Origin of the sequence: Streptosporangium sp. G11 (genome assembly GCF_051192615.1) — a bacterium.
GTDB lineage: Bacteria > Actinomycetota > Actinomycetes > Streptosporangiales > Streptosporangiaceae > Streptosporangium.
Window position 1 is genome coordinate 57,194 of record NZ_JBPJUQ010000030.1, and the last position, 48,468, is coordinate 105,661.

44 protein-coding genes and 1 pseudogene (1 of these 45 running past the window's edge) are annotated in these 48,468 nt (G+C 71.1%); 28 read left to right on the plus strand and 17 right to left on the minus strand.

The window, feature by feature from the left end; genetic code table 11:
* The 7 genes from ACSDR0_RS25905 to clpB all read left to right on the plus strand — a co-directional run.
* A protein-coding gene (locus ACSDR0_RS25905) for a response regulator (protein ID WP_435291475.1) crosses the window boundary here: on the plus strand, positions 1–411 show its 3' portion. It extends 234 nt beyond the left edge of the window; the window shows 411 of its 645 coding nt (coding positions 235–645); its start codon lies beyond the left edge, outside the window; its stop codon occupies positions 409–411.
* Positions 412–547: 136 nt separating this feature from the next.
* Positions 548–1,030 carry a general stress protein gene (locus ACSDR0_RS25910; RefSeq protein ID WP_435291476.1) on the plus strand — a complete coding sequence of 161 codons (483 nt, stop codon included), beginning with the start codon at positions 548–550 and terminating at the stop codon, positions 1,028–1,030.
* A 372-nt stretch (positions 1,031–1,402) separates the two neighbouring features.
* Positions 1,403–3,289: a molecular chaperone DnaK gene (gene dnaK, locus ACSDR0_RS25915; RefSeq protein ID WP_435291477.1), complete on the plus strand. Its 1,887-nt coding sequence runs from the start codon at positions 1,403–1,405 to the stop codon at positions 3,287–3,289.
* Positions 3,282–4,016: a nucleotide exchange factor GrpE gene (locus ACSDR0_RS25920; RefSeq protein WP_435291478.1), complete on the plus strand. Its 735-nt coding sequence runs from the start codon at positions 3,282–3,284 to the stop codon at positions 4,014–4,016. The genes dnaK and ACSDR0_RS25920 overlap by 8 nt, the downstream gene beginning before the upstream one ends.
* Positions 4,013–4,942: a DnaJ C-terminal domain-containing protein gene (locus tag ACSDR0_RS25925; RefSeq protein ID WP_435291479.1), complete on the plus strand. Its 930-nt coding sequence runs from the start codon at positions 4,013–4,015 to the stop codon at positions 4,940–4,942. The genes ACSDR0_RS25920 and ACSDR0_RS25925 overlap by 4 nt, the downstream gene beginning before the upstream one ends.
* The gene (locus ACSDR0_RS25930) at positions 4,939–5,403 is read left to right on the plus strand and encodes a chaperone modulator CbpM (RefSeq protein ID WP_435291480.1); all 465 of its coding nucleotides are present in this window, start codon (positions 4,939–4,941) and stop codon (positions 5,401–5,403) included. The genes ACSDR0_RS25925 and ACSDR0_RS25930 overlap by 4 nt, the downstream gene beginning before the upstream one ends.
* Positions 5,400–8,000, plus strand: coding sequence for an ATP-dependent chaperone ClpB (clpB, locus tag ACSDR0_RS25935; RefSeq protein ID WP_435291481.1), 2,601 nt, complete (start codon positions 5,400–5,402; stop codon positions 7,998–8,000). Before ACSDR0_RS25930 ends, clpB begins: the two co-directional genes overlap by 4 nt.
* A 139-nt stretch (positions 8,001–8,139) precedes the next feature.
* Here clpB and ACSDR0_RS25940 read toward each other — a convergent pair whose 3' ends face one another.
* Entirely contained in the window at positions 8,140–10,455 is a 2,316-nt protein-coding gene (locus ACSDR0_RS25940; RefSeq protein WP_435291482.1) for an AAA family ATPase, read from the minus strand.
* Positions 10,456–10,605: 150 nt separating this feature from the next.
* Entirely contained in the window at positions 10,606–11,346 is a 741-nt protein-coding gene (locus ACSDR0_RS25945; RefSeq protein ID WP_435291483.1) for a GntR family transcriptional regulator, read from the minus strand.
* Positions 11,347–11,617: 271 nt separating this feature from the next.
* Here ACSDR0_RS25945 and ACSDR0_RS25950 point away from each other — a divergent pair, with 271 nt between their 5' ends.
* The 3 genes from ACSDR0_RS25950 to ACSDR0_RS25960 all read left to right on the plus strand — a co-directional run bounded on the left by ACSDR0_RS25950 (position 11,618) and on the right by ACSDR0_RS25960 (position 15,293).
* A complete protein-coding gene (locus tag ACSDR0_RS25950; RefSeq protein WP_435291484.1) occupies positions 11,618–12,421 on the plus strand; it encodes an inositol monophosphatase family protein in 804 nt (267 codons plus the stop codon).
* 145 nt (positions 12,422–12,566) lie between these two features.
* A complete protein-coding gene (locus ACSDR0_RS25955) occupies positions 12,567–13,889 on the plus strand; it encodes a lanthionine synthetase LanC family protein (RefSeq protein WP_435291485.1) in 1,323 nt (440 codons plus the stop codon).
* 513 nt (positions 13,890–14,402) lie between these two features.
* Positions 14,403–15,293: a hypothetical protein gene (locus ACSDR0_RS25960; RefSeq protein WP_435291486.1), complete on the plus strand. Its 891-nt coding sequence runs from the start codon at positions 14,403–14,405 to the stop codon at positions 15,291–15,293.
* A gap of 75 nt (positions 15,294–15,368) precedes the next feature.
* Here ACSDR0_RS25960 and ACSDR0_RS25965 read toward each other — a convergent pair whose 3' ends face one another.
* Positions 15,369–16,355, minus strand: a complete 987-nt coding sequence (locus tag ACSDR0_RS25965) for a sulfotransferase family protein (protein WP_435291487.1) — start codon at positions 16,353–16,355, stop codon at positions 15,369–15,371.
* A 619-nt stretch (positions 16,356–16,974) separates the two neighbouring features.
* On the opposite strand from ACSDR0_RS25965, the gene ACSDR0_RS25970 reads away from it, so the two are divergent.
* Genes ACSDR0_RS25970 through ACSDR0_RS25980 form a run of 3 tightly spaced genes read left to right on the plus strand, consistent with a single transcriptional unit; the run spans position 16,975 to position 19,846 of the window.
* Entirely contained in the window at positions 16,975–17,970 is a 996-nt protein-coding gene (locus tag ACSDR0_RS25970; RefSeq protein ID WP_435291488.1) for a sugar ABC transporter substrate-binding protein, read from the plus strand.
* Positions 17,967–18,995 (plus strand): ABC transporter permease, encoded by a 1,029-nt coding sequence (locus ACSDR0_RS25975; RefSeq protein WP_435291489.1) that lies wholly within the window; start codon positions 17,967–17,969, stop codon positions 18,993–18,995. Before ACSDR0_RS25970 ends, ACSDR0_RS25975 begins: the two co-directional genes overlap by 4 nt.
* Positions 18,992–19,846: an ATP-binding cassette domain-containing protein gene (locus ACSDR0_RS25980; protein ID WP_435291490.1), complete on the plus strand. Its 855-nt coding sequence runs from the start codon at positions 18,992–18,994 to the stop codon at positions 19,844–19,846. The genes ACSDR0_RS25975 and ACSDR0_RS25980 overlap by 4 nt, the downstream gene beginning before the upstream one ends.
* 89 nt (positions 19,847–19,935) lie before the next feature.
* On the opposite strand, the gene ACSDR0_RS25985 is transcribed toward ACSDR0_RS25980, so the two are convergent.
* From ACSDR0_RS25985 to ACSDR0_RS25995, 3 genes are all read right to left on the minus strand, one after another.
* Positions 19,936–21,330, minus strand: coding sequence for a ferredoxin reductase family protein (locus tag ACSDR0_RS25985; protein WP_435291491.1), 1,395 nt, complete (start codon positions 21,328–21,330; stop codon positions 19,936–19,938).
* Positions 21,327–21,926 (minus strand): DUF305 domain-containing protein, encoded by a 600-nt coding sequence (locus ACSDR0_RS25990; RefSeq protein ID WP_435291492.1) that lies wholly within the window; start codon positions 21,924–21,926, stop codon positions 21,327–21,329. Before ACSDR0_RS25990 ends, ACSDR0_RS25985 begins: the two co-directional genes overlap by 4 nt.
* Positions 21,927–22,036: 110 nt before the next feature.
* On the minus strand, positions 22,037–23,458 hold the full coding sequence (locus ACSDR0_RS25995) for a DUF1996 domain-containing protein (protein ID WP_435291493.1): 1,422 nt from the start codon (positions 23,456–23,458) through the stop codon (positions 22,037–22,039).
* A gap of 640 nt (positions 23,459–24,098) precedes the next feature.
* Here ACSDR0_RS25995 and ACSDR0_RS26000 point away from each other — a divergent pair.
* From ACSDR0_RS26000 to ACSDR0_RS26010, 3 genes are all read left to right on the plus strand, one after another.
* Positions 24,099–26,003, plus strand: coding sequence for a sigma-70 family RNA polymerase sigma factor (locus tag ACSDR0_RS26000; protein ID WP_435291494.1), 1,905 nt, complete (start codon positions 24,099–24,101; stop codon positions 26,001–26,003).
* A 43-nt stretch (positions 26,004–26,046) separates the two neighbouring features.
* Positions 26,047–26,676 carry a YigZ family protein gene (locus tag ACSDR0_RS26005; protein WP_435291495.1) on the plus strand — a complete coding sequence of 210 codons (630 nt, stop codon included), beginning with the start codon at positions 26,047–26,049 and terminating at the stop codon, positions 26,674–26,676.
* 391 nt (positions 26,677–27,067) lie between these two features.
* A complete protein-coding gene (locus tag ACSDR0_RS26010) occupies positions 27,068–27,703 on the plus strand; it encodes a DedA family protein (RefSeq protein WP_435291496.1) in 636 nt (211 codons plus the stop codon).
* A 126-nt stretch (positions 27,704–27,829) separates the two neighbouring features.
* On the opposite strand, the gene ACSDR0_RS26015 is transcribed toward ACSDR0_RS26010, so the two are convergent.
* Positions 27,830–28,306, minus strand: coding sequence for a DUF6194 family protein (locus ACSDR0_RS26015; protein WP_435291497.1), 477 nt, complete (start codon positions 28,304–28,306; stop codon positions 27,830–27,832).
* A 63-nt stretch (positions 28,307–28,369) separates the two neighbouring features.
* Here ACSDR0_RS26015 and ACSDR0_RS26020 point away from each other — a divergent pair, with 63 nt between their 5' ends.
* The 6 genes and pseudogenes from ACSDR0_RS26020 to ACSDR0_RS26045 form a co-directional block, all read left to right on the plus strand.
* On the plus strand, positions 28,370–29,086 hold the full coding sequence (locus tag ACSDR0_RS26020) for a MerR family transcriptional regulator (protein WP_435291498.1): 717 nt from the start codon (positions 28,370–28,372) through the stop codon (positions 29,084–29,086).
* Between the two features lie 101 nt (positions 29,087–29,187).
* Positions 29,188–29,313, plus strand: coding sequence for a hypothetical protein (locus ACSDR0_RS26025; RefSeq protein WP_435291499.1), 126 nt, complete (start codon positions 29,188–29,190; stop codon positions 29,311–29,313).
* Complete coding sequence (locus ACSDR0_RS26030; RefSeq protein ID WP_435291500.1) at positions 29,297–30,400, plus strand: sensor histidine kinase; 1,104 nt, start codon at positions 29,297–29,299, stop codon at positions 30,398–30,400. The genes ACSDR0_RS26025 and ACSDR0_RS26030 overlap by 17 nt, the downstream gene beginning before the upstream one ends.
* Complete coding sequence (locus tag ACSDR0_RS26035) at positions 30,391–31,035, plus strand: response regulator transcription factor (protein WP_329079758.1); 645 nt, start codon at positions 30,391–30,393, stop codon at positions 31,033–31,035. The genes ACSDR0_RS26030 and ACSDR0_RS26035 overlap by 10 nt, the downstream gene beginning before the upstream one ends.
* A gap of 562 nt (positions 31,036–31,597) precedes the next feature.
* On the plus strand, positions 31,598–32,416 hold the full coding sequence (locus tag ACSDR0_RS26040) for a hypothetical protein (protein ID WP_435291501.1): 819 nt from the start codon (positions 31,598–31,600) through the stop codon (positions 32,414–32,416).
* 904 nt (positions 32,417–33,320) lie between these two features.
* Positions 33,321–33,410: pseudogene (locus ACSDR0_RS26045) on the plus strand (DNA-binding response regulator); the annotation flags it as partial.
* Positions 33,411–33,468: 58 nt separating this feature from the next.
* Here the strand turns inward: ACSDR0_RS26045 and ACSDR0_RS26050 are convergent.
* On the minus strand, positions 33,469–34,422 hold the full coding sequence (locus ACSDR0_RS26050; RefSeq protein WP_435291502.1) for an IS256 family transposase: 954 nt from the start codon (positions 34,420–34,422) through the stop codon (positions 33,469–33,471).
* Positions 34,423–34,740: 318 nt separating this feature from the next.
* Between ACSDR0_RS26050 and ACSDR0_RS26055 the strand changes: the two genes are divergently transcribed.
* Complete coding sequence (locus ACSDR0_RS26055; protein WP_435291503.1) at positions 34,741–35,241, plus strand: NUDIX domain-containing protein; 501 nt, start codon at positions 34,741–34,743, stop codon at positions 35,239–35,241.
* Positions 35,242–35,480: 239 nt separating this feature from the next.
* Positions 35,481–36,353: a hypothetical protein gene (locus ACSDR0_RS26060; RefSeq protein WP_435291504.1), complete on the plus strand. Its 873-nt coding sequence runs from the start codon at positions 35,481–35,483 to the stop codon at positions 36,351–36,353.
* A gap of 46 nt (positions 36,354–36,399) precedes the next feature.
* On the opposite strand, the gene ACSDR0_RS26065 is transcribed toward ACSDR0_RS26060, so the two are convergent.
* Together ACSDR0_RS26065 and ACSDR0_RS26070 are read right to left on the minus strand one after the other, a co-directional pair.
* Entirely contained in the window at positions 36,400–36,954 is a 555-nt protein-coding gene (locus ACSDR0_RS26065) for a GNAT family N-acetyltransferase (RefSeq protein WP_435291505.1), read from the minus strand.
* 345 nt (positions 36,955–37,299) lie between these two features.
* Positions 37,300–38,529 carry an isochorismate synthase gene (locus tag ACSDR0_RS26070; protein ID WP_435291506.1) on the minus strand — a complete coding sequence of 410 codons (1,230 nt, stop codon included), beginning with the start codon at positions 38,527–38,529 and terminating at the stop codon, positions 37,300–37,302.
* Positions 38,530–38,708: 179 nt separating this feature from the next.
* Between ACSDR0_RS26070 and ACSDR0_RS26075 the strand changes: the two genes are divergently transcribed.
* Positions 38,709–39,581, plus strand: a complete 873-nt coding sequence (locus ACSDR0_RS26075) for a GDSL-type esterase/lipase family protein (protein WP_435291507.1) — start codon at positions 38,709–38,711, stop codon at positions 39,579–39,581.
* Between the two features lie 266 nt (positions 39,582–39,847).
* On the opposite strand, the gene ACSDR0_RS26080 is transcribed toward ACSDR0_RS26075, so the two are convergent.
* The 5 genes from ACSDR0_RS26080 to ACSDR0_RS26100 all read right to left on the minus strand — a co-directional run bounded on the left by ACSDR0_RS26080 (position 39,848) and on the right by ACSDR0_RS26100 (position 44,323).
* A complete protein-coding gene (locus ACSDR0_RS26080; protein ID WP_435291508.1) occupies positions 39,848–40,453 on the minus strand; it encodes a response regulator in 606 nt (201 codons plus the stop codon).
* Entirely contained in the window at positions 40,450–41,625 is a 1,176-nt protein-coding gene (locus ACSDR0_RS26085) for a sensor histidine kinase (RefSeq protein WP_435291509.1), read from the minus strand. The genes ACSDR0_RS26080 and ACSDR0_RS26085 overlap by 4 nt, the downstream gene beginning before the upstream one ends.
* 22 nt (positions 41,626–41,647) lie before the next feature.
* On the minus strand, positions 41,648–42,373 hold the full coding sequence (locus ACSDR0_RS26090; protein WP_435291510.1) for an ABC transporter permease: 726 nt from the start codon (positions 42,371–42,373) through the stop codon (positions 41,648–41,650).
* The gene (locus tag ACSDR0_RS26095) at positions 42,373–43,311 is read right to left on the minus strand and encodes an ABC transporter ATP-binding protein (protein WP_435291511.1); all 939 of its coding nucleotides are present in this window, start codon (positions 43,309–43,311) and stop codon (positions 42,373–42,375) included. Before ACSDR0_RS26095 ends, ACSDR0_RS26090 begins: the two co-directional genes overlap by 1 nt.
* Before the next feature lie 265 nt (positions 43,312–43,576).
* On the minus strand, positions 43,577–44,323 hold the full coding sequence (locus tag ACSDR0_RS26100) for an alpha/beta fold hydrolase (RefSeq protein ID WP_435291512.1): 747 nt from the start codon (positions 44,321–44,323) through the stop codon (positions 43,577–43,579).
* An 81-nt stretch (positions 44,324–44,404) separates the two neighbouring features.
* On the opposite strand from ACSDR0_RS26100, the gene ACSDR0_RS26105 reads away from it, so the two are divergent.
* Together ACSDR0_RS26105 and ACSDR0_RS26110 are read left to right on the plus strand one after the other, a co-directional pair.
* On the plus strand, positions 44,405–45,364 hold the full coding sequence (locus tag ACSDR0_RS26105) for a helix-turn-helix transcriptional regulator (RefSeq protein ID WP_435291513.1): 960 nt from the start codon (positions 44,405–44,407) through the stop codon (positions 45,362–45,364).
* Positions 45,365–45,514: 150 nt separating this feature from the next.
* Positions 45,515–46,318 carry an inositol monophosphatase family protein gene (locus tag ACSDR0_RS26110; protein WP_435291514.1) on the plus strand — a complete coding sequence of 268 codons (804 nt, stop codon included), beginning with the start codon at positions 45,515–45,517 and terminating at the stop codon, positions 46,316–46,318.
* A 46-nt stretch (positions 46,319–46,364) separates the two neighbouring features.
* Here ACSDR0_RS26110 and ACSDR0_RS26115 read toward each other — a convergent pair whose 3' ends face one another.
* Positions 46,365–47,390, minus strand: a complete 1,026-nt coding sequence (locus ACSDR0_RS26115) for a hypothetical protein (RefSeq protein ID WP_435291515.1) — start codon at positions 47,388–47,390, stop codon at positions 46,365–46,367.
* A 243-nt stretch (positions 47,391–47,633) separates the two neighbouring features.
* Here ACSDR0_RS26115 and ACSDR0_RS26120 point away from each other — a divergent pair, with 243 nt between their 5' ends.
* Positions 47,634–47,798 (plus strand): hypothetical protein, encoded by a 165-nt coding sequence (locus ACSDR0_RS26120; RefSeq protein ID WP_435291516.1) that lies wholly within the window; start codon positions 47,634–47,636, stop codon positions 47,796–47,798.
* 72 nt (positions 47,799–47,870) lie between these two features.
* Here the strand turns inward: ACSDR0_RS26120 and ACSDR0_RS26125 are convergent.
* Positions 47,871–48,468 (minus strand): DUF6000 family protein (locus tag ACSDR0_RS26125; protein WP_435291517.1); only part of this gene is annotated, 598 nt, incomplete at its 5' end.

The window sequence follows — 48,468 nt, forward strand, 5'->3', positions numbered from 1 at the left end:
GTGGTGGTCCTGACGACGTACTCCGACGACGAGTCGGTCTTCGCCGCGCTGGCCGCCGGGGCGCGGGGTTACCTGACCAAGGACACCGACGCAGAGTCCCTGGCCTCGGCCATCGCCACCGTGGTCGAGGGCGAGGCCCAGTTCGACCCCGGTGTCCAGCGGCGGCTGGCCGAGGCGGTGGTGACCGGGAGCCGCCGGGCGCCGGAGTTGCCCGACGGGCTCACCCGCCGCGAGAGCGAGGTCCTGCGGCTGATAGCGGCGGGCCGCTCGAACACGGAGATCGCCGGGGAGCTGTTCATCTCCGAGGCGACGGTCAAGACGCACATCAACAACCTCTTCGCCAAGGCGGGACTGCGCGACCGGGCACAGGCGGTGACCTACGCCTTCCGGCACGGCCTGGTCCCCGACTGACCGCGACGGCGACACCGGGGGCCGGGACGCGTCGTGGAGGATGACTGTCAGGTCTGGGGATGTGGGGACGCCGTAACGGGGTCAGGGTGGGTCGCGTACGGATTCACCCGGCGGTTGCCCGTCGAAGGGAAGTGCCATGCGACCTGACGTCAGTCTGACCGGCCACGAGACGGTGGCGAGTTTCGGCAACTACGCCGAGGCCCAGCGTGCCGTGGACCAGCTGTCGGACCAGAAGTTCCCGGTCGAGCACGCGATGATCGTCGGAGTCGGTCTCCGGCTCATCGAGCAGGTGCTCGGGCGGCTGACCTATCTTCGCGCCGCGGGGATGGGAGCGGCCACCGGAGCCTGGTTCGGACTGCTGATCGGCCTGTTCTTCGCGATCTTCACTCCAGGACGCTTCCCCTTCGTCCTGGTCCTGTGGGGCCTGATCTGGGGTGCCATAGCCGGAGCGATCTTCGGGCTGGTCGGCCACGCGCTCACCGGGGGCAAGCGTGACTTCCTCTCGTCGAGCGCGATCGTCGCCGAACGCTACGAGGTGCTGGTCGCGGCCCCGCACGCCGCCGAGGCGCGCAGGCTGCTCAACGTGGGCACCTCCCAGCAGATGCATCAACAGATCTGACCGGCGTTCCCCGGGGCGGGGCCCGCATGGAACGTGGGTACCTCCCCGGCGGACGCGTCAGCGGATCTGACCGGCGTTCCCCGGGGCGGGGCCCGCATGGAACGTGGGCACTTCCCCGGCGGACGCGTCAGCGGATCTGACCGGCGCTCTCCGGGGCAGGGCCCGCGCGGGCGGCGCGGGCGGCATCGTTCACGCCGCCGTCCCGCGTCCGCCGCCGGGCGGCCGGACCCACCGGGCCCCGGCTCCTCCCCGGGCCCGCTTCGAAACGCGGAACCACCGGGCCCCGGGGACGCCGGGACGCCGGGATGCCGTGGGCGGCGCGGCGATGCCGTCCGGCGGGTACCGCGGTGCCACAGCGCATAGGAGGGCAGCATGGCTAAAGCAGTCGGAATCGACCTGGGCACCACCAACTCGGTGATCGCCACGATGGAGGGCGACAAGCCCACGGTGATCCCCAACTCCGAGGGCGCGCGGACGACGCCGTCGGTCGTGGCGTTCACCGAGAACGGCGAACGCCTGGTCGGGCAGCTGGCCCGCCGCCAGGCGATCCTGAATCCCAAGGGGACGATCTACTCGGCCAAGCGCTTCATCGGCCGCCGCCACGACGAGGTCTCCAGCGAGCTGAACGCCGTGTCGTTCGACGTCGTCCCCGGCCCCGACGGAGCCGTCCGCTTCAAGATCCACGACAAGCCGTACGCGCCGGAGGAGATCGCCGCGGCCGTGCTGCGCAAGCTCGTGGACGACGCCTCGAAGTTCCTGGGGGAGAAGGTCACCGAGGCGGTCATCACCGTGCCCGCGTACTTCAACGACTCCCAGCGCCAGGCCACCAAGGACGCCGGGAAGATCGCCGGCCTGGAGGTCCTGCGGATCATCAACGAGCCGACCGCGGCGGCCCTCGCCTACGGCCTCGACCGCAAGGAGAGCGAGACCGTTCTGGTCTTCGACCTGGGCGGCGGCACCTTCGACGTCAGCGTCCTCGCCATCGGGGACGGCGTCGTGGAGGTACGGGCGACCGCGGGCGACACCCACCTGGGCGGCGACGACTTCGACCGGCGCGTCGTCGACCACCTCGCCGACGAGTTCCAGCGCGACAACGGCATCGACCTGCGACAGGACCCGCAGGCCCTCCAGCGGCTGTTCGAGGCGGCGGAGAAGGCCAAGGTCGAGCTGTCGTCGGTCACCCAGACGCAGGTCAGCCTGCCCTTCATCACGGCGGACGCCTCGGGCCCCAAGCACCTGAACACCACGCTCAGGCGCTCGACCTTCGAGGAGATCACCGCCGACCTGCTCGAACGGTGCAAGGGCCCCGTCCAGCAGGCCATGGCCGACGCCAAGCTCACCGCCGACGACATCGACGAGGTGATCCTGGTGGGCGGCTCGACCAGGATGCCCGCCGTGCAGAACCTGGTACGCCGCATGACGGGCGGCAAGGAACCGAACATGACGGTCAACCCGGACGAGGTCGTGGCGCTGGGCGCCGCGATCCAGGCCGCCGTCATCAAGGGCGAGCTGAAGGACGTCGTCCTGCTCGACGTGACTCCGCTCTCTCTCGGCATCGAGACGCTCGGCGGGGTCATGACGAAGGTCATCGAGCGGAACACCACGATCCCGGCCCGCCGCTCCGAGACGTTCAGCACCGCCGAGGACAACCAGAGCGCCGTGGACGTCGTCGTGCTGCAGGGCGAGCGCGAGCGCGCCGCCGACAACCGCCCCCTGGGCCGGTTCCGGCTGGAGAACATCCGGCCCGCCCCGCGCGGCGTGCCGCAGATCGACGTGACCTTCGACGTCGACGCCAACGGGATCCTGAACGTCTCGGCCAAGGACAAGGACACCGGCGGCGAGCAGCGCATCACGATCAGCGAGAGCTCGAACCTGGACGCGAGCGAGGTCGAGCGGATGGTCGCCGACTCCGAGCGGCACCGCGAGGAGGACCGGCGGATGCGGCAGGTCGTGGACGCGCGCAACGAGCTCGACTCCACCGCCTACCAGGTGGAGCGCCGCCTGGCGGAGCTGGGCGGCTCGGTGCCCGTCCACGAGAAGGCGCGGGCCGAGATGCTGGTGAACGACGCCCGCGACGCGATCAAGCAGGAGGCCCCGCTCGACCGGGCCCGCTCGCTCACCGCCGAGCTCCAGCAGGTCTACCAGGGCCTCGGCGCGTCGGCCTCGGGTGCCCCGGGGGCAGGGGCGCCGGGAGCGTCCGGCTCTCCGGGCGGACGGGGAGACGACGTCATCGACGCGGAGTTCACGACCGATGAGTGAGACACCAGGGCGTGGCCGTCACGTCCCGCGTCCCGACCGGGAGCCGCGCGGCGGGTACGACCCGTCGGGGCGGGAGCCGCGGGACCGGCGGCCCGACGACCGGGAGCCCTATGACCAGGATCAGGGGGCCGGCCGGGAGGCGCGGCCTCACGACCGGCCCCACGATGAGTCCCGTGAGCAGCACGACGCCCGGGGGGCCCGGGAACCTCAGGAGGCCGAGACCCGGCGCGGCGGCCAGGAGGGGGGCGAAGGCGCCCCGGACGCTCTCCAGGACCGCGTCGTGGAGCTGCAGGCCCTGGTGACCGACCTCCAGGACCGCTGGCGGCGCGCTCTCGCCGACCTCGACAACCTGCGCAAGCGCGTCAGCAGGGACGCCCAGCGGACACAGGCCGAGGAGCGGGCGCGGGCCGCCGTGGAGTGGCTGCCCGTGCTGGACAACCTGGACCGCGCGCTGGAGCACGCGGAGGCCGACTCCGCCTCCATGGCCGACATGGCCGACGGCATGCGGGCGATCCGCGACCAGGCACAGGAGGTGCTCTCCCGCCTCGGCTACGCGCGCCGCGACGACACCGGGGCCGTGTTCGACCCGGCCAGGCACGAGGCGGTGGGTGTGCTCTCCCAGGAGGGCGTGCCCGACGGCACGGTCCTGCGGGTGGTGCGCCCCGGCTACGGGGACGGCGAACAGCAGCTGCGGCCCGCCCTGGTCGTGGTGGCCAAGGGGGCATGATGCCCCCCGACCGGGACTTCTACGAGATCCTCGGCGTGCGGAGGGGCGCGAGCCAGGAGGACATCCAGCGCTCCTACCGCAAGCTGGCGCGGGCCCACCACCCCGACGTCAACAAGGACCCGTCCGCCGAGGACCGCTTCAAGGAGGTCGCCGAGGCCTACAGCGTGCTGTCCGACCCCGAGACCCGGCGCCGCTACGACGCGTTCGGGCCGGACTTCCGCCAGGTGCCCGAGGACGTGGACCCGGAGACGTGGGCGCGCGCCAGGAACCGCCGGGCGGGCGCGGGCCGGGGCGCGGGCGCGGGCTTCGGCGGCTTCGAGGAGAGCGTCGACCTCGACGACCTCTTCGGAGGGCTGTTCTCCGGCAGGAGGGGCCGGCCAGGCGCGAGCTGGGGGCCGATTCCGGGCGCCGACCAGGAGGCCGAGATCGTCCTGACCGTCGAGGAGGCCTACCAGGGCGGACGCCGCTCCATCACCGTCGGCTCGCGCGGGCTGCAGGTCGACATCCCCCCGGGCGTCACCGACGGGCAGCGCGTCAGACTGGCCGGCCAGGGCGGCAGGGGCGGTGACGGGGCCCCCGCGGGCGACCTCTACCTGATCGTCAGGATCGCCCCGCACCCCCGCTACCGGGTCGAGGGGCGCGACATCCACGTCCTGCTCCCGGTGGCCCCGTGGGAGGCGGCGCTCGGCGCCTCCGTCGTGATCGACATCCCCGGGGGCGAGGTCAAGGTCAAGGTGCCGGCGGGAACGTCCGGCGGCAGGCGGCTGCGGCTGCGCGGCCGGGGGATGCCCAGCCGCCGCGGCACGCCGGGCGACCTGTACGCGGAGGTGCGGATCATGGTCCCGGAACGGCTGTCCGACGAGGAGCGGCAGTTGTTCGAGCGGCTCGCCGCGGTCTCCGCGTTCGATCCGAGGAGGCGGCGATGAGCGACCCGTTCCCTGAGCGCAGGCCGCCCCACCCGGGGTCGCGCCCCACGCACCCGCGGCCGGGCACGGAGCGAGCCAGGCCCGCCCCGCCCGCGGGCGCGACCTCCCGCGCACGGGAGGCCAGGCAGGAGGCCCCGCGGGAGACGGGGAGGACCTACCAGCTGACCAGGCCCGCGCGCCTGGATCTGGAGACGTTCGCGCGGGAGACGGGGACCCATCCCGAGCTGGTGCGGCGCCTTGTCGTGCTGGGCGTGCTCGACGCCTGGACCGACGCCGCGGGGCACCTGTGGTTCGAGCCTCCCCAGCTGCTCACCATGGCGCGGATCCGGCGGCTGCGGGCCGGATTCTCGATCAACTACGCGGCGCTCGGCCTCGTACTGGACCTGCTGGACCGCATCGCAGAACTCGAGGCCGCCCAGCGCGGTCGTTCCCGCCCCATCGGAGGCCCGCCGTGGACATGAACCAGCTGACGCAGAAGTCACAGGAGGCCCTGCACGACGCGCAGACCAAGGCCCTGCGCTTCGGGAACACCGAGGTGGACGGCGAGCACCTGCTGCTGGCGCTGCTCGACCAGCCCGACGGGCTGATCCCCCGCCTGCTCTCGTACGCGAACGTCGACACCGGCCGGCTCGGGACCGAGCTGGAGGCCGAGCTGGGCCGTCGCCCCCGGGTCAGCGGCCCCGGCGTCTCGCCCGGCCAGGTCTACGTGACGCGGCGGCTCTCCAACCTGCTGGAAACGGCCAAGAGGGAGGCCGACCGGCTCAAGGACGAGTACGTGTCGGTGGAGCACCTGCTCATGGCCCTGCTGGAGGAGGGCAGCTCGGCCGCCGCGGGGCGGTTGATGCACGAGCAGGGACTGACCAGGGACGGCTTCCTCAAGGCGCTCACCGCGATCCGCGGCAACCAGCGGGTGACGTCCGCCATGCCCGAGGTGGCGTACGAGGCGCTGGAGAAGTACGGCCGCGACCTGGTGGCGGACGCCATGTCCGGCAAGCTCGACCCGGTCGTCGGGCGCGACGCCGAGATCCGCCGCGTCGTCCAGATCCTGTCCCGCAAGACGAAGAACAACCCCGTCCTCGTCGGCGACCCCGGCGTGGGCAAGACCGCCATCGTGGAGGGGCTAGCCCTGCGGATCAGCCATGGGGACGTGCCGGAGGGGCTCAAGGGCAAGACGGTCTTCAGCCTCGACATGGGCTCGCTGGTGGCCGGGGCCAAGTACCGGGGCGAGTTCGAGGAGCGGCTCAAGGCGGTGCTCAACGAGGTCAAGGCCGCCGAGGGGCGGATCCTGCTCTTCGTCGACGAGATGCACACCGTGGTGGGCGCCGGAGCAGCCGAGGGCGCCATGGACGCGGGCAACATGCTCAAGCCCATGCTGGCCCGCGGCGAGCTGCACATGATCGGGGCGACGACCCTGACCGAATACCGCAAGCACGTCGAGAAGGACGCCGCCCTGGAGCGCCGGTTCCAGCCGGTGATGGTCGACGAGCCCTCGGTCGAGGACGCCGTGTCCATCCTGCGCGGCCTGCGCGAGCGCCTGGAGATCTTCCACGGGGTCAAGATCCAGGACAGCGCGCTGGTGGCGGCCGTCGTGCTGAGCCACCGCTACATCTCCGACCGCTTCCTGCCGGACAAGGCCATCGACCTGGTGGACGAGGCGTGCGCGATGCTCCGTACGGAGATCGACTCGATGCCCGCCGAGCTCGACGAGCTCACCCGCAGGGTGATGCGCCTGGAGATCGAGGAGGCCGCGCTCGCCAAGGAGGAGGAGACCGCGAGCCGGGCACGGCTGGAGGAGCTGCGCAAGGAGCTCGCCGACGTACGCGCCCAGGCCGACGCCATGCGGGCGCAGTGGGAGGCCGAGCGGCACGCCCTGCGCGCCGTGCAGGCACTGCGCGCGGAGATCGAGCACGTACGCGCGGACGCCGAGCGGGCCGAGCGCGACTACGACCTCAACCGCGCCGCGGAGCTGCGGCACGGCAGGCTGCCCGAGCTGCTGCGGCGGCTGGAGGCCGAGGAGGAGCGGCTGTCCGCCAAGCAGGGGACGTCGCGCCTGCTGCGCGAGGTCGTCACCGACGAGGAGATCTCGATGATCGTCTCCCGGTGGACGGGCATCCCGGTGAGCCGGCTGCGCGAGGGCGAGCGCGAGAAGCTCCTGAGGCTCGACCAGATCCTGCACGAGAGGGTGATCGGCCAGGACGAGGCGGTGCAACTGGTGGCCGACGCCGTCATCCGGGCCCGCTCCGGCATCAAGGACCCGCGCCGCCCGATCGGGTCGTTCATCTTCCTGGGGCCGACGGGCGTCGGCAAGACGGAGCTGGCCAAGGCGCTCGCGGAGGCGCTCTTCGACACCGAGGACAACATGATCCGCATCGACATGAGCGAGTACCAGGAGCGGCACACGGTCAGCCGCCTCGTCGGCGCGCCCCCCGGCTACGTCGGGTACGAGGAGGGCGGCCAGCTGACCGAGGCCGTGCGGCGCAAGCCGTACTCCGTGGTGCTCTTCGACGAGGTGGAGAAGGCGCACGCCGACGTCTTCAACACGCTGTTGCAGGTGCTCGACGACGGACGGCTCACCGACGCGCAGGGCAGGACCGTCGACTTCCGCAACACCGTCCTGATCATGACCTCCAACCTCGGCTCCGTGTACCTTCTCGACGGCGTCACGTCGACCGGGGAGATCAAGCCCGACGCGAGGCAGCAGGTCATGGCCGAGCTGCGCTCCAGTTTCCGCCCGGAGTTCCTCAACCGCGTCGACGACATCGTGATCTTCAAGCCGCTCACCCCCGAGGAGATCGAGCGCATCGTTGGCCTGATGTTCGTCGAGCTGCGCGACCGCCTCGAACAGCGGGGCATCCGGCTGGAGGTCACCGAGGCGGCGCTGCGGCACATCGCCGAGCGGGGCTACGACCCCGTGTACGGCGCCCGCCCGCTGCGCCGGTTCATCGCCAGGGAGGTCGAGACGCGCATCGGCCGCGCGCTCCTGTCGGGAGAGGCGGAGGAAGGGGCGGTGGTCCGTGTGGACCTCGCCGGCGACGAGCTCGCCGTCGCCTATGGGTGAACAGATCGGCGGGCTCGCGGCCCACGGCGCCCGCGGGCCGGTCCGGGACGGGTGAGGACCCCCGCGGGTTCGCGGCCCACGGCGCCTACGGGCCGATCCGGGTGGGTGAGGACTCCCGCGGGTTCCTCCCGGCGGGGCCTCAGAGGGGGCGCCGGTGGCCGTTCTCCTCCGCCGCGAGCCTGGCCAGCTCGACCCGCGAGTGGATGCCCAGCTTGCGGAAGACCTGCCGCAGGTGGAAGGCGACGGTGTGCTCGCTGATGAACATCTGCTCGGCGGCGTGCCGGTTCGTCAGCCCCTGGGAGACCAGGTCGCAGACGGCCTGCTCGGTGCCGGTCAGGCTGGCCCATCCCGACACGGGATGGTCGGTCCTGACCCAGTGGCGGCACCGCTCGCCCAGCAGCCGCAGCCTGCCCCGCACCCGCGCCGCGTCCCGGACGGCCTGCACGGCCCCGTAGCAGGCCAGCGCGGTCTTCAGGTTCTCCACGGCCAGGTCCCTGCGGCCGTCGTCCGCGCTGAGCAGCACGCCGAGATCCTCCGCCGCCGATCCCCTGGCCCAGGGGTCGGCGTGCCCGGCCACCGCGCGGCCCAGCGCCTCGGCGTCGCCCTCCCGCAGGCCCCGCGCATGGTCGGCGGACACCGACGGGCCGGGCAGGCAGGGGTTGCGCCAGGCGATGTCCTCGGCCGCGTCGACCGCGGTGTCGGCCCTGCGCCGGTCGTTCACCGCCATCGCCATCCGTACCAGCCACGCCGCGGCGGTGGGCTCGCCGGTCAGTGCTCCGATGTGCCGGGGCAGCGCGTCGTAGATGCCGCCGAGCGAGCTCATACCGCCCGTCGCGCCGTCGCGGGCCTCGCTGATCCGCCCGGCCGCCAGCTCCGACCGCAGCCGTGTGCACGGCGGCACGCCGGGCGCGGACCTGACCGGGTCCCGCTCCATGTACCTGATGGCCCCCGGCAGGTCGCCCGACCGCAGCGACGCGGTGCCGAGCACCGACAGGGCCGAGGAGGCCAGGAGCGGGGCGTCCAGGGCCCCGGCGGCGGTCAGGCCGGCCTCCGCGTGCTCGATCGCGCTGCCGAGCCGGCCCGCGGCCAGGTCCAGCCGGGCGCGCAGGACGGGGATCTCGGCGGCCCACGCGGGCTCGCCCTCGGCCTCGGCCTCCTCGGCGGCGCCCTCCGTCGCCGGTCCGGCCTCGTCCAGCAGGCAGAGGTCGATCAGCATCGAGGCCAGTACCGCCCGTGGCTGCCGGTGCCGGTCGCGGGCCGGTCGCTCCACGGCCTCGCGCGCCAGGTCCAGCCCGCGTGAGAGCGCGCCCTCGTCCCAGGCGAGCAGGGCCAGGTCCAGGAGTCTCCCGGCCCCGCCGTCGCCGCCCCGGGGCGCGAAGGCACGGCGGGCTCCGGCGGAGCGCTCGACCTGCTCCCGCAGCGCCCGCCGCACCGGTGAGGGCACCTCGTCGACGACCGACCGCCACAGCAGCTCGTGACGGAACGCCAGCTCGTCGTGGGTGGCCACCAGCACCCCGGCCGCCAGCGCCTCCTCCAGCGGGGGAAGCAGCGCGGCCGGGGTCTCGCCGAGCATCTCGGCCACGTACGCCGGTGTGAACGAGCGTCCGAACACCGCGATGGCCTCCAGCAGGTACCGCGTCCTGGCGCCGAGCCCGTCCAGGCGCCGCCGGACGGCGGTGTGCAGGCGCGGGGGCAGCGGGGGCGGGGCGACTCCCGCGGGCGTGGTTCCGGCCGGCCGGGCGACGCCGTCCTCGACCAGGACGGCGCCCTCCTCGCACAGCCCGACGAGAAGCTCGGAGAGCAGGAGGGGGTCGCCGCCGGCCTGGGCGGCCAGTGCCGCCAGCTCCTCCCCGGGGACCGCGCCGAGGATGTCGGCGGAGACCTGGGTCACCGCGTCCTCGTCGAGGGGGCCCAGGACGATCCTGGTGGCCCCCTCCTTCTCCAGGAGATCGAACAGCCGCCCCGCGTCGCCGCGCGCCGGGGCGTCACGGCGGGCCAGCAGCCATGCCACGGGACACGAGGCCAGCCGGGAGGGCATCGTCCGCAGGGCCATGACCGTGGCGGGGTCGGCCCACTGGAGATCGTCCAGCATCACCAGCAGCGGCCCCGAGGCCAGCCTTCTCTCCAGCGAGGTACGGACCTGCTCGGCCAGCCACAGCAGCAGTCCGGGCCTGTCGGGGAAGGCGTTCCCGGTCATGGGCATCGGGGCCGTCGGCGCAGGTGACTCCTCGAGCGCGGACAGCAGCGGCCCCAGCGGGGTCAGCCGTCCCAGCTCGTCGGCCCGGCCGCTCGCCACCGACGTACCCCGCGCGCTCGCGGCGCTCGCGGCCTCGGCCAGCAGCAGCGACTTGCCCATCCCCGGTCCGCCCTCGACGAGCATGACGTTCCCGGTCGTGGAGGCGACGTCTCCCAGCAGGGCGAGGACCGCCGCCCACTCATCTCTCCGGCCGCGCATAGTCTTGTCTCGGATCTGGGGTCATACTGCGGGCTTCCTGAGCGGTGATTACGCATATGACATCCCCAAGGGACGAATCATCACGCGTCGGGCACCGTCGTGCACCGGTGGTTTGGGACAGATTTGACCTGAAGGCCGCCCATCGCCCGGTCAGCGCTCGATGAGCGTGACCTCCAGGGAGTAGTGCGAGGCCCGATAGACGTGGGAGCCGTGCTCGACGGCCCTGCCCTGGTCGTCGTAGGTGGTGCGGACCATCGTGAGCAGCGGCGCCCCGCGCCGCTCGCCGAGCAGCCTGGCCTCGGCCGTCGTGGCCGCCCGCGCCCCCATGCGCTGGTTCGCCACGCGCATCCGCACCCCCGCGGCGCGGAGCATCTCGTACAGCCCGCGCTCCTGGAGGCTCTCAGCGGTCAGCGGGGCGAGACCGGAGGGCAGCCAGTTGTGCAACAGGGCCAGCGGCTCCCCGGCGGCGTAGCGGATCCGCTCCAGGCGGAGCATCTCGGTGCCGGGCGCGACGCCGAGGAGCGCGGCGACCTCCTCCTCCACCGGGGCCAGGCCCAGGGCCAGCACCCTGGTGGCCGGCTCCTGGCCGGCCCTGCGCAGGTCGTCGTAGAGGCTGGTCAGCTCGACGGAGCGCTTCACCTGGCCGTGCACCACCTGGGTGCCGACGCCCCGCTTGCGCACGAGCAGGCCCTTGTCGACCAGATACTGGATCGCCTGGCGGACGGTCGGCCGCGACAGGCCCAGCCGGTCGGCGAGCAGGATCTCGTTGTCGAGCCGCGATCCCGGGGGCAGGTCGCCGCGGCGGATGGCCTCGGAGATCTGCTCGGCCACCTGAAAGTAGAGGGGGACCGGGCTGGACCGGTCGAGATCGATGGCGAGCCGCGCCGTCATTCGCCCTCCCGGTTGACACACCGCGCCGCCAGGCTATCGAACATCAGAATGTCTTGACAAAAACCGGTCGGGGTCGGCGGAGGCGCATGGCGCGCGCGTGCGGGGCCGGTGTCCTCGTACAGGATGGAAGGTGGGGTGCGGGGCGGGCCGGAGGCGGACCGGGGCCGGGAACGTTCCCGGGGCCGCCTGCCGGCGCCGCTCCGGCGCCGTCGACGACCGGCGCGGCCGGTTCACGCCACCGGGTTCGCGCCACTGGAGGAAGCGGGGAAGCATGGATCGGAGCACCGCAACAGATCTCTCCGCCGTCGCGGTCGAGGCCGCCCGCGCGGTGGGCGACCGGCTCCGCGAGGCGTTCAGGTCGCGTCCCGCGGTCGAGACCAAGAGGGACTTCCACGACCCGGTGACCGAGCACGACCGCGCCGCGGAGGAGACCATCCGGGAGGTCATCGAGAGGCGCGTCCCGGGAAGCACGATCATCGGCGAGGAGGGTGGCCGCGCGGGCTCCGGCGAGATCCACTGGTACGTCGACCCGATCGACGGGACCGCGAACTTCGCCGCCGGGCTGCCGTTCTTCTGCGTGTCGATCGCCGCCGCGGCCGGGGAGGAGGTGGTCGCCGGGGTGGTGTACGACCCGGTGCGCAACGACGAGTTCCGGGCCGATCTGGGCGGGGCCTGGTGCAACGGCACGCGGATGCGCAGCGCCGGTGCCGCGCGCGACCGGGAGGGGATGCTGCTGACCAGCTACCCCACCCCCTGGGAGCTGGCCGAGGCCGGGGAGGAGGGGCTGCGCCGGTTCGGCGGGATGGTGCGGGCGTTCGCCTCCACGCGCCGTCTCGGCAGCACCGCGCTCAAGCTGGCGCACGTCGCGGGAGGGTGGGCGGACGTCGCCTACGGCAGTAGGGTCAGTCCGTGGGACGTGGCGGCGGGGTCGCTGCTGATCCGTCAGGCGGGGGGCGTCTTCATCCCGCTGGACGGGTCGATCTTCGAGCCCGGCGGCTACCTCGCCCACGTCGGAGGCTTCGACCTGGCGGGGTCGGTCATGAGCGACCTGTTTCTTCGTGGCCACCCGTCCTGAAGTGCCGGTGAGCCGGGCGGGGCAGCGGATGACCCGCATGGAAAACCCTCGCGCGGGCAGATTCCGCGTGTCGGCCACCGTATTACCTATTGATCCTGTAGGAAATACAGGTAAAATGATTGTCTCGCCGTACGAAGGAGCCGCCATGAGCCTGGAGCCGGAGGCCGAGAGCCCGCTGGCCGTCGCGGTCGGGGCCGCGCGCTGGATCCGTTCCGCGGCCGTGGACGACGAGCGGGGGCGGCACTGGCGGGCCAACCCCGACCCCCGGGGCCGGGCCGCCATGCCCGACCACCCCCTGTCGCTGTACTCGGGGGCGGCCGGGATCATCCTGTTCTTCCTGGAGCTCGCCGCCGCCACCGGCGACGACGGCTATCTGGACGACGCCGCGGCCGGGGCCCGCTACCTCTCCGCCACCTGGCGGGAACAGGCCGATCTCTCCCTCCACCACGGCCTGGCCGGGGTGATGTTCGCCCTGGCCGAGGCCGGGTGGGCCACCGGCGAGGGGGACTTCGAGGTCGAGGCCGGCGCCGTCGCCGACCGCATCGTGCGCAGCGCCCGCCCCATCGACGGCGGCCTGGGCTGGACCGGCGACCCCGCGCAGCGAGGCGACGGCGGGATCATCCTCGGGCTGCTGCACGCCGCGGGCATCCTGGGGGTGCCCGCCTACCAGGAGATCGCCGTCGAGGCCGGCGCCCGCATCGCCACGCTCGTCGTCCCCGGCCACCGCTTCGGCGAGGGCGCCTGCGCCGACCTGCCGCTGGACGCGGTCACCCCGGGCTTCCTGTCCGGCACCGCCGGAACCGCCTTCCTGCTCGCCCGCCTGTACGGCGTGACCGGCGAGGTCGACTTCCTCGGCGCCTCCCGCAGGGGAGCCGACTTCGTCCGCGCGGTCAGCGTCGTGACCGAGCGGTGCGCGCTGGTGCCGCACCACATCCCGCAGGGCCGCGACCTGCACTACCTGGGCTTCTGCTCCGGCTCCGCCGGGGTCGCCCGGATGTTCTACGAGCTGCACCGGGTGTCGGGCGACGCCGGTGACCTCGACTGGGCCGAGCGGCTGGCCAGGGGGATCGTCCGCAGCGGCGCCCCCGCCAACCAGAGCGGCGGCTCCTGGAACTCGGCCTGCCAGTGCTGCGGCACCGCCGGCCTGGTGGAATTGTTCGTCGGGCTCTGGGCGGCGACCGGCCGCCGCCAGCACCTGGAGTTCGCCCGCACGCTGGGGGAGAGCCTGAGCGGCCGGGCCACCGGCCACGACGGCCGGGGAACCCGCTGGTACCAGGCCTACCGGCGGCTGCGTCCCTGGGAGGTCACCGCCGACACCGGCTACATGGTCGGCGCGGCGGGGGTCGGGGCCGCCCTCCTGCACCTGGACGCCACCGCCCGCCCGCAGGAGGCCAGGCGGCTCATCCTGCCGCCGGACAACCCGTTCCCCGCCATCCCGCTGCCGAGCGCGACGCTCCGCCGGTCCTGACGATCGTGGAAGGCACGTCGCCGGCGAGCCGGCCGGTCACGCGGACGGGTGTGACGAGAGGCCGCCCCGGCGAGGTGGCGCGAAGAGCGCGGCACGGGCGTGACGAGAGGTCGCCACGGCGAGGCGGTACGGAGCGCGCGGCGCGGAGCGCGGCACGAAGAGCGCGGCACGGGTGCCGCGACCGGATGGCGCCGGAGGGCGCGACGCGAGGGACGTGCCGCCGGCCTGCCGCGCCCGTGCACGTGCCCGCACCCTGTACGGTCGGGCATCGAGGCCTTCAGCGGGCCCGGCGCCACGGACACGTCCCCGGCGCCGCCCCGGCCCCCGGACCGTGTCACCCCCGGTACGCCCGATCGTGCCGACCCGGTCGTGGAGGGTGGCGGCCACCGGCGCCCCTCACGCCGGAGGAACCAAGGATGAGATGCCCTTTGGCCGTCAAGGGGTGACAAAGCTCGTGATGATGATTGGTGATTCTCCGTGAGTGCTACCCAAGGCTTGCCTAATCTCAGTGTCGTGACAATCGAGGATTTCCTTCCCGACCCCGACCGCTCCACCGTCGCGATCGAACCGGCACAGCCGGGTGCGGGCCACTGGGCCGGCGCGCCGAGCGCGGTGGCGAGCGACGGGCTGATCTACCTTGCCTACCGGCTGCGCCGCCCCGTCGGCGAGGGCCGCGGTTACGCCGTCGCCGTCGCCCGCTCCACCGACGGCGAGCGGTTCGAGACCCTGCTCACCATCGGCAGGGAGGAGATGGACACCGAGTCGCTGGAGCGGCCCACCCTGGTCCGCACGCCGGAGGGACGCTGGAGGCTCTACCTCAGCTGCGCCACCTACGACACCAAGCACTGGCGGGTCGAGGTGCTGGAGGCCGACGACCCGTCCGGCTTCCGGGCCTCGCAGCGGCAGGTCGTGCTGCCCGGCGACCCGAAGACCGGCGTCAAGGACCCGGTGATCGTGCTGCGGGACGACGTGTGGCACCTGTGGGCCTCCTGCCACCCGCTGGAGGAGGCCCACGAGGCCGACCAGATGGTGACCGACTACGCCACCAGCGCCGACGGCATCGAGTGGACCTGGCAGGGCACCGCGCTCAGCGGCCGTCCCGGCACCTGGGACGCCCGGGGCGCGCGGGTGGCCGCGGTCCGCTTCCTCGGCGACAGGGTGGTGGCCTTCTACGACGGCAGGGCCACCTCGGCGGAGAACTACGAGGAGAAGACCGGTGTCGCGGTCGGCACCGACCCGGCGGAGCTGACCCCGCTCGGCACCGAACCCGTCGGGGTCTCGCCGTACGCGGGCGGCGGCCTGCGCTACATGGACATCGTGGACCTGCCGGGCGGCGGGCGGCGGCTCTACTACGAGTACACCCGCGCGGACGGGGCGCACGAGCTCCGCACCGAACTGCGCTGATCACGGCAGGGCCGCGCCGGCGGGCACGAACCGTGCCCGCCGCGTGCCCGCCGTGTTCCTGCCGTGGATCGCCGGCTATGTCTGGGGGCGGCCGTTACGCGCCTGGCGCTGGCCGTCGGGGCGGATGCCCACCAGGCCGCCCGAGCGCTCGCGGGGGCGGAGCCAGTCGCTGAAGTCCTCGCCGGTCACCTTCTGCAGCAGTGCCACGTCCTCGGTGAAGTAGGAGATCAGCTTCTCCCGCTGGTCCCAGGTCAGCGGCTGGCGGGAGCGGGCCTGCTCCTGCAGCCTGCGCTCCAGCGGGTCGGTCAGCGCCACACTCACCCGCGAGGGCAGGAACCGCCCCACGGACGACCCCACGCGCAGGGCGCGCGACAGCATCCGGTGCCCGCGGGTCGGCTCCGGGTGGGCGGTCACGTTCTCCCGGGGGACCTCGGTGACCACGCCGGTCTCCACCCCGAGGAAGCGGAAGATCCGGTCGAGGGTCTCGGCGGGGCGGTCGACCAGGTCGCGGTAGCGGTAGACGAGGACCTGCTCGCGGGGGAAGAGGGTGAACAGGTGCTGGAGCTGCTCACCGTATTTGCCGAGCCCGAGATAGTGCCAGAACGGCGCCCACCCCGCCCTGACCCGGCGCTCCTCCTCGGCGCAGGCCCTCACCACGTCGCCGATCGGTTCCAGCCCGGCCGACCACAGGTGCGTCCAGTTGGAGTGGGCGCGCTCCACCGGGTCGCGCAGCACCACGATGAGCCTGGCCTCGGGGATGGCCGCCCGGATGCGCCGCTGCGCCTCCAGGTCGTAGAGATAGAACGGCGTGGACTCGCCGGTGAGCGTGCCCGGCGGTGCCGCGTGGAACAGGGCCTCGTAGTCCTCGCGCCGCCAGACGTGCTCGCGGTAGGTCTGGGCGTCGCCCGGTCCCCCCTTGGTCGGTGGCGGGCCGTCGCTGAGGAAGAACTTCGGTTCCTTCACCGGGGACATGAACAGTCCCGGGTGCCGGGCCAGCGCGGCGTGCAGGGCGGTGGTCCCGGCTTTGGGAGCACCGATCGTGAGGAAATTCGGCAGGGGCATCGTTATTACCCTTAATCCCTACTGTGATTATTGGTAAATATAGCCCCTTATCGGGCGAAGGCAAGCGCCCGGCCGTGCGATCGCCGTGATCCAAGGGGCTTCCCGGTTCAGGGGATTTCAGTCGTCGGCGCCTATCTCCAGGTCGTGGGGACGTGAAGGGTGCTGTCCCGTTCAGGGAACGCTGAGTTCTTTTCCGCTATTTGGCTGCTGCGGAGGAGTTTTGTCGCGTTATGAATAAACAGGATACTCGTGCCGTATTTCAGATTCGATGCCACCGGGGTACCTCACCCCTCACTCTCCCGTAACCCGGCCCGGCGGTCCCCGCCGGGAGCGTCGGCATTTCGCCTCCCGCGGTGCCCCGACCTGCGGCGCCGTGCCGTTCTGTGCCTGGTCGAGCGGCCCGGACCCGCCGTCGGGCCGTACGGTCACTCCGCGCCGACGGCCGGCGAAGTCCCGGCGACGGCGGGTACGTATGTCGTGGCGCGAAGGTGAACCCGGGCGGGTGCGGCCCCTCTCATGGTTCATAAGTCCTAATGTCACGACAATCATTGACATGCAGGTAATGCGTTGGTTACAAACCAGTGAGGGAGATCCGGCGAGGCGACGCGCGGAGGTACCGATGAAGTGGACGACAGGGCTGGTCGCGCTGGCGGTGCTGGGCCTTTCCGCACTGACCGGCTGTTCGGCGGGGCAGGCTGGAGGGCAGCCCTCGGGAGAGCCCGCGGGGGCGGCGAGCGGTCCCGCCCCGGCGGCCGGCGGCGGCACCTTCGCCGTCGTCACCCACGCGAGCGCGGGGGACGCCTTCTGGGACGTGGTCAAGAACGGCGCCGAGGCGGCGGGGAAACGGTACGGCGTCACCGTGACCTACCAGGGCGACGGTGACCCGGCCAGGCAATCCCAGCTCATCGATCAGGCCGTCAGCCAGAAGGTCGACGGCCTCGTGGTCTCCATGGCCAACCCGGACGCCCTGAAGGAGTCCGTCGGCAAGGCGGTGTCGGCCGGAATCCCGGTGATCACCATCAACTCCGGCGGCGACGTCTCCCGCGAGTTCGGCGCGATCACCCACGTCGGCCAGTCCGAGAACGTGGCGGGCCGGGGCGCGGGGGAGAAGCTCAAGGCGGAGGGGGTCACCAAGCTGCTCTGCGTGATCCACGAGGCGGGGAACGTCGGTCTCGACCAGCGCTGCAACGGCGCGACCCAGGGACTGGGCGGCACCGTCGAGCGGCTCCAGGTGGACGTGGGCAACCTCGCCGACGCCACCTCCAAGATCAAGGCGAGGCTCCAGTCGGACACCTCCCTCAACGGCGTCCTCACCCTGAACCCCGCGGTGGCCGTCGCCGCCCGCGACGCCATCGCCGACGGCGGATCCAAGGCCAGGCTCGGCACCTTCGACCTGTCGGCCGACGTGGTCACCGCCATCAAGGACGGCGAGATACTGTTCGCGGTCGACCAGCAGCAGTATCTCCAGGGGTGGCTGCCGATCACGTTCCTGACCCTCCACAGGGAGAACCTGAACACCGTCGGCGGCGGCCTGCCGGTCAACACCGGCCCCGGCTTCGTCACCAAGGACAACGCCGAGAAGGTGGCCCAGCTCGCCGAGAGCGGCACCCGGTGACGGTGGCCGACGAGCGGCTGGCCGGGACCGGGATCGCCCGCAGGCTGCTGATCCGGCCGGAGCTCGGGGCCGTCGTCGGTGCCCTCGTGGTCTTCGCGTTCTTCGCCGGCCAGTCGGCGGTCTTCCGCTCGGTCGAGGGCGTGGCCAACTGGCTGGACCCGGCCTCCACCCTCGGGATCATGGCGGTGGCGATCGCGCTGCTGATGATCGGCGGTGAGTTCGACCTGTCGGCCGGGGTGCTCACCGGTACCGTCGGCCTGGTCACGGTGATCCTCGCCACCCGCTACGACCTGCCGGTGTGGGCGGCGATGCTCGTCGCCCTGGCCGTGGCGCTGCTCGTCGGCCTCCTCAACGGGCTGGTCGTGGTCCGCACCGGCCTGCCCAGCTTCATCGTCACCCTCGCCACGTTCCTGATGCTCCAGGGCGTCAACCTGGGCGTCACCAAAGCCTTCACCGGGACCGTGCAGGTCGGCGGCCTGCGCAGGGCCGAGGGGTACGAGGAGGTGAGGGCGGTGCTCGCCGGGACGATCCCGGTCGGCGGGACCGACTTCCGGGTGGCCATCCTGTGGTGGCTGGCCGTCACCGCCCTGGCCACCTGGGTGCTCACCAGGACCAGGGCCGGAAACTGGATCTTCGCGGTGGGCGGTGACGAGCGGGCCGCCCGCGCGGTCGGGGTTCCCGCCGAGCGGACGAAGATCGCGCTCTTCGTGACCACCGCCGTGGCCGCCTGGCTGGTCGGCTCGATCATGGCGCTGCGCTTCACCTCGGTGCAGGCGGGCTCCGGCGTCGGCCAGGAGTTCGTCTACATCATCGCGGCGGTCATCGGGGGCTGCCTGCTGACCGGCGGCTACGGCTCCGCGATCGGCGCCTCCGTCGGCGCGGTGATCTTCGGCATGGCGGACAAAGGCATCGTCTTCGCGGGCTGGGACGCCGACTGGTTCATGTTCTTCCTCGGCGCCATGCTGCTGCTGGCCACGCTCGCCAACCGGTTCGTCCGCCGGTACGCGGAGGAGGTGAAGCGGTGACGGGAGACGAGGCCGCGACAGGCCGTGAGGCGGCGGAGGGCGAGCCGGACACCCCGCCCCTGCTGGAGGTCCGCGACGTGGGCAAGACGTTCGGCGGCGTGATCGCGCTGCGGGACGTCTCCATGCGGGTGCGCGCGGGGGAGGTGAGCTGCGTCCTCGGCGACAACGGCGCGGGCAAGTCCACGCTCATCAAGATCCTGTCGGGCATGCACGCCCCCGACTCCGGCTCGTACCTGGTGGACGGTGTCCCCGCCGCCTTCGCCAGCCCCCGCGACGCCCTCGACAAAGGCATCGCCACCGTCTACCAGGACCTGGCGATGATCCCGCTGATGTCGGTCTGGCGGAACTTCTTCCTGGGCTCCGAGCCCGTGCTCGGCCGGGGGCCGCTGCGCCGCTTCGACGTGGCGGGGGCGAAGCGGACGGTCCGCGAGGAGCTGCGCTCCATGGGCATCGACATCCGCGACGTCGACCAGCCCGTCGGCACCCTGTCCGGCGGCGAGCGCCAGTCCGTGGCCATCGCCCGCGCGGTCCACTTCGGTGCCCGCGTCCTCATCCTGGACGAGCCCACCTCCGCCCTGGGCGTCAAGCAGGCCGGTGTCGTCCTGCGCTACATCGCCCAGGCCCGCGACCGGGGCCTGGGCGTCGTCTTCATCACCCACAACCCGCACCACGCCTACCCGATCGGCGACCGCTTCCTGCTGCTCAACCGGGGGGCGAGCCTCGGCGAGTACGCCAAGGCGGACATCACCCCCGAGGAGCTCACCTCCCTGATGGCGGGGGGTGCCGAGCTGGAGCAGCTCGCCCACGAGCTGAGCCGGGGCGGCCCTCCGGCGGCACCGCCGCCCCCTTAACCGGACGCATCCCCGTGAACCGGACGCGTCCCCGTGAATCGGATGCACTTTCGTGAGTCAGACGAACCAGATGAACGGCGGTGAACCGCTCAGAAGTCGAAGGACTCCACGTGGATGCGGCGGCCGGGGACGCCCGCGCGGCGCAGGGCGTGGCGTGCCGCGACCGTCATCCCGGTGGGACCGCACAGGTAGACGTCGTGAACGGCCAGGCCGGGGATCAGGGTCCGCAGGGCGCGCCCGGTCAGCGGCACGCTCCGCCCGCCGGACGATCCGGTCAGCTCGTCCACGGTGTAGTGGATCGTGGCGCCGCGCGCGGCGGCGATGGCGTCCAGCTCGTCGCGCAGGATCAGTTCCTCGTCGCGGCGCGCCATGTAGACGAGGGTGACCTCGCCGGGAAGCGTCTCGAAGAGCGTGCGCAGCGGGCTGATGCCCACACCGCCGCCGACCAGCAGCACCTGGGGCCTGCGGCGCCGCGCGGCGGTGAGGGCCCCGTAGGGACCCTCGGCCCACACGCGGGTACCGGGCCGCAGCCCGGCCAGCGCGCCGCTGTGGTCGCCGACGCCCTTGACGGTGATCCGCAGGAAGCGGGCGTTGGCCGGTGCCGACAGCGAGTAGGGGTTGGCCGTCCACCACATGCCGGGGGCCAGGAACCGCCACCGGAAGAACTGGCCGGGTTCCGCGCCCAGCTCGTCCAGGCGCTCGCCGGTCAGGTAGACCGACACCACGGTGGACGACTCCCGGCGGACCCCGGCGACCCGCAGCCGGTGGCGCAGGGCGCGGTGGACGGGGGTGAGGAAGCGGTACCAGACCAGCAGGGTGACGACGGACACGTACAGCGCGTACCAGAACACGCTCATGACGGCGCTGCCGGCGAAGTCCGGCCCGGTGAGCTGGTGGCCGAACCCGAGGAAGACGGCCCCGTAGGTGAGGAAATGCAGATAGTGCCAGGTCTCGTACCGCATTCTGCGGCGCACCTCGCGCACCGAGACGACCGCGACGCCGGTCAACAGCAGCAGGGCGACCGTCGCCTCCAGCATGGCCGGGCCGTCCAGGATCAGCCCCGCGGTGCCCTCCAGCACGCCCGCGCCGGACCGTGCCACGTGGGCCGCGGTGGCGAACAGCATGTGGGCCACCGACAGGACGATGGTGTAGCGGCCGCCCATCGCGTGCCAGCGGGCCAGCCGGTCGGTCCCGACCCCGCGATCCAGCGAGGGAACGCGGGCCATCAGCCCCAGCAGGACGGCGCAGGCGTAGCCCGCGAGCAGGCCGGTGAGCCTGCCCGCCCAGGCCAGTGCCCCGGTGAGCCCGGAGATCGAGGTCATGTCGGACCAGCACGTCGCGGTCGCCGCGACGGCTCCGGCGTAGACCAGGGCGAGGACCAGGGACGGCCGCGCCCGCCGTGCGACCGGGGGGGCGGGGGGCCTGCGCCGCCGCGTACGCGTGCCGGGACGCGGGCGCGTGACGGAATCGGGGACGGCGCTCACGGCTCCAGCCGGGTGAGCTGGCCGCCGTGGGTTTTCTCCAGGGCGGCGGCGAACGCCCTGGTGTCCCGGTCGGCGCCCGACTTCTGCTCGCTCTTCGCGACCAGGACGGACTGTGTGAGGTATTCGCGCGCGTCCTTGGTGAAGAGCCGGTCGAACGCGGCGCCGTCGGCCCGCTTCAGGGCCGCGAAGTCGTCGGGAATCACCATGCCCGGTATGTCATGCCCCTCGTGCTCATTGCTCTCCGGCACCCCGGATCGCCGCAGCAGGTCGCGCAGCTTCCGGAGTGTCGTACGGCGATCGGCGACGTTCTCCACGGCGAATCGCTTTATCCCTGGATTCGAGGTCTTGCCGGGTGCCAGCTCCAGCAGGCGCACGGCCTGCTCGGTCATCGGGATCATCAGTTGCAGCCACGCGATGTCGGTGCGGTTGAAGGAGCCCGACGCGCTTCCGGTCGGTGTGGGGAGCGCGGCGGGGCCGCTTCGCGACGGCGGGTGGTTCGCAGCCGAATGGGTCTGCGGCTCGGCGGCGACACATCGCGAGACCAGCAGCACGGTGAGCACGACGAGTACCGACGCACCGATCGTGGACACCTTCATGTCGCTCCTCTGTCGCGCCGTTCCCATGGTGAGGCGAGGCCCGGTATGCCGGGCCTCGCCCCGTTCAGGTCAGACGGTACGCTTCCGCCCGGAGGCGGTCACCTGCCGTCTCAGGGGGTGCCGTCGGCGCCGCACTTGACGATCGGACGGATGCAGTCGCGCACGCGGCGCTCCATCTCGGCCTCGGGCCAGGCGTTGAAGAAGTCGGCGTGCATGGTGTAGCCGGGGCCCGACGAGAGCCGGAATCTGGCCGGGTCACCGCTGACCGGGTAGCGCAGCACCTGGCGCAGCTTGGGCACGATCACCGGGTGCGAGGCCGGGCAGGCGCCGTTCACCGGGTAGGACATGTGGCTCTTGTGGTCGGGCGAGTCCAGGTCCTTGCCGTTCCAGCAGTGCGGGAAGTCCAGGTAGGACTCCAGCATCTTGCCGGCCGGGCAGTTGACGAAGTTCTTGGAGGAACCCACCTCGCCGGCGTGCAGGCACGACCAGCGCGCGTTGCTGCCGGCGTCGGGCTGGGTGGCCTTGGCGTTGCCGGCCACGATCCGCAGGCCCAGCGGCAGCGGCCGGGTCTGGGCCATCAGCTCGTCCCTGACGCCCTCGCCCAGGTAGTAGAACGTGGTGCCGGTCGGCTCGACGGGCTTGTCGTCGCTGTAGAGGGTCGGCACCCAGTACGAGGACAGGTCGGCCTTCGGGCTGCAGGTGGTGCCGCCCTTCAGCAGGCTCTTGACGTCGGAGCCGGCGTCCGTGGAGGTGTTGCCGAAGAAGCTGTGCATGTGCGACCCGCCGGGGAGGCCCGGCATCACGATCGGGTCGTCGGGCAGCCGGTGGGTGTAGGGGCACTCGGCGAGGAACTCCGCCACCCGCACCGCGCCGGGCGGGACCGGGCCCTTGGGCAGGTTACCGCCGGGAGCCGGCGTGGTCGGCGTCTCCTCGGGGGTGGGCTTGGTCGGGGTGGCGCTCGGCTTGGGGGTGGCGCTGGGCGTCGGCTCGGGGGTGGAGGTGCCCGAACCGGTGCCGTAGACCTCGAACTCCCACAGCGAGACCCCGTACCGGGAGGAGCGCTCGGTGGCGTTGAGCCGGACGTAGCGGCCGGTGGCCGAGACGTTCAGGGTCTGCACGCCGCCCTTGCCCGCGGTCGTGGTGTGGATCGTCTTCCACTGGCCGCCGCCGGCGGAGGTCTGGATCGTGAAGGCCGTGGCGTAGGCGTTCTCCCAGTTCAGCACGATCTTCTTGATCGCCTTGGACGCGCCCAGGTCGACCTGGAGCCACTGGGGATCACCGAAGGCGCTCGACCAGCGGGTGTTCTCCTTGCCGTCGATCGCCGCCGAGGCGGACAGGTCGCCCCTCTCGGATGAGGAGGCGGTGGCCTTGCCACTCTGCGACAGCGGGGCCTCGGCCGCACTGGCGGGGAGGACGCCGTTCACCACGGAGGCGCCCAGGATGGTCGCGAGGGCGCCGGCGAGTGCGAAGCGGTGCACTCGCCTGCCCGATCCGCGACCCGGGGCCGTGGTGCTCGGAACGGTCTCACTCATGTGGATGAGGTCCTTAGGGGGGTCGAGGTGCGATGGACGTGATGCTCGACGGGGTCTCGGCCGGACCGGCTCGCGGCCCGGCGCGTCAGCGGACGGCGTCCCGCGCCGGAGGCGTCGATGGCGCCGGGGGGCCGTGACCGCTCAGGCAGGGTTCGGGCGGGTGTGACCACCCCCCGGGGTGCGGGCGGGCGTGACCGCCCCCGGTCGGGGTGCGGCCGGAGGTCGCCTGCGGCGGAGGCGTGGGAGACGACGAGGCCGTGCCGCTCGGGCGGGGTGGGGGAGTGGGGGCGCGAACACCGCCGCCGTGCACAGCGGCACCGTCCTGAACAGGACATATAGTCCTGCGACAGTGCCACCGTACGCCTCCCCGATGCCATCGTCGCGAGCCTCCTTCGCCGTCACGCCCGGCGCCGGGCGTGTTCTGCTCCTGTACAGGAGACCGGCGGGAGGGAGGGCGACAACAAAAACTTAAAAAAGAGGCGGAGAAAATTTTCGTTGTCTTCCTGACCTGCTGCCGGTCTCCATGGAGGGGACTCGTCGGTCTTCCGCTATGAGGAGTTATGGAGAGAATCGTCCCTGCCCGGCGCCCGGCGTGGCGCGGGGACGGCGGACGGTGGACGACGACAGGAAGCGGAGTGCGATGCTCGGAACCGGTAGGGGCGGACCCGACACGGCGATGGTGACCGCCGCGCGCGACGGAGACCAGCAGGCGCTGGACGCCCTGGTGGCCGACTCCCTCCCGCTCGTCTACAACATCGTCGGGCGAGCGCTGAACGGCCACACCGACGTTGACGACGTGGTCCAGGAGACATTTCTCCGGGTCGTCCGCGCCCTGCCCGACCTGCGGGACCCGCAGGCGTACCGGTCCTGGCTGGTGGCCATCGCCGTCCGCCAGGTGCGCGACCACGAGCAGGACCGCAGGACCACCCAGCACCGCAGGGCGGACCTCGAGACCGCCGAGGAGATGCCCGACCCCGCCTCCGACTTCGCCGCCGTGACCATCCTGCGGCTCGGGCTCACCGACCAGCGCCGCGAGGTCGCCGAGGCCACCCGCTGGCTGGACGGCGACGACCAGGCACTTCTCGCCCTGTGGTGGCTTGAGGAGACCGGCGAGCTCGGCCGCGCCGACCTCGCCGGGGCCCTCGGCCTGTCGGGGCGCCACGCTGCCGTACGCGTCCAGCGGATGAAGGAGCAGGTCCAGACGGCGCGCACCATCGTACGGGCGCTGCGGGCCGACTCCGGATGCCCCGAGCTGCGCGCCCTCACCGCGAACTGGAACGGCATCCCCAGCCCGCTGTGGCGCAAGCGCTTCGCCCGGCACATCCGTGACTGCGCCGTCTGCCAGGGACGCACCGCGAACCTGCTGCCCATCGACCGCCTGCTCAGCGGGCTGCCGCTGCTGCCCCTGCCCGTCGGCTTCGCCCTGCACCACCTCCAGGCCGTTCCCCCCGCCGTCGAGGCGGTGGCGCACGCCACCGCCTGGGGCACGTCCCACGGCGCGCACGCCCTCGAGACGACGCGGCCGGGCCTGCTGGCCTCCCTGCCCCCCGCCCCGATCACGATCGGCGGCGCGGCGGCCGTCATCGTCACGGGTGTCCTGGTGTTCGGGCAGCTCACGGCCCCCGCCCCCGAGCCCGCCCCTCCGGTGGCCGTCCCCGCGCAGACGGCCTCGCCGTCGCCACCTCCGTCGCGGACGCCGTCGGCGCGCGCCACGCCCAAGCCCTCCCCCTCTCCCGCTCCCAGCCGCAGGAAGGCCTCCCGCACGCCCACCCCGACCCCGACCTCGCCACCCCCCGCCTCCGTCGCGACCTCCCCCAGGAAGGGCGTGGGCGTGTGGAAGATGCCCGGCCTCAGCACGGCCTTCGCCAAATCCGGCGCGAGCTGGTACTACACCTGGTCCACCCGCCGCGAGGGCGTCACCGGCCCCAGGGCGGACGGGTTCGTCCCGATGATCTGGGGATCGGGCAGCGTCACCCCGGAGAACCTCGCCCAGGCCAGGAGCGCCGGGCCCTACCTGCTCGCTTTCAACGAACCCGACCTGCCCCAGCAGGCCAACATGACCGTGGAGGAGGCGCTGTCGCTCTGGCCGAAACTCATGTCCGCGGGCCGCGTGCTCAGCAGCCCCTCCGTCGCGTTCGGCGCCGCCACGCCGGGAAGCTGGCTGGACCGCTTCATGTCCGGCGCGAAGGAGCGGGGCTACCGCGTCGACTTCATCGCGCTGCACTGGTACGGGGCCGACTTCCGCACCGAGGCGGCGGTCGGCCAGCTCAAGTCGTACGTCCAGGCCGTGTACAAGCGCTACCGCAAGCCGATCTGGCTCACCGAGTACGCCCTGATCGACTTCTCGAACGGCACCCGCTACGCCAGCGACGCCCAGCAGGCCGCGTTCGTCACCGCGTCCACCAAGATGCTGGCCTCCCTGCCGTACGTGCGGCGCTACGCCTGGTTCGGCCTGCCCTCCTCGGAGACCGAGCCCAACAGCGGGCTGTTCCGCAGCGACGGGACCGTCACCCGCGCGGGCCGTGCCTTCCAGGCGGCCCGCTGACCGCCTGGAAGGCGCGGCCCGCGCCGGTGGGTAGCCTTGCCGGGTGCCCGACCCGTACCTGACTCCGCAGGAGACCACCGAACACGAGATCGAGATCAAGCGCTCCCGGTTCCTGTGCGCGGTCGGCCCGGTCTCCTCGGAGGAGGCGGCGAAGGAGTTCGTCACCGCGCGCAGGCGGCTTCACGGTGACGCCACGCACAACTGCTCGGCGTACGTGATCGGCGGCGACCGCCGGGTGCAGCGGGCCGACGACGACGGCGAGCCCGGCGGCACCGCCGGGACCCCGATGCTGGAGACCCTGCTGCGCCGGGGCGTCGCCGACGCGGTGGCGGTGGTCACCCGGTACTTCGGCGGGGTCAAACTCGGCGCCGGGGGCCTGGTCCGCGCGTACGGCTCGTCGGTCGGCAAGACGCTGGACCTCACGCCGCTGGTCGAGATGGTGCCCGCCAGGATCATGACCGTGACCGTGGACCACGTCAGGGCCGGGCGGCTGGAGAACGACCTGCGCATCTCGCCGTACGAGGTCAGGGGGGTCGTCTACGGCGCGGACGTCGGCTTCCGCGTCGCGGTGCGCGAGCGGGACCTGCCCGCCTTCCCCGGCTGGGTCGCCACGCTGACCGCGGGACACGCCGAGATCGAGCCGGGCGCGGCGATCCACCTCAGGGGCGCCTGACCCGCGGCCCGCGCCGGGGGCGGTCGGAAGCCGCGGGGCGCGGGGCGCGGGGCTGAAAGAGGGATCTTTCCCCGCGAAGGCCTCGGGTACGCGCCGTCCCCGAGGGCGATAAATGTGGGATGGGTCACACTCGACGCGGGGCGGCGGCACCGATCGGCGGGCACGCCCGCCCGCCCCCGGGCGGCGACGAGCTCGGCGCGGGTCTCCTTCGTCCCCGTCCGGATCGATCGATGCCCCCCTGACGTGCGGAAACCTCCAAAAAACGCTTGGCGGGCACGGTCGCGCCGCGGGCGGCTGTGGTTTTCCGCAGCCGCGCTCTGCGGCGCACAGCAGGCGAGAACGGAAGCGTTCCGCATCCACACCGTACGCAGCCCTCCGTAGCCTTGTCCCTATGAGTTCACCGAATGTCGACGGGATCGCCGCATGGGCGATCAACCTTATGGAAACCCTGGGCGCGCCCGGGGCGGGGCTGGCGATCGCACTCGAGAACCTGTTCCCGCCCCTGCCCAGCGAGGTGATCCTGCCGCTGGCCGGGTTCACCGCGAGCAAGGGGAACATGGGGCTGTTCGACGCCGTGCTCTGGACGACCCTGGGATCGGTGGTCGGCGCGCTGGCGCTGTACGGGGTCGGGGCCCTGCTGGGCCGGGAGCGCGTGGTGGCCATCGCCTCCAAGCTGCCGCTGGTCAGCGTCGCCGACATCGAGAGGACCGAAGCGTGGTTCGCCAGGCACGGCAGGAAGACCGTCTTCTTCGGCCGGATGATCCCCATCTTCCGCAGCCTCATCTCGATCCCCGCGGGGGTCGAGCGCATGCCGATCATGATCTTCACGCTTCTCACCACCCTGGGCAGCCTCATCTGGAACACGGCCTTCGTGATGGCGGGGTATCTGCTCGGTGAGCAGTGGGAGCTGGTCGAGCGTTACATGGGGGTCGTGTCGAAGGCGGTGCTGGGCATCGTGATCCTCGCCGTGGTGGTCTTCATCGTGGTCAGGCTGTCCGACAAACGCAAGGGCAGGCACCACGCGTAGCGGTGAACGCGCCGGTCAGGGCCTGCCGGGAGTCGGCGGGGCTCGCGCCGGGGTCTCCTCGACCCCGGCCGCTCCCCTCCTCTCCCGGCGGGCCCTTTCCCGCTCGTGACGCGCCCGCCGGGCGGGTCAGAGCGACGCCGATCCGGCGCGCCGCCGGTGGCGCGAGCGGGCCAGGTCGTGGGCCGCGCGAAGCAGCTCCCGGATCGCCGGTTCCGTCCGCGGCCCCGGGTTCACCACGGCCAGCCAGCCCAGCGTGCCGTAGACGGGGTGCGCCATCACGGAGTCGGCCACGCTCGGATCGATCTCGCCCGTGGCCGCGTCGCGCGGCTGCCGGCCCGTCCAGCTGACGAAGGCGTCCTTCCCGGCGAAGAGGTTCAGGCGGAAGGCGCCGGGACGATCCAGCCGCGACCGCTCGTCCTCCGGGTAGTCCTTCGTCACGATCGTCGCGAAGGGCTGGACCGCCTTCGGCACCTCGCCGTCGGGGGAGTAGTAGAAGAACGCGTCGCCCCAGCTGATCTCGGGTGAACCGTCGCCGGGTGCCGGCCTGAGGGTGAGAACCCCGTCGAGGCCGGCGAGGAATTCGATGATCTCGTCGATACTCATGTGTTGTAGCGTTTCATTCATGTGCTTGTGGAGACTTCGCCCCGGACATGCCCAGGTGGACGGGTGAGAAGTCGCAAGTCGGCCATCATGCGGACGGTCGACGTCGCGCGACGTGTCGGGTGCTCCGTCCAGCAGGTGCGCAATCTCGAGCGCGACGGCGTGCTGCCTTCGGCGACGCGCACCGGCACGGGATACCGGATCTACGACGAGACGCATCTGCGTTCCGCGCTGGCCTACCGAGCTCTCGCGGACGGCGCCGGGCCGGTCGAGGCCAAGCGGATCATGCGCGCGGCGCACGCGTATCCCGCCTCGGACCTGCTCGCCCTGCTCGACGCGGCACACGCTCGACTCGATACGGAGCGGCGGGAACTCAGGCTGGCCCGGGAGGCCGCCGCGACGATCTCCGGGGAGTCGATCGGTGACGTACGCCCCTCGGACGTCATGAGCGTCTCCGAGCTCGCCGTCGCGCTCGGTGTGCGCCCCTCGGCGTTGCGGCACTGGGACGCGGAAGGCCTCGTCGTGCCCCGGCGGGCCTCCCCGGGAGGACCGCGACGATACTTCCCGGACGATGTCCGGGACGCGCGGATCGTCCATCAGCTGCGCATGGCCGGCCATCGCGTCGCCTCGCTGCGGGCCCTGATGCCGGAGCTGCGACGCACCCGTCGCTGGGACGAGGTGATGACCACGCTGGCCGCCCGGGACGCGAGCATCGACGCCCGGTCGAGAGCCCTCCTCGACGGTGCCGCCGCACTCGGCGCCTTGCTCCCGCCGGTTGGCTGAGGCCCGTACCCACGGCTTTCGACAGGGTGTGGTTTTCCGCACCCCCGAAACGGCCATGTGCCTCATTCCGGTCATGTCCTTGTCGTTTGTAACCTCTGGGCATGTCAGATGGGCTGGTTGAGACGATGGAAGGCCGCTGGGTGCCGGGTGCGGGACCGGTGTTCACGGTGGCCGTGGGCGCCGGGCCGATCGAGCGGTACGAGGGGCGGCATGCGTCCCGCCGCTGAGGGGCTGCGGCTGCTGGGCGCGGTGTTCCTCGGGACGGTCACCGCCCTGCTCGACGTCGTGTTCCTGCTGCTCACGCTGCCGTTCGCCGGTCGTCCGGCCGTGCGGGGGGCGGCCCGGCGGCTGGCCGCGCTCGAAGCCCGCCGCCTGCGTCTCGATCCCGCCGCCCTCGGGCTCGACGCGGATCACCCGGACGGGCGGGAGCCGCGCTACCTGGCGGCCAGGGTGCCGATGGGCGTGCTCGGCGGCCTGGTGCTCACCCTGCTCGTCTACGGCGCCGGGACGGCCGTCAGCCTCGCCTGGTCCTGGGGGAGGGGCCTGCCGTTCGACGGCATGACGCCGAGCGTGCCGCTGCTCGCCTACATCCTCCCGGCGGGCGTCGTCCTGCTGTTCCTGGTGCTGTCGGGCCTGGTGGGGGTGCACGCGCTGGAGCGACGGCTGGCCGCGCGCATGCTCGGTCCCGACCTCACCGAGACGCTGCAGCGCCGCATCGCCGAGCTCGCCGAGAGCCGCGCGGGCGTGCTGGCGGCCGTCGACTCCGAGCGGCGCAGGATCGAGCGGGACCTGCACGACGGGCTGCAGCAGCGGCTGGTGGCACTGTCCATGCTGGTCGGACGGGCACGCAGGGGACGGTCCGAACTGCTCGCGCAGGCGCACGAGGAGGCGCAGCAGGCACTGGCCGAGCTCCGTGAGGTGGCCTGGCGGGTCTACCCGTCGGGACTGGACTCCCTCGGGCTCGCCGACGCGCTGGCCGGGGTGGCCGAGCGCTCCGGCGTCCCGGTCAAGGTGGTCTGCGAGCTGTCCGCGCGGCCGCCGACGGCGGTGGAGACGGCGTCGTACTTCGTGGTCAGCGAGGCGGTGACCAACGCGGCCAAGCATGCCCGCGCCACCATGGTCACCGTCGAGGTCCGCGAACGCGACACAATGGTCGTCGTGCGCGTACAGGACGATGGTGTGGGCGGGGCGGACGCGGCCGGCGGGGGCCTGTCGGGGCTGGCGCGGCGGGTGGGCGCGCTGGACGGCCGTTTCACGGTGACCAGCCCGCCCGGCGGGCCCACCACGATCGTGGCGGAGCTGCCGTGCGGGTGATCCTGGCCGAGGACTCGACCCTGCTGCGCGAGGGGCTGGTCCGGCTGCTGCTGGAGGAGGGCCACGAGGTCCCGGCCGCGGTCGGCGACGGCGAGGCGCTCGTCGCCGCGGTCGCCGAGCACCGGCCCGACGTCGTGGTCGCCGACGTGCGGATGCCGCCGACCCACACCGACGAGGGACTGCGGGCGGTGCTGGAGATCCGGCGCCGCCACCCGGGGACGCGGGTGCTGGTCCTGTCGCAGTACGTCGAGAAGCGCTACGCCACCGAGCTGATGACCGGTGACGTGGACGGGGTGGGTTACCTGCTCAAGGACCGGGTGGCCCAGGTCGCCGACTTCCTCGACGCCCTCGACCGCGTCGGCGCCGGGGGAGCGGCCTTCGACCCGGAGGTGGTACGCCAGCTGCTGGCCAGGACCACCCACGCCGACCCGCTGAGCCGCCTCACCTCCCGCGAGCGCGAGGTGCTCGACCACATGGCCCAGGGCCTGACCAACGCTTCCACCGCCGAGCGGCTGCACGTCTCCCAGAGCGCCGTCGAGAAACACGTCAACGCCATTTTCGACAAGCTCGGCCTGCTCCACGTCACCGGCTACAGCCGCCGCGTCCTGGCGGTGCTGCGCTATCTCGGCTCCTGAGCCCCGGGCACGAATGTCCGGTGTGGGGTCGACGAGGTCCTCGACCGGACGATCGCCGTGTGCCCCGTCAGGCGATGGCGCGGCTCGCCGCAGCCGGTGATCATCTCCTGAGAGATCCGCTTCGGAGCCGGCTCGACCTGACGGGCTGAGCCGGTCTCCTCCCGCTCTCCATCATGGACATCCCTTCCACGGGTGTTCTTGCATGCCTGGAACGTGGCGTGGTCGCGACACCGGAGGTGACACGAAGACATTTTCGAGTTTTTCTCCCTTTTGCGGATGTCGACACTGCCGCACGTCTAACATCATCTACGGCAGTTCATTAAATGGTATAAAAATGCATGAAAGGTATTAATGGGGCATGCCAAAGGGTGGGAGTCAGCAACGACCGAAGAGAAAATCCAGGAGAGACGGGCGAGAAGCGGCTCGCACGCGGACCTCGTCCGCAGGCGGGCCGGCACGGGACGCACCACAATCCGCTTCGGCCGAGAACGGGTCGCCTGCTGTACAGGGGGAACCCGCGAGCACGGCGTCTCCCGCACCTTCCAAGAAGGACCGAACGTGGGTGCGCGACCTCGTGGTCGGTGTCGCGCTACTGCTTGTCGGGGCTCTGGTCATGCTCTTTTTTCAACCTCTGATAGAGGTGAAGTCTCAAAACGCGGTTACCCAAGACCAGAATTCGAAACTAGCCACTCAGAAGCCGCTGCGCCCACAGGTGATCTACGACTTCGATGACACCGAAAGTGCGATATACGTTTTTTCTCGGCCGCTGGATGCGAAAACCAGGAGCCTGGTGCTCCAAGCCAGATTGCCTGACGCCAGGTCCTTGCTGACCAAGTACGATCCTGTGCAGATTGCCGCACCTCCGCTGAACGTCAGAGGGCCGAAAAGCATGGGGCGATCCCGTCTGAGGATCTCGCTGGAAGGCAATCGCGTCAAGCCGGTCCTGATACAGAAGATCACAGCGAGAATTGTCAAACGGCTCCCCCCGTTGTCCGGCGGCTTGGTCGGAACCGGGCCACAGGGCGGGGATGCCGTACCCAAGGTACAGTTCAATCTCGACTCCTCGGATCTGGAGGCGAGGATAACGAAAGACGATGGGACCGCCGGTCCTCACTACATCAACGAACATTACAGTTTTCTTGAGTTCGGTGAGCCCATGGTTATGATCGTCAATGCCTACACGGCGCGATGTTACTGCGAGTGGGTAATAGACATGACCGTCCGCTCGGATGGAAAAGTGGAAAAGCAGACCATCGACGACAACGGCCGACCTTTCCGTACCAGTGCTTTTGCGCGGAAATATGAATCAGAATTCTGGTGGGCGCATATGCCGAACAAAGGATTCGAGCAAAAAGAATCCCATCCCTCCAGTCAGCGGTGAACGTCATGCGAATCATTGTCATCGCTCCCTGCGCGCTGCTGCTGGGGATGTTGCTGGGTGCGGTGGGAATAATTTTCTGGTCCTCTCCCCAGGAGGCCGGATTGCCCACGCCCACCCCTTACGAGCAGGCTGCGGCAGCCCCTACGCCGACCAAACACTGGCCATCCGCGAATTTATCTGCCGCGCTCCGCGTTCCGTACGAAAACGAGCCGTGGTTCATGGGCCTCACAAAACCCTTGTCGCAAACAGAACTCCCTCAAAGCACGGACTGCTCCAAGGCGTACAAGTGGGCCAAGCAGCAAGGGGCGGTGCCTGTGGGGGATCAGCAAATGATCCTGACATTCGACGCTGTCCGGGAGGTCGAAATTCGCCTGCTCAAAGTGTCGGCACGACATGTTCGGGGTCCAAAAAAGCTGTATATCCCGGGTATAGACATCTCGTGTGTCCCCAGGAACGTGCCACCTGACTATGACCTGCAGAGGGGGAGCGCGAGACTTAGTCTCGCAAGTGACGAGGGCGGCAGGCACGTCTGGGCCGACGACCCGAACAGCTGGGAAGCCCGTACCGTCCTAAGGCCGGGCGACACGTCCAGCTGGCAGGTGGACCTCACAATCGATCGCGCTCAAAGGTCCGCCTACTACATACTCAATCTCGACTACGAGCTGGATGGCAAACGTTATTCCGCGAGACTGGACGACCACGGAACGCCCTTCTTCATAACACAAGGGGCGGGATACATGGGGCACAGTCCTCCGTCATATGATTTCCGCGCCAAGCCGCGTCCTCATTTCACTTACCGGCCCGCCCAGTGCACCACGCCTTCCGATCCTACGGTCTACCGGCGATGTGAACGACAACCGAGCTTCGCCCCCGGCCCACCGTAAAGTCGTCACGACCGTATGCGGTGGTGGCCATCTTCGACAAGCTCGGCCTGCTCCACGTCACCGGCTACAGCCGCCGCGTCCTGGCCGTGCTGCGCTATCTCGGCTCCTGAGCTCCCGCTACGAACGCGCGAGGGTCAATCAAACGGTGTAACCGATCGTTTTTGTTGTCTACTCCTGGCCGACTGACAGACGTCCGTCGAAGGTAATCGCGAAAGCGTTCAGTGCTGCTTTCCACCGGGTGACCCAGCGTTTTCGGCCCTTGCCGGTCAGATCCAGGCTCATGATCACCATGTAGATGTACTTGAGTGCGGTCTGCTCGTTCGGGAAATGGCCGCGGGCCTTGACCGCCCGGCGGATCCGGGCGTTGACCGACTCGATCGCGTTGGTCGAGCAGATCACCCGGCGAATCTCGGCATCGAAGTTGAGGAAAGGTACGAATTCGGCCCAGACGTCGGTCCACAACTTCACGATCGCCGGACAGCGCCCGCCCCAGGCCTCGGCGAACTCATAAAACCGCTCCAAAGCGGCGGCCTCGGTCGGCGCGGTGTAGATCGGCCGCGGCGCCTTGGCAATGGCATCCCAATGCCGGCGGGCGGCGTAGCGGAAGAAAGCACGCAGCAGGTGCATCACGGCCTGCGGCCAGACCTGCTCGATCGCCTGCGGCAGCCCCTTCAGTCCGTCACAGACCACCATCAGCGCATCACCGACGCGCCGGTTCTTGATCTCTATGAGCACGTGCAGCCAGAACGTGGCCCCCTCGCCGCCGTCGCCGGCCCACAGACCGAGAATGTCGCGCTCGCCGTCGACGGTGACCGCTAACGCCACGTAGATGGGTCGGTCGGCGACCTGACCGTCGCGAACCTTCACGTGAATCGCATCAATGAAGATCACCGGATAGACGGCATCGAGTGGCCGGTTCTGCCATTCGGCCATACCCTCCAGCACCAGTTCGGTCAGCCGGCCCAGCAGACCGTTCTCACCGACCAGTTCCAGGCCTTCGGCCCGCGCCTGGCCGACCAGCCTGGCTACCGGCTCCTGATCCGACGCTTCACGATCGTCCCGCCGCGCCACCGCGGTCTCCTCCAGGTCCATGTCTGCGGATGCCTGGATCACAGTACTCATCAGGTGTGTCCCCCTTGATCGGGAGTTACACGTTTTTCGGCTCTGTCGCAGATTCGGTGGTGACCGAGTGTGGTCACAGGTGATGAGGAGGCGCTGGAGACGAATCTGCAGGCCGGAAGGGTGTCGTGGCGCGGTCCGGCGAGCAGGGGCACGGGCGACCGCGCGGTCCCACAGGCGTCTGGTGAGCGCAGATTCCGGTTGGCCCGGTTCTGGTGGTCCAAGTCTTCACCCAAGACGCTAAGGTCGCCTTTCACTTGTCCGTTATGACGGCTAAACGCTGTTGTTCCGGATTTCGGGATCGGCGGTTAGAGTCGGGACATGGCTGGTCGGCAATGGGTTCCTCCTGAGACTTGGTATGCCTCGTTGTCGACGGCGTATGCCGCGACGGGAGGATGGATCACCAACGCGTCGGATCAGATTCTTCTTGTCAAACCCAATTACCGGCCGTTCTGGCTCTTTCCCGGGGGAGCACTCGACGCCGACGAGTTTCCCCATGAAGGGTGCGCCCGCGAGATCCGCGAAGAGCTGGGGGTCGACCTCAGGGTGGGCCCTTTGCTGGTCGTCGACTGGGTTCCGGCACGAGACGATCGGCCCCGTCCGCTCATGTACTTCATGTTCGACTGCGGAGTCCTGAGCGAGGATCGAATCAGGCTGCAGCATGACGAGCTCGACGAGTACAGGTTCGTCTCGATCGAGGACGGCCTCACGATGGTGGACCATGCCGCCGCACCTCGGCTCACAGCCGCATTTCGGGCGCGCCGGACCGGACACGCCGAATATCTGCCCGCACCGGTCCCGGATGACGGTGCGCTGTCATGAAGTGTCCTTCTTCTGGACGAACAATCACCTGTCGCCATCATTGGTACCGACCGAACGCGCCCGCTTGCCGCGGGACTGAGCACGTGGCCCTGGAACGCCGGATAGTTCCGCGGGAAATGAAAAGAATTTCCGGCGGCGCCGGACATTCGCGCCGTCATGCCGTCTTTGCTCTTGATCATCGGTTCGTTGATTCGCCGATGAAGACATCGCCGCAGGCTTAACGTCAGAGGATACGGACAATGAGCTGGTTTGTTGTCGAGCGCTCGTTCACGCCCAAAGGTAGTGGGCTGGGGGAGGATCGGTTCGCGGTCGTCGAAGACGAGCTGGGCGTCAGCGCGATCGTTGTGGCGGACGGGGTGACGGACAAGTCCGGGCGGGTGTACGGGGAGCGCACGGGCGGGGCTCTGGCCGCCGAATGCGCGATCGCGGTGGTGCGGCGGCTCGGCGAGGACGCGGTCCCTGACCGCGCGGTCACGGCGATCACCGCTGAGCTGGCAGCGCTCCGTCGCACCTGGGGCCTGGATGACGGCGACCCGGTGGCTCCGGCGGCGGTCGTCGCGGTCGTGTTACCCCGCCGGCGCATCGTGTGGCGGGTCGGCGACGTTCACCTGGCCATCCGGGACGGCCATGGCCACTGGCGCCATCACCGCGGTGATCCGCCGCTGGACCGGGTCGTGGCGGGGGTACGGGCCGCATATCTCCAGTGCCTGCTGGCCGAAGGTCACCCGCCCGATGAGCTGGCCCGCGATGATCCCGGACGGCGCCTGGTACTGCCCCTGCTGGAAAAACAGGCCCGCCTGGCGAACGACGAGAAAGCAGGCCCATTCGGGTACGGCGTCTTCGACGGCCGCCCGGTGCCGGCACGCTTCGTCGAGGTCTTCTCCCTCGATGGCGCCGAGGAGGTCGTGGTGGCCTCTGACGGATACCTCTCGGCCGCCGAAACCCTCGCCGCGGCGGAGGAACGGCTCGCGCGCTCCCTGGCCGCCGACCCGTTACGGATCGGCGATCACCCGGCGACCAAAGCGGTGGCGCCGGGCGCGGCCGGTTTCGACGACCGCACCTATCTCCGGGTGAAGAAGCTCGTCCGACAGGCCGGAGAGGGGGACGGGTGAAGCCGGCGCGTCGTCGTGTACGGAAACAGCACGTCGGCCGGAGCCCTCAAGGGCGGAGTGGGTCCTCGTCGGCGGGGGAGAGGTCGCTCGGCCAGAGCCGATAGACGTTGAGGCGCGTCTCGTAGTACTTGTCCGTCTCCCCGACCCACTGCATGCCGATGCGCTTGGCCGTTCCCGCGCCGCGGTCGTTGTTCACCCGGACGACCGCGACGAGTTCGTGGGCGCCGATGGAGAACGCCCACGCGGCCAGGGCGCGGCCGGCCTCGGTGGCGTAGCCCTTCCCCCAGGCGTCGGGGGAGAGCTGCCAGCCGATCTCGATGTCCTCCTCGTCGGGCGGCAGGTATCTCAGGGAGAGGCCGCCGACGACCCGCTGGTCGGAGTTGCGGACGATCGCCCATCGGCCCAGCGGGGGCGTCAGGGTGCTGCGGCTGTGGGCCCACGACTCCAGCGTGGCCCGCATCGCCTGCTCGCCTTCGAGTTGTGTCATCGTCGGAGACAGCCACCGGGTGACCTCCGGGGCGCCGTAGATGCTGAGGGCCTCCCTGGCGTCGTCGGGACTCCAGTCACGTACCGTGAGGCGGGCGGTGGTCAGTAGCGCCATGTTTTCCTCTCCCTGACGAATTGGCCGGCCGTGCGGCGACGAGAGGGCGCCGAGCTGGAGAAAATATCGTTTTCTTGCCGGAAATGTCCGATGTATTGCCCTTGTGAGGGTACGCCCCTTCGCTGGGTGACGGCCAGGCCGGGTGGGAATCACCCGGCCACGGCGCCCCGGCGGTCACCCACTGTGACCGTCCGACCGCGCCTGGAGGCGGGTCGGCGTTCTCCCCTCGGGCGCCCGCCCCGAGGCGGAGACGACCGGGAGGCCGCCTCCTCCGGTGGCCGGGGAAGAGTGATCGAGCCCCCCAGAGCGTGAGATCGCCTCAGCCTTCCAGGGCGTGAGGTCGCCTCAGCCCTCCAGGGCGTACTGCATCACGCGGAGCTTGGCCTCGGCCTCGGCGAGTTCGGAGGCGGGGTCGGAGTCGCCCATGATGCCGCAGCCCGCGAACAGCCGGGCCGTGGAACCCTCGATCTGGGCGCAGCGCAGCGCGATGCCCCACTCGCCGTCGCCCCGCGCGTCGATCCAGCCGACCGGCCCGGCGTACCCGGCGCGGTCCATGCCCTCCAGCTCGCGGATGACGCCGAGCGCCGCCCCGGTCGGGGTGCCGCCGACGGCGGCGGTCGGGTGCATGGCCGCCACCACGTCCAGGACCGAGGCCCCGTCCGACAGCCGCCCGCTCACCGGGCTGGCCAGGTGCTGGACGTTGGAGAGCACCAGGAGCTCGGGCTCCTCGGGGATCTTCAGCTCGGCGCAGAGCGGGTCGAGCGCCTCGCGCACCGACGCGACCGCGCAGGCGTGCTCGTGGCGGTTCTTCTCCGAGGTGAACAGGGCCGTGCCGCGTGCCACGTCGTCGGCCTGGTCGGCGCCTCGCGGGATCGTGCCGGCCAGCACCAGGGACTCGATGGTCTCCCCGGTACGCCGGACCAGCAGCTCGGGCGTGGCGCCGACCAGCCCCGCGCAGGAGAAGGTGTAGCACTCCGGATAGCGGCCGGCCAGGCGGGCCAGCAGCAGCCGGACGTCGATCGGCCGCTCCGCGACGGCGGCCAGGTCGCGGGCCAGCACGGTCTTCTCCAGGTGGCCCGACCTGATCCGCCGGACGGCCCTGGCCACGGCGTGCTCCCACTCGGGCGCGGTCAGGCTGCCGTCGCCGTACCGGATCCTGCCCGGGGTGCGGAGCGGGGTGACCGCGTCGAGCCGCCGTTCGCCGACGGTGGTCAGCCAGGCGCGGCCGTCGCGGCGGGCGAGGATGGTCTGGGGGACGACGAGGACCGAGCCGTGCGCCTCCGGATCGAAGGTGAACGAGCCGAAGGCCACGGGGCCCGAGCCGGGGGCCGTCACGTCGTCGTCGACGTGCGCCTCGCCGAAGAGGTCCGACAGCCGGTCGCGGGCCCAGTCGAAACGCCGGGGGCCGGGCGGCACGGCCAGGCGGATGGCCTCGCCCCAGGCGACGAGGCCCTCCCCGTGCCTGACCCAGGCGTAGGGAGCGGTCTCCGGCAGTCGTGCGAACAGGTCGCCGGGGTCGTCGACAGGGGTGGTTGTCACCACGAGAGGACGGGTTGATCCGAGCGCTACACTCACCCCCGCCACTCTATGCCGGAAACTGAACGTGTTCGACGGTGGTTCTCCCGCGAGCACACCCGCCACGCGGTGTCAAGAAAACCAAGGCACTCGGTCAATGGACCCTACCGTCCTGGCCTGCGGTGATACATCCGAAGCAGACGCGATCTCTCAGCGGAGGTGTCATGCTTCGCACGACTGTGACAGCATTCACAGGGCTGGCCGCTCTCACGACCGCCTGGGTGGCCCCGGCCGAAGCCGCCCGGACGGCCGAACCCTGGCGGCCGGTGGTCATGGCCGCGCTCGGCGACTCCATCAGCGCGGGGTTCAACGCCTGCGGCTGGTACCTCACGTGCGCCTCGCGCTCATGGTCCACCGGTGACCACGAGAGTGTCCGGAGCCAGTACGTGAGGCTGCGCGCCCTGGACACGGCCGTCGCCGGGAACAACGTGAACCTCGCCGTCCCCGGGTCCACCAGCGCCGACCTCGCCGGGCAGATGGTCCGGGCCGTCAGCCGGCGTGCCGACTACGTGACGGTGCTGATCGGCGCCCAGGACGCCTGCGTGTCCGAGGAACGGCTGATGACTCCCGTGGCCGTCTACGAGAGGCGGGTGGCCGAGGCCCTGGCGCTGTTCCGTGCCGGGCGGCCGGGCGGCCGGGTGTTCGTGGCGAGCATCCCCGACGTCAAGCGGCTGTGGCAGATCGGCAGGAGCAATCCGGTGGCGCGCGGCTTCTGGGCGGTGGGCCGGATCTGCCCCACCATGCTGGCGCGGCCCAGCTCGAACTCGGCGGCCGACCGGGCGCGCCGCGACCGCGTGCGCGCCCGGGTGGCCGCTTACAACACCGCGCTCGCCAGGGTCTGCGCGGTGTACGGCCCCGCCTGCCGGTTCGACGGCAACGAGGTGTTCAGGCAGCGGTTCACGGTGGGCCACCTCAGCAAGTGGGACTACTTCCACCCCAACGCCGCGGGCCAGAAGCTGATCGCGGAGAAGACCTACGCGATGATGCGCGACTGGCTCACCGAGGGCGCCACGGAACCCGTTCCCGCCCCGGCCCCCGCGCCTGTCCTCTGACCCCGCGCCCGTCCTCTGACCACGCCCCGTCCCCCTGGCCCCGCCACCGTTCCTCTGGCCCCGCCACCGCCGTGACCCGGCAGCCGGCGACGGCCGTCACGGCCGTCACCGGCGTCCCGTGCCAGTGGTCCTCCGATCCCGCCACCGCCGTGGCGGGTTCCGAGGGGACCGCGGGCGGGGCCGGTTTCGTTTTATGACCCCGCCGCCGTGACCGGTTCCTCCTCGCGGGCGGTCCGCTCCGAGGGAGGCGAGCCGGGCACGGCGGTTCAGAGCCAGCCGTTGTGCCGGGCGGTGCGGGCGGCCTCGATGCGGTTGCGGGTGCCGGTCTTGCCGATCGCGGCGGACAGGTAGTTGCGTACCGTGCTCTCCGACAGGCGCAGCCGCCGCGAGATGTCGGAGATCGTCGCGCCGTCGGCGGCCGCGGCCAGCACGTCCCGCTCGCGATCGGTCAGCGGGCTGGCACCGGCGCTCAGCGCGGCGGCGGCCAGCGCGGGGTCGATCACCTTCTCGCCCGTCAGGACCCGGCGGATCGCCTCGGCGAGCTCCTCGACCGGCCCGTCCTTGACCAGGAACCCGGCGGCGCCCGCCTCCATCGCCCGCCGCAGGTAGCCGGGCCTGCCGAACGTGGTCAGGATCAGCACCCGGCAGCCCGGCAGCCCGTCCCGCAGCCCGGCCGCGGCGTCCAGGCCGCTGGTCCCCGGCATCTCGATGTCGAGCAGGGCGACGTCGGGGCGCGCGGTGAGCGCGGTGGGCACGACCTCGTCGCCCCTGGTGACCGTGGCGACGACCTCGATGTCGTCCTCCAGGTCGAGGAGCAGGGCCAGCGCGCTGCGCATCATGCCCTGGTCCTCCGCCAGCAGCACTCTGATCATGGAAGCGTCACCCTCAGCAGGAAGCCGTCACGGTCGCGGGTCTCCAGCGTCCCGCCAAGCGCGACGACCCGCTCGGTCAGGCCGCGCAGGCCGTTGCCCGGAGGGCTCCCGCCGCGCCCCCGGCCGTCGTCACGGATCTCCAGCGTCGTTCCCTCCAGAGTGATCTCGCAGGTGCGGGCGGCGCTGTGGCGGACCACGTTGGTCACCCCCTCCCGCACGGCCCAGCCCAGCAGGGCGTCGGCCTCCGGTGCCGGACGTTCCTCGGTGACGGTGACGGTGGCGGCGATGCCCGCGTCGGCCAGGGCCGTGCGCGCCGAGTCCAGCTCGGCGGCCAGCCCTCGTCCCCGGTAGCCGGTGACCGCCGCCCTCACCTCGGTCAGCGCCTCCCTGCCGACGGCCTCGATGTCGGCCGCCTGCCGCGCCGCCGCCTCGGAGTCGCGGGGGGCCAGCCGCCGTACGGCCTCCGCCTTGACCACCATCACCGACAGGGTGTGCCCGAGCAGGTCGTGCAGGTCGCGGGAGAAGCGCAGCCGCTCCTCGGCCACCGCGACGCGGGCCAGCTCCTCGCGGGTCTCCTGGAGCTCGGCGATCACGGAGAACAGCTTCAGGACGATGCTGACCACCAGGCCGCCGGTGGTCGTCCCCCAGGTGGCCAGGGAGATGTTCGCCCAGCTCGCCCCCGCCCGCCACATCACCACGACCAGCGCGAGCGTCAGCGCCGTGAGGAGGAAGTAGACGGACCTGCCGCGCAGCACGGCCCCGCAGGCGATGGTCATCAGCGGCGCGAGGTAGAACCAGTGGTGCGCGAACCCCGCCAGCAGCAGGAAGGCCACCACCAGCAGCCCGGCCAGCGCCACGGTCGCCGCGCGCCGCCGGTCGCGGAAGGAGAGCCGGATGCACAGCACGTACAGGACGGCGAAGGCGGCGACGCCCAGCGCGGCGGGCGGCGCCGGTCGCACATGCCCCGCCGCGAGGTCGCTGAGCGGGGGGTAGACGATCAGCAGCCACGGGTAGAAGGCGAGCTCTCCCGGTCCGCCCCTCCGGGTCCTCTCCGGCCCCTCCCGCTTCGCGGTCCCCTTACCCTCCCGGCCCGCCACCTCCGGCACCGTCACTCCCGGAATCTCGGACCCCGCCCTCATCGTCTCCCGCGGCCCTTCCGCCTTCCCGCTCATCCGGTCACTCCTATCACGCGACTCACCGCACGCGCCCCGCCCTGCGGTAGCCGTACACCGCCAGGATCCCGAAGGCGACCAGCCAGCCGGTCAGGATCAGCGCCACGCCCACCCCGGGGGCCTCCCCGAAGGCGACCTTCCTCGGCAGGTCGGCGTAGCCGAAGCTCGGCGCCCACTCCGCGACGGCCTTCAACCAGGAGGGGAAGCCCTCCGTGGGCAGCCACAGCCCTCCGACGATCGCCAGCGCCATGTTGGCCGCGATGTTGAGCACGGCGGCGGTCTGGCCGCTGAACAGGTAGCCGAAGGCCAGGCCGAGCAGGGTGAAGGGCAGGGAGCCCGCCCAGAGCAGGAGCACGATCGAGATCCACTGCCAGGCCTCCAGCCGCACTCCGTTGAGCAGCGTCGCCGCCAGGCACACCCCGGCGATCGCGGGCAGCACCACGAGCATGCCGGTGCCCGCCTTGCCCGCGACCACCCGTACCGGCGCCAGGGGAGTGATCCGCAGCTGCCGCAGCCAGCCCGCCGTCCTGTCCTCGGCGATGCCGGTGCCGTTGTTGAAGGCCGAGCCGATGGCGCCGAAGGCGGCCATGTTGACCATCACGTAGAGGGAGGCCCAGGTGTGGTCGTCACCTGTCACGCCGAGGTTGGTGAAGATGAGGTACATCGTCACGGGCATCGCGAAACCCATGATCACATATCCCGGGTCGCGGAGGGCCCTGGTGACCTCCAGGCGGATGTATCCGAACATCAGACGTCCACCTCCGTCAGTCCCGCCTGGCCGGGGGCATGTTCCGGTTCCGGGTCCGGTGCCGGCCCTGTCAGCGCGATGAAGGCGTCCTCAAGCGCGGCGGGGACGACCTCGAGGTCTCGTACGGCTCCCGCCGCCGCCAGCGCCACGACGGTGGCGTCGGCGTCGCGGGTGCGCAGGTGGGCCCGCCTGCCCCGGATCTCCACCGAGACGACCCCGGGCAGGCGTTCCAGCGGGGCGGTGTCCCCGGTGGCGGCGACGCTGACCGTGGACAGCGCGACCAGGCGTTTGATCTCCCCGCTGGTACCGTCGGCCACGATCCGGCCCCTGTCGACCACCACCACCCGGTCGGCGTACTCGTCGGCCTCCTCCAGGTAGTGGGTGGAGAAAACGATCGTCCTGCCGCGTGCGGCGAAGGCGCGCATGTTCTCCCAGAACTCCCGCCTGGCCCGCACGTCCAGCGCCGCGGTCGGCTCGTCCAGCAGGATCAGCTCGGGGTCTCCGATCAGCGCGAGCGCGAAGCGGACACGCTGCGCCTGGCCGCCCGACAGCCGCTCCACCCTGCGACCGGCCAGCCCTTCCAGCCCGGCGGTCGCCAGCACCTCCTCCAGGGGGAGCGGTGCCCGGTAGGTCCCGGAGACGAAACCGACCAGCTCGCGGACCGTGGTCCGGGAAACGAGGCCGCCCTCCTGGGGCATCGCCGCCAGCCGCCCGCTCCGGATCGCGGCCTCAGGGGTGTTCCCGAAGACGCGCACCGTCCCGGAGTCGGGAGCCAGCAGCCCGAGCAGCAGGCCGATGGTGGTCGATTTTCCCGCGCCGTTGGGACCGAGCAGGGCGACGGTCTGCCCGGCGGGGAGGTCAAGGCTGAGACCGTCCACGGCGCGCACCGCCCCGAAACGTTTGGTCACGTCCCTGAGGGACACCGCGTCATTTGTCATGGGTACGACGCTATGGAGGGCAGGTGATCCGCAGCAGATCCATCGATACGGAACCACCCATGACAAATGTCCTCCCGGGACCCCGGAGCCCCGCCCTCTCCGTCTTCCAGAGCTCAGCGGAACCCGGGCAGGGTCGCGCGGGTGCCCCGCCCTCGTCATCCGATCGATGGTTGACGCTCATGAGCGGCGCACGGTCGCTCGGGCGCCCCGCCCTCCCGGACACCGGGCTTCCCGGAACCCCGGCAAGCTCGGTGCCCCGTCCTTCTCAGCCCGCCAGCGCGGCCAGCGCGGCGGCGGTCTCCTTCGGCCTGGAGAACATCGGCCAGTGACCGGTCGGCACCGCGGCGAAGCTCCACTCGGGCCCGGCGAGCGCCGCGAAGAAGGGATGGCCGGAGGCGATCATGGCGTGCACCTGCTCCAGCGGGAACGAGCACGCGACGAGCGTCTTGGGCAGCGCGTCCGCGCCGCCCTTGAGCACCAGCGGCTGGGTCATCGTCCCGTACGGCTGCGGGGTCGCGCGGGAGGCGAACCACTCGCGCTCGGCCTCGCCCAGCCCCTCCAGGCCGGCCCCGGCCCGCTCCTGCTCCTGCCAGGAGGGGAGAGGGTAGCCCACCCCGCCGCCCCGCTCGGTGACCCGCTCCTCGATGAACGCCCGCCACTCGGGCTCGGTGAGGTCCAGCTGGGTCATCCCGTCGGCTGGCGGACCGCTGTCGACGTAGACGATCCGGGCGACGCGCTCGGGAATCCGGTCGGCCGCGCCGGTGACCGGGGCGCCGGCACCGCTGTGGGCGACGAGGATCACCTCGGTCAGGTCCGCGAAGACGACGGTGTTGACGATGTCCTGGATGTGGGTCTCCAGGTCGACGTCTGGGCCCGCCAGGTGGACCCTGTCGCCGAGGCCGGTGAGCGTGACCGGGTGAACGTCGTGCCCGGCCTCGCGCAGCGGCCCGGTGACCCTCTCCCAGGCCCACGCGCCGAGCCAGAAACCGGGGACCAGGACGTACGTGCTCATGGTGTCTCTCCTCTGTTCGTCTGGTTTCACCCTAGAATCGAATCCGGACAGTATCGATCCTGATTTTGAAGGGAGTTCCGAATGACCGCCGCCCGGGTGCTCGCGCTGCTGGAGCTGCTGCAGGCCGCCCCCGGCCTGACCGGCCCCGATCTCGCCGCCAGGCTTGAGGTGGACGAGCGCACGGTCCGCCGCTACGCGGTGAGGCTGTCGGAGCTCGGGGTGCCGGTCCAGGCCGAGCGGGGCCGCCACGGCGGTTACCGGCTGCTGCCCGGCTACAAGCTTCCGCCGCTCATGCTCACCGACGACGAGGCCACCGCCGTGGTGCTGGGGTTGCTGGCCGGGCGGCGGACCGGGCTGGCGGTGGGGGAGGCCGCGACCGAGAGCGCGCTGGCCAAGATCCAGCGGGTGCTCCCGCGCCCGCTGCGCGAGCGCGTCGACGCGGTGTCGGAGACGCTGGGCCACACCGGGAGCGCGGCGCCGAAGACGAGCACCCCGAAGGCGGGACCGCTGCTCGCTCTCGCCGACGCCGCCCGGCGCCGGGTCACCGTCCGGCTGGCCTACCGCTCCTGGCGCGGCGACGCCTCCGAGCGCGATCTGGACCCGTACGGCATCGTCTTTCACTCCGGCCGCTGGTACGTCGCCGGGTTCGACCACGGCAGCGGGGAGGTCAGGACGTTCCGGGTGGACCGGGTGGCGGGCGCCACGCGCACCGAGCGGGGCTTTTCGGTGCCCGACGGCTTCGACCCGGTGGCCCACGTGGTCGGATCGCTGTCGGCGGTGCCGTACCGGCACGAGGTCAGGGTGCTGCTGGAGACCACTTTGGAGGAGGCCGCCGCGCGGATCCCCGCGACCACGGCGACCCTGGCCGAGACCGCCGGCGGGGTGCTGCTGGTCACCAGGGCCGAGCGGCTGGACGGGATGGCGCAGATGCTCGCCGGGCTCGGCTGGCCGTTCACCGTGATCGCCCCCGCCGAGCTGCGCGACGAGGTCAGGGCCCTGGCCGCCCGCCTCGTCGCCTCCGCCGACGCCTCCCGGTCCTGACCTCGGCCATCTCGATTGCAAGGCCAAAACCGGCGCCCGGCCGCCGACAGCCGTGTGAGCCTCGTACCTGGCCGCGAAGCAACCGCATGCGGGCCACACGCCCGTCGATCCCGCCGATCGAGCGGTGGAGATCGCGTCTATCCTGTCCGCATGCCGATCACGGACGAGGAAGTGGCCCTCGCGGCAGCGGGAACGGGAGCCGTCGTCGTAAGAGCCATGTACGGTGCGTCGCTGGAGCGCTTCGCGAAGACCGCGACCGACTTCGCCACCTCCGCCGACATTGACGCGGAGAACGCCATCATCGACGTCATTCGCGCCGCCAGGCCGGACGACGCCGTGACGGGCGAGGAGAGCGGGCGCGTCGGCTCGGCCGGAGCGGAACGCATGTGGCTGGTCGACCCCCTGTGCGGCACGCTGAACTACGCCGCGCGCACCACGCTGGTCGCGGTGAACGTCGCCCTGCGCGTCGGCCCGGACCTCACGGCGGCCGCCTCGGCCGACCCGTTCGCCGACGAGGTGTTCTGGACGGATGGCGATCGCGCCTACGTCCGCCGCGACGGGGTGGACGAGCAACTCGTGCCGTCGTCCGAGTCACGGCTGGTGGACCTCAACCTCGACCCACCCTTCCCGAACGACCCGGACTTCCAGGTGGTCCGATTGCTCGCCGACCCCGGGTTCACCGAGCGCTTCCACGCGCGCGTCCTGTCCACCTCCCTGGCGCTGGCCTGGGTCGCCGCCGGTCGGCGAGCCGCGTACGTCACCGACGGCCACTCGCACGACAACGTGCACTTCGCCACCGGAATCGCGTTGTGCCAGGCCGCCGGGTGCGTGGTGACGGGCATCCACGGCCAGCCCCCGCACACCGGCGCGGGCGGCCTCGTCGTATCGGCCGACCACGAGACACACGCTGCACTGCTCGAAGTCATCGGCGATCAGTTCCCTGCGGCTCCGTGAGTACCGGACCGTGCAGGGCGTGGTCTGCCGTTCGATGCCGCTGCTTCTACGGGACGCATTCCCCGATCCCGTGGCCGCGATGGCAACGGGGATCCCAGTGAGGACCGTGACGCAGCAGCGAGGCGGCCAGGTCGGGGTGGGCGGCAGCCCAGACGTCGTCGAAGACGAACCACTGGCGGTAGCCGGAGTGGTTGTCGACATGGATGCTCATCTGAGCCACGTGCTCGCTCTGCCGGATGATCGTGCGGTGCGGATCGCGGCCCCGGGAAGGCGCGAACCCCTCCAGCAGGCGTAGCGCGATCTCGTGTGCCTGTTGGTGAGCGCCATATGTTTCCGAGATGTCCTGCTCGAAGTCGGGCCAGCGGTTGCAGCGCTCCAGGGCCGGCCCGATCTCGTCCTCACCGGGTGCGACCAGGGCGCGCAGGACTGCCAGCTCCCCGGACCACTCGTCGATCGGGGCGTCTGTCTCCCGCAGGGTCGTCGCGAGCTGGGGTAACCGGATGCCAGGAAAGCACGCCGGCATGTTCCAGCCCATGCTGTCGAAGGTGCTGTAGAAGGTCAGCACGACCGCGTAGGTCGCCCCTTCACCTCCGGGCGGCACGGGCGTCGCGGTCCAGGTCGCCACCGGAGAGGTGAACGGCCGGTCGGCGGAGAAGCCGGGAGGGACGTCGGGGAGCTCCCATCCGTCATGCAGCAGGTAGGCCCAGCGCTCCGGCTCGGCGGCCACGAGAGCGTCCTCGACGAAGAAATAGGCCAGCATGACGTCGTCGTCATCGGTGAGCACCCGCACGCTGTGCTCGTCGACCCGCAGCTCCTCCTCGACGTAGAGGTGCTCCTCCAGCAGGCGGTGCAGCTCCTCAGTGCTCCGGGGCGCGGGCAGCCCGGTCTCGAAGATGGTGGACAGTCCGTAGACGCTCGCCCCGAGTTCGCGCGTGACACGCTCGTAAGCGTCGCCGCTTCCCGCCTCGTCCCAGACCCTGCGGAACCAGTCGAGCACCGTCGCGTCGGGAAAGTGCCGCACCAACCTGCCGGAAGGGCCCTCGTAGACGCTGCGGTAGATGAAGAAGACCATGCCGCAGACCATCTCAGACGGTACTGACAGAACATGATCCGTCAGCTTGCCATGCTCCGCGGTCTCCCGGATGAGACGCCACCGGCGGCACCGGTTTTCAAGAGGGCTGCGTTCCGAGTAGCGGCGGGGGCTTCTACCGGGGTGAAAGTACCTCATAGCACTCACGCAACGAAGATCATCCTTTATGTATCCCGCACTGGTCGGTCGTTGCCACAATGGCGTGGAGATCGAGAGGGTGACGCCGTGGAGGACTACAAACGCGCTCTCATCAACCAAATGGCTGCGCGGATCGACCTGTACGACTCGGGCGAGATTTCCTTACCCAAGCTGGCCGAAGATCTTCGCGGTCTGTTCGAGGCCGCAGATCCGCGCGAGCTGAGCATTAGGGACTCGTTCGAGTATCCATGATTCCCCGCGAGTCCCCTTTGGTCACCCTTCTGACGGGCACGCAACGGGCACGCCGTCTGGACTGGGGCCGCTCTAGCGTCCAACGTGGGCGATCGTGCCGTCACCTCCGCTTATACAGTCGTCGGCGAACCGGCACAGGCGATCGATCCAGCGTTTCGGCTCGGTGGGGTCGACGTTGAGCTCCTTCAGCCATGACTGTTCCCAGAGACCGCCCGAGACGAAGAACCGGGCAGCATGGTCAGTTCCTAGGCGCTCGTCCAGATGCAGGAGCGCGCCCATCGCCCAGGACTGGTCATAGCGGCACTCCGGACGAGGAAGGTAGTGATCGAGGTAGTCGATGAGAGGTCCTGTGTCCTCCGCCCTCCCCAAGCGGGCGAACGCGAAGCAGTATCCCTTGCCTGCATAAGGGCCGCCGCTTTCCAAGAGCAGTTCGCCAAGCTTGTGATGGAAGCGAGTGCGGCGGTCAAGACCTATTAGGTAGGCGGCGACGAGACGGGGGCGCCAGTCCCAGCCCAGCAGTGTGCCAAGTTCGTCATCGGTGATCTCCTGCGCGTCACTCGCGATCGACCGGGCGAACACGGCAAGTTCGGGTCTAGTGCGGTGACCACGTACGTTAGCCGGGTTGATTGATCGGCTGACGATGGAGGCGTACTGATCTCGCTGTGGGTTA

Bases quoted from the DNA above. Each gene is read 5' to 3' on its own strand.
- ACSDR0_RS26115 (WP_435291515.1), bottom strand. From the start codon at position 47,390: ATGGTCTTCTTCATCTACCGCAGCGTCTACGAGGGCCCTTCCGGCAGG.
- ACSDR0_RS26090 (WP_435291510.1), bottom strand. From the start codon at position 42,373: ATGTTCGGATACATCCGCCTGGAGGTCACCAGGGCCCTCCGCGACCCG.
- ACSDR0_RS25945 (WP_435291483.1), bottom strand. From the start codon at position 11,346: ATGACGGCGCGGCTCGCCATCGATCTCGACCGGTCCAGCCCGGTCCCC.
- ACSDR0_RS26030 (WP_435291500.1), top strand. From the start codon at position 29,297: ATGCGTCCCGCCGCTGAGGGGCTGCGGCTGCTGGGCGCGGTGTTCCTC.
- ACSDR0_RS25965 (WP_435291487.1), bottom strand. From the start codon at position 16,355: ATGCCCCTGCCGAATTTCCTCACGATCGGTGCTCCCAAAGCCGGGACC.
- dnaK (WP_435291477.1), top strand. From the start codon at position 1,403: ATGGCTAAAGCAGTCGGAATCGACCTGGGCACCACCAACTCGGTGATC.
- ACSDR0_RS26065 (WP_435291505.1), bottom strand. From the start codon at position 36,954: ATGGCGCTACTGACCACCGCCCGCCTCACGGTACGTGACTGGAGTCCC.
- ACSDR0_RS25970 (WP_435291488.1), top strand. From the start codon at position 16,975: ATGAAGTGGACGACAGGGCTGGTCGCGCTGGCGGTGCTGGGCCTTTCC.
- ACSDR0_RS26025 (WP_435291499.1), top strand. From the start codon at position 29,188: ATGTCAGATGGGCTGGTTGAGACGATGGAAGGCCGCTGGGTGCCGGGT.
- ACSDR0_RS25940 (WP_435291482.1), bottom strand. From the start codon at position 10,455: ATGCGCGGCCGGAGAGATGAGTGGGCGGCGGTCCTCGCCCTGCTGGGA.
- ACSDR0_RS26105 (WP_435291513.1), top strand. From the start codon at position 44,405: ATGACCGCCGCCCGGGTGCTCGCGCTGCTGGAGCTGCTGCAGGCCGCC.
- clpB (WP_435291481.1), top strand. From the start codon at position 5,400: ATGAACCAGCTGACGCAGAAGTCACAGGAGGCCCTGCACGACGCGCAG.
- ACSDR0_RS26060 (WP_435291504.1), top strand. From the start codon at position 35,481: ATGAGCTGGTTTGTTGTCGAGCGCTCGTTCACGCCCAAAGGTAGTGGG.
- ACSDR0_RS26000 (WP_435291494.1), top strand. From the start codon at position 24,099: ATGCTCGGAACCGGTAGGGGCGGACCCGACACGGCGATGGTGACCGCC.
- ACSDR0_RS26055 (WP_435291503.1), top strand. From the start codon at position 34,741: ATGGCTGGTCGGCAATGGGTTCCTCCTGAGACTTGGTATGCCTCGTTG.
- ACSDR0_RS26080 (WP_435291508.1), bottom strand. From the start codon at position 40,453: ATGATCAGAGTGCTGCTGGCGGAGGACCAGGGCATGATGCGCAGCGCG.
- ACSDR0_RS25995 (WP_435291493.1), bottom strand. From the start codon at position 23,458: ATGAGTGAGACCGTTCCGAGCACCACGGCCCCGGGTCGCGGATCGGGC.
- ACSDR0_RS26015 (WP_435291497.1), bottom strand. From the start codon at position 28,306: ATGAGTATCGACGAGATCATCGAATTCCTCGCCGGCCTCGACGGGGTT.
- ACSDR0_RS26110 (WP_435291514.1), top strand. From the start codon at position 45,515: ATGCCGATCACGGACGAGGAAGTGGCCCTCGCGGCAGCGGGAACGGGA.
- ACSDR0_RS25950 (WP_435291484.1), top strand. From the start codon at position 11,618: ATGGATCGGAGCACCGCAACAGATCTCTCCGCCGTCGCGGTCGAGGCC.
- ACSDR0_RS25920 (WP_435291478.1), top strand. From the start codon at position 3,282: ATGAGTGAGACACCAGGGCGTGGCCGTCACGTCCCGCGTCCCGACCGG.
- ACSDR0_RS25990 (WP_435291492.1), bottom strand. From the start codon at position 21,926: ATGAAGGTGTCCACGATCGGTGCGTCGGTACTCGTCGTGCTCACCGTG.
- ACSDR0_RS25910 (WP_435291476.1), top strand. From the start codon at position 548: ATGCGACCTGACGTCAGTCTGACCGGCCACGAGACGGTGGCGAGTTTC.
- ACSDR0_RS26095 (WP_435291511.1), bottom strand. From the start codon at position 43,311: ATGACAAATGACGCGGTGTCCCTCAGGGACGTGACCAAACGTTTCGGG.
- ACSDR0_RS25930 (WP_435291480.1), top strand. From the start codon at position 4,939: ATGAGCGACCCGTTCCCTGAGCGCAGGCCGCCCCACCCGGGGTCGCGC.
- ACSDR0_RS26085 (WP_435291509.1), bottom strand. From the start codon at position 41,625: ATGAGCGGGAAGGCGGAAGGGCCGCGGGAGACGATGAGGGCGGGGTCC.
- ACSDR0_RS25955 (WP_435291485.1), top strand. From the start codon at position 12,567: ATGAGCCTGGAGCCGGAGGCCGAGAGCCCGCTGGCCGTCGCGGTCGGG.
- ACSDR0_RS25925 (WP_435291479.1), top strand. From the start codon at position 4,013: ATGATGCCCCCCGACCGGGACTTCTACGAGATCCTCGGCGTGCGGAGG.
- ACSDR0_RS26100 (WP_435291512.1), bottom strand. From the start codon at position 44,323: ATGAGCACGTACGTCCTGGTCCCCGGTTTCTGGCTCGGCGCGTGGGCC.
- ACSDR0_RS26010 (WP_435291496.1), top strand. From the start codon at position 27,068: ATGAGTTCACCGAATGTCGACGGGATCGCCGCATGGGCGATCAACCTT.
- ACSDR0_RS26050 (WP_435291502.1), bottom strand. From the start codon at position 34,422: ATGAGTACTGTGATCCAGGCATCCGCAGACATGGACCTGGAGGAGACC.